Origin of the sequence: Amycolatopsis sp. NPDC051903 (genome assembly GCF_044452505.1) — a bacterium.
Taxonomy (GTDB): Bacteria; Actinomycetota; Actinomycetes; order Mycobacteriales; family Pseudonocardiaceae; genus Amycolatopsis.
This window is the reverse complement of the sequence record NZ_JBITBT010000021.1, coordinates 55887-112134: the sequence shown is the minus strand read 5'-3', so window position 1 is coordinate 112134 and position 56248 is coordinate 55887. Positions and strand designations below refer to the sequence as shown.

Below are 56248 nucleotides of genomic sequence, written 5' to 3'. Positions count from 1 at the left end.
GACTTCACCTTGACGCCCGACAGGGTCGCCGCCTGGAGGTTGCCGCCGACGGCGTAGATGTGGCGGCCGAAGACGGAGCGGCCGGCGACGAGCGAGTAGCCCACCACGAGGACCGCGAGCAGGATCAGGACCCACGGCAGGTTCTTGAACCGCGCGAGCTGCACGACCACCGCGAGCACCAGCACGGCGGCGCCGGCGACCTTCGCGACGAACACCGGGTACGGGTCCACCTCCTGGCCGTAACCGAGCCGCGCCGAGCGTTTGCGCTGCTGGGTGACGGCGATCGCCGCGACGGTGAGCACGCCGACGATCAGGCTCACGAGGTCGGCGCCGCCGAGGGGGCCGAGGCCGATGTTGCCGAGGTAGCCGTCGGTGAACCCGTTGGACAGGGTCCGGATCGCGTCGGGGAACGGGCCGATGCCCTGGTTCCCGAGCACCGTCAGCGTCAGCGCGCGGAACGCCAGCATCCCGGCCAGCGTCACGATGAACGCCGGGATGCCGAAGTACGCGACCCAATAACCTTGCCACGCCCCGATCACCGCACCGGTCACCAAGGTGATGAGCACCGCGAGCGGCCACGGCACGTGCAGGTTCACCATCAGCACCGCGGACACGGCGCCCGTCATCGCGACCACGGATCCGGCCGACAGGTCGATGTGGCCGGAGATGATCACGAGGATCATGCCGATCGCGAGGATCAGCACGTAGGAGTTCTGCACGATGATGTTCGAGATGTTCTGCGGCTCCAGCAGCGCACCGCCGGTGAGCACTTCGAACAGCACCACGATCAGGGCGAAGGCGACGTAGATCCCGCTCTGGCGCGGGTTGATCGAGATCCGCCGGCCCGGCGTCGCGACCGGGGGCGGAGCGGTCCGCGGGGTGTCCGTTGTGGTCATTGCCGTTCCTTCGTCATGTACTGCATCAGCAGCTCCTGGGTCGCGTCCGCGCGGGCGACCTCACCGGTCACCCGCCCCGCGGACAGCGCGTAGATCCGGTCGCACAGCCCGAGCAGCTCCGGCAGCTCGGAGCTGATGACCAGCACGGCCTTCCCCTGCGCCGCAAGGGAGTTGATGATCGTGTAGATCTCGAACTTCGCGCCGACGTCGATGCCGCGGGTCGGCTCGTCGAGGATCAGCACGTCGGGGTCGGTGAAGATCCACTTGGCGAGCACCACCTTCTGCTGGTTGCCGCCGGAGAGCTTCCCGGTCACGCTGCGCACGTTCGGCGCTTTGATCCGCAGGTCCCGGCGGAACCGCGCGGCGGTGTCGTGCTCGGCGTGCTCGTCGACCCAGCCGCGGCGGGCCAGCTTCGCGAGCCCGGCCGCCGAAACGTTGCGCTGGACGTCTTCGATCAGGTTCAGCCCGTAGCGCTTGCGGTCCTCGGTGGCGTACGCGATGCCGTGGCGGACGGCGTCGCGGACCGAGCGGACGTCGATCGGCACGCCGTCCTTGATCAGCCGGCCCGAGATACCGGTGCCGTACGAGTGCCCGAACACGCTCATCGCCAGCTCCGTCCGGCCCGCGCCCATGAGCCCGGCGAGGCCGGCCACCTCCCCGCGCCGCAGCGTGAGGTTGGCGCGGTCGACCACGACCCGGCCGGGCTGGGTGGGGCTGTGCACGGTCCAGTCCTCGATCCGCAGCACCTCGTCGCCGACGTCGGGCACGCGCGGCGGGAACCGGTGCTCGAGGTCGCGCCCGACCATGCCGGTGATCAGCCGCTCCTCGGTGAGCCCGGCCGCGTCGAGCGTTTCGATCGTCCGGCCGTCGCGCAGGATCGTGACGGTGTCGGCGATCGAGATCACCTCGCCCAGCTTGTGCGAGATGATCACGCACGTCACGCCCTCGTCGCGCAGCCCGCGCAGCAGGTCGAGCAGGTGCTCCGAATCGTCGTCGTTGAGCGCGGCGGTCGGCTCGTCGAGGATGAGCAGCCGCACCTGCTTCGACAGCGCTTTCGCGATCTCCACGAGCTGTTGCTTGCCCACACCGAGGTCGCGCACCGGCGTCACGGGGTTCTCCCCGAGGCCGACGCGCCGCAGCAGCTCGCCGGCCTCGTGGTTGGTGCGGTTCCAGTCGATGAAGCCGCGCCGCGCCCGCTCGTTGCCGAGGAAGATGTTCTCCGCGATCGAGAGCTGCCCGCACAGCGCGAGCTCCTGGTGGATGATCACGATCCCCCGGCGTTCGCTGTCGCGCACCGAGCCGAACTGGCACTCCTCGCCGTCGAACCGGACCTCCCCGTCGTAGCTGCCGTGCGGGTGCACACCGGAGAGGACCTTCATCAGGGTCGACTTCCCGGCGCCGTTCTCCCCGCAGATCGCGTGGATCTCCCCGCGGCGCACGGAAAGGGTGACGTCGGCGAGCGCGGTGACCCCGGGGAAGGTCTTGGTGATCCCGCGCATGCCGAGCAGTTCGGTCACTTCAGCTGCCCCGCGGTGTAGTAGCCCGAGTCGACGAGTTCCTTCTGGTAGTTGGACTTGTCCACGACCACGGGCTGCAGCAGGTACGACGGGACGACCTTCTTGCCGTTGTTGTAGTCGGTCGTGTTGTTGACCTGCGGCTTCGCCCCCTTGAGCACCGAGTCGGCCATCTTCACCGTGACGTCGGCGAGCTTGCGGGTGTCCTTGAACACCGTCGAGTACTGCTCGCCGGCGATGATGGACTTCACCGACGCGACCTCGGCGTCCTGCCCGGTCACCACGGGATAGGGCTGGCCGGCGGTGCCGTAGCCGTTGCTCTTCAGCGCGGAGAGGATGCCGATCGACAGCCCGTCGTAGGGCGAGAGCACGCCGTCGACCTTCGCGCCGCCGGTGTAGGTCTTGGTGAGCAGGTCCTCCATGCGCCGCTGCGCGGTGGCCGGGTCCCAGCGCAGGATCGCGGTCGGCGCGAACGTCGTCTGGCCGCTCTTCACCACGAGCTTGCCGCTGTCCAGGAGTGGCTTGAGCACGGACATGGCGCCGTTGAAGAAGAACGTCGCGTTGTTGTCGTCCGGCGAACCCCCGAACAGTTCGATGTTGAACGGGCCCGGTCCGCTGCCGAGGCCCTTGACCAGCGAGTTCGCTTGCTCGACGCCGACCTTGAAGTTGTCGAAGGTGGCGTAGTAGTCGACGTTCGGGCTGTTGAGCAGGAGCCGGTCGTAGGCGATCACCGGGATCTTGTGGTCGGCCGCCTCCTGCAGCTGGGTGGTGATCGCGGTGCCGTCGATGGAGGCGATCACCAGCAGCTTGGCGCCCTTGGTGATCTGGTTCTCGATCTGGTTGACCTGCGTGGGGATGTCGTTCTCGGCGTACTGCAAGTCGACCTTGTAGCCCAGTTTCTCGAGTGCGGACTTGATGTTGTCGCCGTCGTGGATCCAGCGCTCGGACGACTTCGTCGGCATCGTGACCCCGACGAGCGCGCCGGCCGACGCGCCGGGAGCCGGAGCCTGATCGGCGGTCTTGACGCTCGACCCGCAGGCGGCCAGCGTCAGGGCCAGCGCGGCGGCGGCGGTAACTCGGATCCCTCGGATGAACTTCATTGTTCGTGCTCCTTTCAGAAGCCCTGGGCGAGCCGGTAGTAGGCCTGGTTCCAGCGGATCCGGTCGGCGAATCCGGGGTTGGTGGTGTCGGCGTCGATGGTCAGGAGCTCGACGCCGAGCAGGTCCGCGAAGTCGCGGATCGTTTCGGCGGGCACCGCCTGCGTCAGCACGGTGTGGTGCGGCGCCCCGGCGGTGATCCAGGACTCCGCGGAGGTGGCGAGCGACGGCGCCGGCCGCCAGACCGCACGGGCGACGGGCAGGCTGAGCAGCGGCTCGTCGGGCGGGACGACGTCGATCGTGTTGGCCACCAGCCGGAACCGGTCGCCGAGGTCGGCCAGGCCGAGGACGACGCCGGGGCCGGGCGCGGCGTCGAACACGAGCCGGACCGGGTCCTCGCGCCCGCCGATGCCGAGCGGGTGGATCTCGCACGACGGGCGCGCGGCCGCGATGCTCGGGCAGACCTCGAGCATGTGCGCGCCGAGGATCTTCGCCTCCCCCGGCCCGAAGTGGTAGGTGTAGTCCTCCATGAACGACGCGCCGCGGCCGGTGCCGGTGCCCATCGCCTTCACCGCGGCGAGCAGCGCGGAGGTCTTCCAGTCGCCTTCGCCGCCGAAGCCGTAGCCGTCGGCCATCAGCCGCTGCACCGCCAGTCCCGGCAGCTGCCGCAGCCCGCCGAGGTCCTCGAAGTTCGTGGTGAAGGCGCCGAACCCGCCGTCGGTGAGGAAGCGGCGCAGCCCGAGCTCGACCTTCGCCGCGTAGCGCAGCGATTCGTGCCGCGCACCGCTCTGCGCGAGTTCCGGCACGAGGTCGTAGGATTCGGCGTATTCCGCGACCAGTGCCGAAGTGTCCTCTTCGGACACTCCGTCGACGAGCTCGACCAGGTCGTTCACGCCGTAGGTGTTGACCGAGACCCCGAAGCGCAGCTCCGCCTCGACCTTGTCCCCTTCGGTGACGGCGACGTCGCGCATGTTGTCCCCGAAGCGGGCCAGCCGCAGCTCGCGCAGGTGGTCGGCGCCGATCGCGGCCCGCAGCCACGCGTCGATCCGCTCCACGACCACCGGATCGCCCGCGTGCCCCGCGACGGTCTTGCGCGGTACGGCGAGCCGGGTGAGCACGTGCCCGAACTCGCGGTCGCCGTGCGCGGCCTGGTTGAGGTTCATGAAGTCCATGTCGATGCTGCGCCACGGCAGCGCCTCGTTGAGCTGGGTGTGCAGGTGCAGCAACGGTTTGCGCAACGCGTCCAGCCCGCCGATCCACATCTTCGCGGGCGAGAACGTGTGCATCCAGGCGATCACCCCGACGCAAGAGGCGTCGGCGTTGGCTTCGAGCAGCAGCCGGCGGATCGCCGAAGCCTCGGTCAGCACCGGTTTTCCGACGAGCTCGGCCGAGAGCCGGCCGGTCGCGGCGAGCAGCCGCTGGATCTCCAGCGACTGGCCGGCGACCTGTTCGAGCGTCTCCTCGCCGTAGAGCGCCTGGCTCCCCGTGAGGAACCAGACCTGGGGTTTGTTCTGCGAAGGCATCTTTCTCCTGTCAGAGGTGGCCGGCCGGGGCTCAGCGCTGGCCGTAGACGTTCTGGTAGCGCGCGTAGAGGCGGTCGACGTCTTCAGCCGGCAGCGGCGCGGGCGCTCCGAGCTCGAACGCCTTGTGGACGGTCCGGGCGACGTCCTCCACCAGCACCGCCGCCTTGACCGCGTCGCGCGCCGTGCGGCCGACGGTGAACGGCCCGTGGTTGCGCATGAGCACCGCCGGCGACCGGCTGGCGCGCAGCGTCTCGACGATGCCGCGGCCGATGGAGTCGTCGCCGATCAGCGCGAACGGGCCCACCGGGATCTCGCCGCCGAACTCGTCGGCGATCATCGTGAGCACGCACGGGATGGGCTCACCGCGGGCGGCCCACGCGGTCGCGTAGGTGGAGTGGGTGTGCACGACGCCGCCGACCTCGGGCAGGTGCCGGTAGACGTAGGCGTGGGCCGCGGTGTCGGACGAGGGCGCGAGGTCGCCGTACTGCAGCCGTCCGTGCAGGTCGGTGACGACCATGGTGTCCCCCGACAGGTCGTCGTAGGACACCCCGGACGGTTTGATCACCATCAGGTCGCGCCCGGGCACGCGCGCCGAGACGTTGCCGGCGGTCCAGGCGACCAGCTCGTTGCGGGTGAGCTCGCCGTGCAGCTCCGCGACGGTCCGGCGCAGTTCGGTGACGGTGCCGAGCAGTTCGTCGGTCAGCGACATGGTCAGGACTGTCCTTTCCGGACGGTGGTGGCGGCTTCACGGCGCCGCGCCGCGAGGCGGTGCAGCACGGCGCTGCCGCCACGGCCGAAGTGGTCGTGCAGTTCGCGGTAGTCGGCGTAGAGCCGGTCGTACGCGGCGGCGTGCTCGGGCACGGGCTGGTACACCCCGCGCCGGACCGAACCCATCGCACGGGCCGCCGCGGTGATGTCCGGGTAGGCGCCCGCCGCCACGGCCGCGTGGATGGCCGAGCCGAGCGCCGGTCCCTGCGCCGAGCCGATCACCGACAGCGGCAGGTTCACGACGTCGGCGTAGAGCTGCATGAGGAAGGCGTTGCGGATCAGCCCGCCGGCCACGACGAGCTCCGTGACCGGCACGCCGGAGTCCTGGAACGCCTCGATGATCGTGCGGGTGCCGAACGCGGTCGCTTCCAGCAGCGCGCGGTAGGTGTCCTCGGCGCGCGTGGCGAGCGTCTGGCCGAGGACGACGCCGGAGAGCTCGTGGTCGACCAGCACCGACCGGTTGCCGCTGTGCCAGTCGAGCGCGAGCAGCCCGTGTGCGCCGATGGCCTGGTAGGCGGCCAGTTCGGTGAGGTGCTCGTGCAGCGTGACGCCCTCGCGGCGCGCGGCCTCGTGGTAGCTCGGCGGGACGCCGTGGTCGACGAACCAGGCGAAGATGTCGCCGACCCCGCTCTGCCCGGCTTCGTAACCCCACAGCCCGGGCACGATCCCGCCGTCGACGACGCCGCACATGCCCGGGACCTCGCGCAGCTCTTCGGCGTTGAGCACGTGACAGGTCGAGGTGCCCATGATCGCGACCATGCGGCCGGGTTCGACGGCTTGCGCCGCGGGCGCGGTGACGTGCGCGTCGACGTTGCCGACCGCGACCGCGATGCCCTCGGGCAGCCCGGTCCACGCCGCGGCCTCGGCGGTGAGCGAGCCGGCGCGGTCGCCGAGGCGGCCGAGCGGGTGGTCGAGCTTGTCCGTGACGAAGCCGGCGAACGCGGGGTTCAGCTCGCGCAGGAAGTCGGCGCTCGGGTACTCGCCGTCCTGGAGGATGCCCTTGTACCCGGCGGTGCAGGCGTTGCGGACGTAGGTCCCGGTCAGCTGCCAGACGATCCAGTCGGCGAGCTCGACCCAGTGCGCCGTCGCCGCGTAGACGGCCGGTGCCTCTTCGAGCACCTGCAGCGCTTTGGCGAACTCCCACTCCGAGGAGATCAGGCCGCCGTAGCGGGGCAGCCACTTCTCGTCGCGGCGCCGCGCCAGCTCGGTGATCCGGTCGGCCTGCGGTTGCGCTGCGTGGTGGCGCCAGAGCTTCACGTACGCGTGGGGTTCGCGTTCGAACTCCGGCACCTCGCAGAGCGGGGTTCCGTCCACAGTGGTCGGGACGACCGTGCAGGCGGTGAAGTCCGTGCCGATGCCGACGACGTGCGCGGGGTTCGCACCCGCGACTTCGAGCGCGGCGGGGACGGCGGTGCGCAGCACGCCGAGGTAGTCCGCCGGGACCTGCAGCGCCCAGTCGGGCGGCAACGGTTCCCCGGTCGCGGGCAGGGTGCGGTCGACGACGCCGTGCGGGTACTCGTACACGGCACTGCCCAGTTCGGCGCCGTCGCGGGCCCGGACGACGACCGCGCGGCCGGACAGCGTGCCGAAGTCGATGCCGACGGTGAGCGGTTCCGGAATGTTAGCGCTAACATTTGCCTGGTGCGGGGACACGGGGTTCTCCTTCGGTGGGGACCGGTCAGCGCGGTCCGGTGCTCTCCCGGACGATCAGCTCGGGCTCGACCAGGTACCGGGCGTCCTGGTCACCTCCGCTCATCCGCTCGGTCAGCAGGCCGAACGTGCGCCGGCCGACCTCGATGAAGTCCTGGCGGACCGTGGTCAGCGGCGGGGTGAAATACGCGGCCTCGGGTACGTCGTCGAAACCCGCGACGTGCACGTCCCCCGGCACCGCGATGCCGGTTTCGGTGAACGCGCGCAGCAACCCCAGCGCCATCTGGTCGTTGGCGGCGAACACGGCGTCCAGCCCGCGCCGCTTGGCCAGCGCCCGCCCCGCGGCGTAGCCGGACGCCGGGCTCCAGTCGCCCCGGATGACCGGCGGCACCTCGGCGCCGTGGCGCTGCAGGGTTTCGCGCCAGCCGCGTTCGCGGTCGAGCGCCTCGAGCCAATCCTCGGGCCCGGCGACGTGCCACACGGTGCGGTGCCCGAGCGCGAGCAGGTGCTCGGTCGCGCGGCGCGCCCCGTCGTACTGGTCCACGGAGATCACCGGCACTGGTGCGGCCGCGCCACCGCCGACGGCCACCACCGGCACCGCCGCGGGGATCCCCGCCAGCGCGCGCCCGGCCGTCACGTGCGGAGCGATCACGACGATGCCCTCCACCGCTTGGCGCCGCAAGCTCTCCACGGCGTCCGCGATGGACGAGCGCCCCGGTCGGCTCACGCTCGAGATGGTGATCGCGTACCCGGCCTCCCGCGCGGCGTTCTCGATGCCGTGCAGCGTGCTCGCCGGTCCGTACAAATTGGACTCCAGCGCGACGACGCCGAGCGTGCCGGAGCGCCCCGTGACGAGCGCCCGCGCCGCCGAGTTGGGCCGGTACCCCAGCTCCTCGACGGCGGCCAGCACGCGCGCCCGTGTCTCCGGCCGCACGGGCCCGGTGCCGTTGATGACCCGCGACACGGTCATGTGGGACACGCCCGCGAGCCCGGCCACGTCGGTCAGGCTCGCCTGCCGTTCGCCCGCCGGTCCTGCCACACCGTCACCGCCTTCCGGGTGTCCTGCGTCACTCGTTCAGGCGAGTAGTGTTAGCGATAACAGCGAGCCGGTCAAGGCCCGGCTCGGTCACGGACCGGTCTCGGGCCCGCGGGCCGGCGGTGACTCCGCCTCGGGCGCGGCCGTAGGCTGGCGGGGACGAACCCCACGAGGGAGCACCCATGCCCGGGCCGCTGGACGCCGCGCGCGCGATCACCAAACTCCCCGCCCAGGACCTGGCCCGGGCGCGGGAGTTCTACCGCGACCGCTTGGGGCTCGAACCCGTCGAAGAGCGCGAGGGCGGCCTGCGTTACGTGTGCGGCGGGACGGAGTTCCACGTGTTCCAGTCGGCCGGCGCCGCGTCGGGCGCTTCCACGCAGGTCGGTTTCGAGGTCGACGACATCGACGCGGTCGTCGCCGGCCTGCGCGCCCGCGGGGTGCGGTTCGAACCCTTCGACATCGCCGGGTTCGACGTGGCCGACGACATCGTCACCGTGCCCGGGAACTACCCCAGCAAGGGCACGGGCGAGCGCGGCGCGTTCTTCCGCGACAGCGAGGGCAACCTGCTGGCGATCGGGCAGGCGACCCGCGGCACCTGACGGCCGCGCCCGTCGGCGAGGACGGACACGGGCGCGCTTACTCCCGAGCCCGGCCGAGCAACTCCGCCCGGACGTCCGTCTTCAGCACCTTCCCCACCTTCGACCTCGGCAGCTCCGGCCAAATTTCCACGACCTTCGGTGTTTTCACGCTGCCCAGCCGTTCCTTCACGACCGACCGCAGTTCGTCGGCCGACACCTCACGGCCCGTGTGCAGTTGCACCACCGCGGTCACCTGCTCACCCCACTTCTCGTGCGGCAGGCCGACCACCGCGCAGTCCTGCACCGCCGGGTGGGTCATCAGCGCTTGCTCGACTTCGGCGGAGTAGACGTTGAACCCGCCGGTGATGATCATGTCCTTCGCACGGTCGACGATGTACAGGAAATTGTCCTCGTCGAGGTAACCGATGTCGCCGGTGTGGTGCCAGCCGTAGCGGCCGGCTTCGGCGGTGGCGTCGGGGTTCTTGTAGTACCCCGGCATGACGAGCGGACCGCGGACGACGATCTCGCCCCGGGCTCCGGTCGGGAGCAGGGTGCCGTCGTCGGCCATGATGGCCACGCGGGTGAACGGCGTGGGCCGGCCGGCCGAGGTGAAGCGTTCGACGGCGAGCGAGCCGTCGGCCCGGAAGTGGTCGGCCGGCGCCATCGTCGAGATCATCATGGGCGCCTCGCTCTGGCCGAACAGCTGGCCCAGCACCGGGCCGATCCGGGTGATGGCCTCTTCGAGCCGGGACGCCGACATGGGCGCCGCGCCGTACCAGAGGCAGTCCAGCGTCGAGAAGTCCGTTGTGGACATCGCGGGGTGGTCCAGCAGCAGGTAGATCAGCGTCGGCGGCAGGAACGTGTGCGTGATGCGGTGCCGCTGCACGAGGGTGAGGAACTCGCCCAGGTCCGGTTTCGGCATCACCACGACCTCCCCGCCCAGCGCCAGGACCGGGAAGCACAGCACACCTGCCGCGTGCGTCAGTGGCGCGAGCGCCAGGTACCGCGGCCGCGGGCCGAACGGGTAGCTCATGAGCGTCAGCGCCGCCATGGTCTCGATGTTGTGCCCGGTGAGCACCACGCCCTTGGGGCGGCCGGTGGTGCCGCCGGTGCCGACGAGCATCACCACGTCGTCGGGCGGCGTCACCTCGAACGGCGACGGATCCAGGCCGGCGAGCCAGTCCGGAAAGGACACCGCGCCGGGGATCGCGCCGTCGAGGCACACGACGGTCGTGAGCTTCGGCAGCCGCGGCAGGATGCGGGAGACGAGCGGCGCGAACGATTCCTGCGCGAGCAGGCACGTGCAGTCGAACAGGTCCAGCAGTTCCCGGTTGTCGGCCGCCTCGTTGCGCGGGTTGACCGGGCACCAGACCGCCCCTGCGCGGCTGATGCCGAAAACGCACCCGAACGACACCGGGTCGTTGCCCGAGAGGATCGCGACCTTGTCGCCCGGCCGCACGCCCGAGCGCGCCAGCGCCCGCGCAACGCGCCAGGACAGTTCCTGCACTTCGCCGTAGCTCAGCGAGACACCGCCCGCCGTCAGGCACGCCGCCGGCGCACCCAGCGACGCGCCCTTGTCGAGGTACTCGGTCAGCCGCACCGCTCGTCTCCCCCGCTCACGCGTGCACGGTCAGCACGGGGTCGGACACCAGCCCGAACGACCGCAGCACGCCGAGCAGCTCGCGGTGCCCGAACGCCTGGCAGGCCGACGCGAACCCGGCCCGCCGCGGTGGCTGCTGCAACAGCGAGTACGCCGCGTACGCCTGCATGAGCCCGGTCTGCTTGTAGTTGCACGTCCCGTGGATCACGCAGTGCGCGCGGCCCAGCGGCCCGGACGCGTGCACGGAATCCAACGAGGTGTTCAGGCGCTGGTTCTCCCGCGGCGGCATTTCGTCGCGCACCGCGGCGGCCTGTTCGTGCAGCACCTTGAGCTTCTCGTCCTCGGGCAGGTCCTTCACCTGCTCGAGCACGCCGGCGACGATCAGCGGCACGCCCTGCATCAGCGCGCGGTCGAACACGCCGCCGATCGCCTTCACGTTGGCCACGCGCGGATCACGCTTGAACCACACCGGGTGCGACGTCCCGCCCCACGGCAGCGCGAGGCCCGTCTCGTGGTGGCCCGGCACGACGACGTCGTGCAGCCCGCCGTCGGGCGGCCAGGCCACGTACTCGTTCTGCTCCAGGTAGTAGGCAGCCGACAGAGCCGCGTTGACGAGGATGGTTTTGGTCGACGCGACCGTCGGATACCCCTTCCAGAACACCAGGATGTCGAGCGTGTCGAGGCCGGGCGTCTCGAGGCAGAGGTTCGCCGCGATCTCGCCCGTCGTGTACATCTGCGCGATGCCCGGCGACAGCAGCAGCCCGCGCGCGGCCATGTCGGCGCCGTAGCGTTCTTCGGACGCGATCAGCCAGTCCTGCTCACCGGTCGTGTCGAGGTAGTGCGCACCCGCGGCGAGGCAAGCCTGCACGACCTCGTGGCCGTACTCGGTGAACGGGCCGACCGTGTTGCACACGACCGAAGAACCCTCGAACAGCTCCGTCAGCGGCCCGACTTCGTGGGCGACCTCCACCACCTCGTGCTCGACGGTGTCGAGGCCGGGGATGTGGTCCAGCGTCTCCTGCACGCGGGCCTTGTCGCGCCCGGCGGCGATGAAGGGCACGTTGTACTCGCGCAGGTATTCGCAGATGAGCCGCCCGGTGTAGCCGGAGGCACCGTAGACGACGACAGGCTTGCTCACGAAGTTTTCCTTTCGTTCCAGGGAGATCCGGTCACATGCCCATGCCGCCGTCGACCGGCAGCCCCGCGCCGGTGATGAAGCGCGCGGCGTCGGAGGCGAGGAACACCACGGCGTCGGCCATGTCCGACACCTCGCCGAGCCGCCCGGCCGGCGTCTGCCCGACCACGGCGCCGATCGCCTCTTCGACGGAGCCGAACAGCCCGACCTCGACCACGTCGGTGGCCAGCTGGTTGCCCATCTGCGTGGGCACGAGGCCGGGGTACACGCAGTTCACCCGCACGCCGTACCCGAGCTTCCCGGCTTCCATCGCGGACACCCGCGTGAGCCGGTCGACCGCGGACTTCGTGGCCGAATAGCCCGCGATGCCGGGGAAGGCGATGATCGCGGCGACCGACGAGATGTTCACGACCGACCCGCCGCGGCCGGCCACGCCGCCGGGGCGCATGGCGCGGAACGCGTGCTTGAGCCCGAGCGCGGTGCCCAGCACGTTGACGTCCAGCATCGTGCGCACGTGGGCGGGATCGAGGTCCGCGACGAGGCCGGTGATCTCCACACCGGCGTTGTTGACCAGCACGTCGAGCCCGCCGTACTCCCGCACGACCGTGGACACGGCCTCTTCCCACCCGGCGTCGTCGGTCACGTCGAGCCGCACGAACCCGGCCGTCGCGCCGGTCTGCTTGATCGCGTCGGCGGTGCTGCGCCCGAGCTCCTCCTGGACGTCGCCGATGACGACGGCCGCCCCGGCTTGTGCGAGCGCCTCGGCCATCCCGGCCCCCAGGCCTTGCGCCCCGCCGGTCACCAGCGCGGTTCGCCCACTGAGGTCGTACGAAACCATCGTCATCTCCTCCTCGAGACATGCGGCGTAGGTCACACGGTAGCGATTTTTGGACAGTCGTCAAGATTTTCTTGGACAGTTGTCAAGGTTCGGTGGGACGCTAGACTTCCGAGAGCACCGACCCGACCTGACAGGAACCCGTGGTGACCCAGGCCAAAGAGCGGATTTCCCGCCGCGCCGTGGACAAGTTCGCCCAGCGGCGCGAACAGCTGGCGGAGTCCGCGCTGCAGGCGCTCGCCGAGCTCGGCTACGCGCGGACGAGCCTGCGCGAGATCGCCCAGAAGTCCGACTTCTCGCACGGCGTGCTGCACTACTACTTCGCCGACAAGGTCGAGCTGCTCACCTACTCCGTGCGCAAGTTCGAAGAGATCTGCGTGACCCGCTACGACGACGTGGTCGCCGAAGCGGGCACCGCCGCCGACCTCGAGCGCGGGTTCGCCGAGACCATGGCCACGACCCTGCGCAACGACGCGACGATGCACCGGCTCTGGTACGACCTGCGCAACCAGAGCCTGTACGAAGAGTCGTTCCGCGCCGACGTCCTCGACATCGACGAACGACGGCAGGCCATGGTCTGGCGCGTGGTCGAGCGCTACGCCGAACTGGCCGGCGCCACCGTCGACCTCGCGCCGTCCGCCGCGTACGCCGCCTTCGACGGCCTGTTCCAGCAAGCTCTGCTGCGCCGGCTCGCCGGGCGCGAGACCGCCGCGGACGAGCTGGCCGACGCGGTGCCGCGGATCCTGGCCCTGCTGGTCCGCTAGGTGTCCGGACCCGAGGTTGGTCGTTCGGCGACACGAGCTGATTGATCTCGAAGGGCGACGACCCCGGTGTGCCGTGGAGCCGGCTGACCTCAGCCGCCCAGTCAGCGGTGTGCTCCGGCGCGCCGACCCGTTCGTTGACCCGTGCGCACGGTGGCCGTAGCGTCGCAGGTCAACGGCAGGTGTCCACAACGCTGTGGGGGTGGCGGACATGGCGCGTCCGGTGCGGATCGCGAACTTCTCCGGGGCCATGGGCGACAAGTTCTCCGCCTTCGAAGAAGCCGTGCACGGCGACCCGGTCGACGTGGTGATCGGCGATTCGATGGCCGAGATCACCATGTCGATGGTGGTCGCCGGGTTCCACGGCAACCGCGAGGCCCGGCGCGAGTTCTACTCCGAGTTCTTCCTGCGGCAGCTGCGCCCGCAGTTGGCGGCGATCGCCGAAAAGGGGCTCAAGGTCGTCACCAACGCCGGCATCTACCACCCCGCCGGGATGGCCGAGGTGATCCGGCGCGACGTCGCCGAACGCGGCCTCGACCTTTCGGTGGCGTACGTGACGGGCGATGACCTCACCGACTCCGCGAAAACGCTCGTCGCCGAGGGGCAGCTGTCCCATGTGGACACCGGCGCGCCGCTGGAGGTCGACCCGGGTGAGCTGCTCGCGGTCAACGCCTACCTCGGCGGCTGGGGCATCAAGACCGCGCTCGACGAGGGCGCCGACATCGTGATCACCGGGCGCGTCGCCGACGCCTCGCTGGTGACCGGGCCGGCGGCGTGGTGGCACGGCTGGGACCGGGGCGAGCTCGACAAGATCGCGGGCGCCACGGCCGCGGCGCACATCATCGAATGCGGCCCGCAGGCCACGGGCGGCAACTTCGCCGGGTTCACGTCGCTGGCCGCCAACACCCTGCCCGGCTTCCCGATCGCCGAGGTCGCCGGGGACGGCGCCGTCGTCATCACCAAACGCGCCGCCGACGGGGGCGCGGTCACCGTCGACACCGTGACCGCGCAGCTGATGTACGAGATCCAGGGCCCGCGCTACCTCAACCCCGACGTCACCTGGCACACCGACGCCGTCCAGCTCGCCCAGGAAGGCCCGGACCGGGTGCGCGTCACCGGCGCGCGGGGCAGTGCGCCGTCGGAGACGACGAAGGTGGGCGTGAACTTCCAGCGCGGTTTCCGCGGCGCGATGTGGCTGTTCCCGACCGGGCCCGACGTGCCGGAGAAGATCGAGGTGCTCAAGGCGCAAGCCGACCGCGCCCGCCAGGACCACCCGGTCGAGGAGCTGCACTTCTTCGCGTGCGGGCAGCCGGTGCCGGATCCCCGCGACCAGTGGCAGGCGACGGTCGCGCTGCAGGTCGCCGTCGCGGCGCCGGCCGCGAAGACCGTGACCGGGTTCCTGGCGCAGTTCAGCTCGTACGGGCTGGGCAGCATCCCCGGCTTCTACCTGGACCTGACCCGGATGTACTCGCTCACCGCCCAGCCCCGCATCGACTACTGGCCCGGCCTGGTGCGGCAGGCGGATCTCGCCCACCGCGTCCACCTCGGCGACGGCCGGGTCCTCGACATCGCACCGCCGCCCGGCACCGCCCCGTTCACCGGTCAGCCGGAAACCCCCGTCAGCACCGCGGATCCGGCTTCGTTCGGGGCGACCTCGTCCGTCCCGTTCGGACAGGTCGTGTACGCGCGAACCGGCGACAAGGGCGCCAACGCCAACCTCGGCGTCTGGGCGCGGAACAAGGACGCGTGGCCGTGGCTGGCGGCGTTCCTCACGGCCGAGCGGCTGCGCGACCTGCTGGGCTGCCCGGAGGAGGTCGTGATCGAACGCTACGAACAGCCCCGGCTGCACGGGATCTCGTTCGTGCTGCGCGATTACTTCCCGCCCAGCGGCTCGGCCAACCTCGCGCTCGACCAGATCGGCAAGTCGCTGGGCGAATTCCTCCGCGCCCGCCACGTCGACGTCCCCGCCACCCTCCTCACCGCCTGACCACCGGAGCTGTCCACCGTGGAAACCACCGACCCCCGGCTGCTGCGCGACGCGATGCTCAAGGCCGTCCACAACCGCGCCACCGACGACGTCTTCGACCCGCACGCCGAACTGCGCGACATCCTCGCGCCGCTCGGGCTCACCCCCGAGGACAGCGGTGGCACCGTCACGTTCCTCAAGCGCGACCCGCTCATGCCCAGCAGCCTGCGCCTCGGCGGCACCGCGGCCGTCGCGCTCGCCCAGCAAGCGGTGGTCGCGGCGAAGCTGTGGCGGATGCGCACCGGCCTCGGCCAGGACATCACCGTCGACCTGGGCCAGGCCATCCGCCGGCTCGCCCCGGCCTCGGAGCTGAAGTGGGAAACGCTCAACGGGTACCCGGCCGACATGGCCGACCGCCTGGTCGTCGCCTACCTCGGCTTCTACCCCACCCGCGACGGCCGGAACGTCATCCCGGCCAACATCTACCCCGGCCTGAAGTCGAAGATGCTCGCCGTGCTGGACTGCGCCGACAGCCCGGCTGCGCTCGGCCGCGCGATCGCGCGGCACTCCGCCGACGAACTCGAAGCCCTCGCCGAAGAGCACGGCATCGTCTTCGCGAAGGTCCGCTCCGTCGAGGAGTTCGTGGCGGAGCCGGTGTTCGAGCACCTCGCGGCGCGGCCGCTGATCGAGGTCGAGAAGGTCACCGACACGCCGCCGGAGCCGTTGCCCGAGTGGGGCACGCACCCGCTGTCCGGGATCCGCGCGCTGGGCATGGGGCACGTCATCGCGGGCGCCGGCATCGGCCGTTCCCTCGCTTCGCTCGGCGCGGACGTGCTGAACGTGTGGCGCGTCATGGAGTTCGAAATGGACTCACTGCTGGCGACGGCCAACGTCGGGGTGCGCTCGACGCGCCTCAACGTCCGCGCGCCCGACGGGCAGGCCACGCTGCACGAGCTGCTGCGCGACGCCGACGTCTTCTACGCCAACCGCCGCCCCGGCCTGCTCACCGAATTCGGCGTCGACGCCGAACAGGCCTTCGCCGTGCGCCCGGGCCTGATCCACGTGACCGCCAGCTGTCACGGCGAAACCGGCCCGTGGGCGAACCGCCTCGGCTTCGACCAGGTGGCCGGCACCGTCACCGGCATGGTCGCCGCCGAAGGCAGCCTCGCCGACCCGAAGCTGCCACCGACGTCCATCATCAACGACTACCTCGTCGCCTGGCTCGGCGCCACCGGCGCCATGACCGCCCTCGCCCGCCGCGCGACCGAAGGCGGCAGCTACCGCGTGCACGTCTCCCTGACCCGTGCCGCGATGTGGGCCGTCACCCTCGGCTTCTTCGACTGGGACTACGTCCGCCACACCGCCGGCACCGGCGGCGAGCACGAACTGCTCGACCCGCAGCTGTTCACGTCCCTCACCCCGCTGGGCCTGTACCAGGGCGTCACCGAAAACATCACGCTCTCGCGCACCCCGCACCACTACCTGAACGTCCTCACCCCCCGCGGCGCCGACCAACCGGTGTGGCTGCCGCGCCCGCGCGAGGTCGACGTCGCCGCGCTGGCCGCTTCCCTCAAACGCTGAGCCGGGGTCATCGCCGGCCGGGCCGTGACGCCGCGGGGAATGGGGGGTCAGTCCTCGTTCTTCGACTCCGTCCGCTTCCCGCGCACGACCGCGACCGGGCACAGCGCGTGGGCGATCACGGTCTGGCTCGTGGAGCCCAGCGCCAAGCCGGCGAGGCCACCGCGGCCGCGGCTGCCGACGACGAGCAGCTGGGCCCGGTCGGCCCAGTCGAGGAGCCCGTCGGCGGGCTTTTCCTTGACCACCAGGCGTTCGACCTGGACGTCGGGGTACTTCTCCTGCCAGCCGGCGAGGCGCTGGGCGAGGAGTTCGTGCTCGTGTTCCTCGATGGCTTTGCTGTCGGCCTTCCAGCCGCGTTCCTCGAACAGGCCGGTCAGGAACGCTTCGTGCCAGCAGTGCACCGCGAGCAGCGGCGCGCGGCGCCAGGAAGCCTCCTCGAACGCCAGCGTGATCGCTTCCTCACCGGTCTCCGTACCGTCGACGCCGAGCACGATCGGCCCTTCGGTGGGCGGTTCGTCCTCCCCCGCGTGCGGCCGGACGAACGCGACCGGGCACTCGGCGTGCGCCGCGAGGGCCACCGACACCGAGCCCAGCACGATCCCGCGGACGCGGTGCAGCCCCGGCGTGCCCAGCACCAGTACGGCCGCGCCGGCGGACTCGGCGCGCAACGCCTCGGTCGGCTGCTCCGGCCGCAGGACCACCTCCACGGCCACGCCGGGCGCGACCTCCGCCGCCGCGTCCCGCGCCAGCCCGAGCAGCCGCTGCCCGCGCTCCCCGACGAGCAGCTGGGCGTCCTCGTACGTGGCCGTCGCGTGCGGGTACTCCACCGGGATCTCGTCGATGCCGTGCACGAGCCGCAGCCCGCGTCCGCGCTCGCGCGCCATGCGCGCCGCCCAGCGCACCGCCACGAGCGACGCGTCGTTCTCGTCGACTCCGACAACCACGTCGGTGTTCACCACGGCTTTCCCCACCTTCGTCGGCACTCGGTCCCGAAGCGTAATCATGCGCGGCCCCACCGGGGAGGGCCAGCCGACCTGCCCGCCGAGGGACTTTCGTCCACCTGGCCCGGTTTTCCTCCGTCGCCGGGAGTCCTCTCCGGCCGAGCGGGCCAGGCTTCCGCGCACCAGCTCGGCGACCGCGTGACCGCAGTGGTCGCCGAGCACTCGACCGCCGTGCGTTACGTCGCCCGGCTAGTCAGCGAAGGTGATCCGGCCTGCGCATGTTCGACGAGTTCGTGTCCGTCGCAAGGAGACCGTGACAGGCGCTGGCCGGCGCCGGGTCGCTGCGCTCCGAGGTGGACCCGGAATGGCTGGCGCTGCACCCCGTCGTGCTCGCCCTCGGCAGCGTGCTCCTGCACCCCGCGCTCGACCGCCGGCTCGACGGGCCGTTCCTGTCGCCGGCCGAGCTGCAGCGGTGGAATAATGCCACGAACGACCTGTTCCCCCGTCGAGTCGCTGTCCGTCTGGACCGAGCGGGTCGCGTTGTCGCACTGGGTCGGGCTGCCGCTGTGCAGGCGGACGGTGCGGCGCAACGGCGACCGGGGCACGCTGCACGCGGTGGCTTGGCCGAGCGAGACCTTCGATCGCGCAGCGATCCGCGCGGAGGCCGACCGGCGCCTCGACACCGGCGACCACAGCTGAACCGGCCGCGCGCCGTGGCGAGTCAGGCCGGCTCGACGCGGAACACCGCGATCCGCTCCGCCGCGGCGGCCACTCCGTCCGGCGAGGGTGCCCCGGCCAGGCCCGTGGTCACGAACCGCTTCCCCACGCTCGCCGGGCTCTCCGCGACGAGCTGCCGCAACAGGGGCCGCCGGTCCTCCACGGGGACTTCGACCAGGCGAGCCGTCGCCGATTTCCGGCCCCGTTTCAGCGTGACGGTGTCCGCGGCGCGCGCGTTCGCCACCCACGCGGCTTTCGGAAAGGCCTGGAAGATGTAGCGGCCCCCGTCGAGTTCGTTGACCGCGATGGGAAAGGTGCGCGGCTGACCGGTGCGGCGGCCTCGCACGGTGAGCAGCTGCATCGGCCCGAACGCGATGCCGGCGCGCTGCAGTCCCGCGATGACCTTGTTGATCGTGTTGACCATCCGGCGATAGCTCTTCGTCTCCATGGCTTCCACCGTACTCCAACTCCTACGGTTTTCATATCGTCTCGAACTCATAGCACCTTGAGGAGGAGATGCTGGGCGGGACGCGATAAGATACGGGATCCATACGAACCCGACCACGGAAGCGGAACGCATGAGCCCAGCAGCCGATCGCGGCGCGGCGCGGCGGCGCCGTCAGCTCACGGTCGCGGTCAAGGACGCGTTCCGCGACGTGAACATCCAGCTCTCGCTGCTCAACCGGAGGTTCGGCGGCCGCGTGGAGCTGCGCGACGTCGACTGGACCTGCCTCGACTTCATCAACCGCCACGGACCCCTGACCCCGACCGAACTCGCGCGTCGAACCGGGCTGCACCCGGCGACGCTGACCGGCATCCTGGACCGGCTGCAGAAGAGCGGCTGGATCGTCCGCGAGCGCGACCCCGAAGCCGCCGACCGCCGCGCGGTCACCCTGCGCGGGGTACCCGAGCGCAACACCGAGCTCTTCCAGGTCTTCGCCGGCATGAACTCCCGCATGGACGCGGTGTGCGAGCGCTACACCGAAGCGCAACTCGAAGTGATCGCCGACTTCCTCCTCCGCACCGCGGACGCCGGCCAGGCCTCGGCCGAGGAACTCGCGCGGGACTGAACAGTCCGCGGCGGCCCGGCTGGGCCACTCGAGTGAACGGATTCGACAACCGCTGACGACCAAGACACGCGATCGTCACAAAAACGCTGGTCAAACTCCTTGACCCGTAACAAATGGCCGCATACAGTCCCGTATCCAGATACGAGATACGGATACGAGATACGGAGCTGGTGATGCTGGATCCACTCGACGTTCAGCGCGAAAGCATCACCGACCGCGTCTTCGACGAGATCCGGCAGGCGATCGTCGAACGCCGGCTGCAGCCCGGGCAGCGGCTGTCCGAGGCCAAGCTGGCCACGATGCTCGGCGTCTCCAAGACGCCGGTGCGGGAAACGCTGATCCGCCTGGAGCACGTCGGCCTCGTGGAATCGGCCGCGGGCAACGGACTCCGGGTCGTGCAGCCGTCCATCAAGATCGTCCAGGACGCCTACGAGGTGCGCCGGGGGCTCGAGTCGCTCGCGGCGGGCCTGGCGGCCGAGCGGGCCAGTCAGGAGGTGCGGGAGAAGATCAGCGTCGCCGCGGACGAAGGTCTCGCGTGCACGCTGGCCAGTGACGAACCCGGTCGCCGCGGCGCGGACCGGATCCTGCACACCCTGATCGCGAGCGGTTCGGGCAACGCGAAGCTCGCGACCGACATCGAGAACTACTACGTGCTGACGCACGCCCTGCGCCAGCGCGATGTCCCGGAGATGTCCGAAAGCGCCCAGTGCGGCGAACAGCACCAGCGCGTCGCCGCCGCCATCTCCGACGGTGACGCGCCCGCCGCCCAGCAAGCCATGGCCGAGCACCTCGACACGTTGCGGGAGCGGGTTCTCGCCATGCTGGAAGGCGCGGAGCCGGCGACCGCCGTCCGCTGAACCCGCGGCGGACACACCGCCCACCGGCCGAATCCGGCCGCACCACTCACCACCGCTGTCCCCCCGTCGTTCGCGAACCCGCACCGTTCGCGAACTGCTTCTCCCTGCCCGCCAAGGGCTTCCCCCTCCCCCGGTCCTCACTTCCGAGGAGACACGATGAACGCACGCCGCTCCCTCCGCCTCGGCCTCGCGGTGCTCACCGCCGGCCTGGCGATCACCTCCGTCACCGCGTGTTCCGCGAGCGGGTCGAACCTGGACGACATCAAGTCCCACGGCGCCATCACGATCGGCACCTCCGGCAACAACGCACCGACCATCTTCCGCGACCCGCAAGGCGGTTTCGTCGGGATCGACGCCGATTGGGCGGGCATCATCGCGAAGGGGCTCGGCGCCAAGGTCGAGTGGAAGACGCTCGACTTCTCGGGCATCGTCCCGGGCTTGCAGGCCAAGAAGTTCGACATCGCCATGTCCGGGCTGCGGGTGACGCCCGACCGGCAGAAGGTCATCGACTTCTCCGAGCCGATCGGCTACGACGACGCCGTCGCCGTGTACGCGCAGAAGGAAACCGGCATCACCGGGCCGGAGAGCATCAAGGGCAAGAGCGTCTGCGTGGTCGCCGGCTCCTCCAACGGCGAGGCACCGGTGCAGCGCATCGGCGGCGCGGCGAAGGTGACGCGCTACCCCGGGCAGGCGGAAGCGTTCTCCGACTTGAAGAACGGCCGCTGCGACCTCATGGTCACCGGGCGGATCCTCGCGCTGTACTGGATCAAGTCCGGCGACGGCGCCGGCTACACGGTGTCGCAGAACGGCACGGACGGCACGCCGCTCGCCGTGGGTGTCCCGAAGGGCTCCGACGCGCTGCTGCAGGCGATCAACAAGGCGATCGCCGACGCGAAGAAGACCGGCGCGTACCAGAGCATCGCGCAGAAGTGGCTCGGCCAGCCGTTCCGGCAGTGACACCGGCGGAGAGGAACTCCCCATGAATCCCGACTTCTCCGTCGTCGTGCAGTACTTCCCCCTGCTGCTGGACGGTTTGCTGGTCACCGTGGAGGTTTCGGCCCTCACGCTGGTGCTCGCGACGGTGCTCGGCACGTTCATCGCGATGGCCCGGATCTCGCACCGGCAGTGGCTGCGGGTGCTCGCGGCGATCTACGTGTGGATCATGCGCGGCACCCCGGTGCTGCTCGTGCTGTTCTTCATCTACTACGCCGCACCGAGTTTCGGCCTGCAGCTGCCGGCTTTCGCCGCGGCGGTGATCGGCATGACGCTGAACTCCGCCGCGTACAAGGCGGAAATCATCCGCTCGGGCATCGAAGCGATCCCGCGCACGCAGACCGAGGCCGCGCTGGCCGTGAACATGACCTACGTGCAGACGATGCACCGGATCGTGCTGCCGCAGGCGGTGCGCATCGTCATCCCGCCCTACATCAACAACGCGATCCTGCTGGTGAAGAACAGCGCGCTGGTCTCCGTGATCACGGTCCCGGACCTGATGCTCAACTCGCAGCAGATCGTGTCGAGCACCTACCGCGCGGTCGAGATCCTCGGCACCGCGGGCCTGTTGTACCTGCTGGTGACGAGCCTGCTGATGCTGGCGCAGCGCTACAGCGAACGACGCTTCGCCTTCCCCGACCGATGAGCCGACTGATGAGCCGACCGACGAGCCCAGTACCGAGCCCACTGCCGAGCCGAGGAGAGCGAGACATGACCCAGCAGCCGGCCGCCGAGGCCGTGCTCCCGCTGCTGCGCATCAGCGGGCTGCGCAAGACGTTCGGGACCACCGAGATCCTCAAGGGGATCGACCTGGAGGTGCACGCGGGCGAAACGGTGGCGATCATCGGCCCGTCGGGCACCGGCAAATCGACGCTGCTGCGCTGCGTCAACTGGCTCGAGAAGCCGACCGCGGGCGAGGTGACGCTCGACGGGGTGCGCCTGCACGCCGACCTGATCGGCAAGGAGGAGCAGCAGGCCGTGCGCGCGGTGCGCAGCCGCGTCGGGATGGTCTTCCAGCAGTACAACCTGTGGCCGCACTTCACCGTGCTGCGCAACGTGACCGAGGGACAGGTGCGGGTGCTGGGCGCCGATCCGCGCGAAGCGGAAGAGAAGGCGCTCGAACTGCTCGCCCGCGTCCGGATGGACGCCTTCGCCGGCCGCTACCCCAGCCAGCTCTCCGGCGGACAGCAGCAGCGCGTCGCGATCGCCCGCACGCTGGCGATGGAACCGCGGCTCGTCCTGTTCGACGAGGTGACCTCGGCGCTCGACCCCGAACTGGTCGGCGAGGTGCTCGACACGATGAAACGCCTGGCCGACGACGGCCTGACCATGCTCGTCGTGACCCACGAAATGGGCTTCGCACGCCGGGTCGCCGACCGGGTCGTGATGATGGACGGCGGGCTCATCGCCGAGCAGGGTCCCGCGCAGGACGTCTTCGACAACCCCGTGCGGGACCGGACGAAGGCGTTCTTCGACCACGTCCGCCGTTCGTCGTGGACGGTGTGACCGTGTCCGGGACGACGCTCGTGACGGGCAGCACCGGGTTCGTCGGGGCGCACGTCGTCCGGGCGGTCGCCGAGCGCGGCGGCCGCGTCGTAGCCGCGGACCTGACGGCACCGCCGGCGGAAGTGCTCGCGTTGTGGGACGGCCGGGACGTCGAGTTCCGGCACCTCGACGTCCGGGTTCCGCAGGCGGTGTTCACGCAGGTGCGCCCGGACGTCGTGGTCCACGCGGCGGCGGTGACCAACGGCAGCCGAAGGACCCTTCAGGACGTGAACGTCGGCGGGACCGCCGCGGTCCTGGAGGCCGCGGGACCGGCTCACGTCGTGCACGTCTCCTCCGCGTCGGTGTACGCGGACTCGACGGCGTCGCTCCACGAGAACAGCCCGGTACGAACGAATCCCGGCCCCTATGCCGCTTCGAAGCTCGCGGCCGAGCAGCTGGCGGCCGCGGCCGGCGCCGTGATCGCGCGGGTCGCCGCGTGTTACGGACCGCTCGAACGCGACACCACGACGAGGCGGGTGATGTCGCTGCCGTTCTCCGCGGTCCGCGCGGCGCTCGCCGGTCAGGCGGTGCGCGCGGATCCGGAGTCGGCCGGGAAGTCGTTCGACCCCACCTGGGTCGGCGATGTCGCCGAGGGCATCGCGGCGCTGGCCGCCACCCCGGACCCGCCGCACCAGTTCTACAACGTCGGCTCGGGCGAGGCGGTCACGCTGGCCGATCTCGCCGACGCGGTCACCGCGGCGGTCGGCGCTCCACCGAGCGGCGCGCCCTTCCTCCTCCGGCTGCCGGACGGGCACCGCACCGGCGTGCTCGACGTGACCCGGCTGCGCGCACTGCCGGTACCCGAACCGACGCCGCTGCGCGCCGCGTTGTCCACCTACCTGGACTGGCTCCGTGATCACGCTTGCTGAAACCCCGATCGCGCCGCGGTACGCCGGCCGCCGCGCCGTGGTGACGGGCGGTGCCGCCGGCATCGGCCGCGCCATCGCCGAACGGCTCGCGCTCGAGGGCGCCGCGGTCACCATCCTCGACCGTGACCCCGAGGCGCTCGCCGGTGCCGTTTCCACGCTGGCGGGCAGCGGCCACCGCGGCCGGCTGATCGATCTGGCCGACGGTCCGGCGACGCGGGAAGCCGTGGCGGAAGCGGCCGAGGGCGGGCTGGACGTCCTCGTGCACAGCGCGGCAACCTCCGTCGGCGGGACCGCGCCCGAGCTCGACCCGCAGCGGTGGGCCGACGTGCTGGCGGTCAACCTCACCGCGGCGTTCCACCTCGCGGCGGTGGCCGTCCCGCACCTGGCGCGCGCCGGCGACGGGGCCCTGCTGCTCATCGCGAGCCAGCTCGGCCTCGTCGGCACCCGCGGTTCGGTCGCCTACACGGCGAGCAAAGGCGGCGTGGTGAACCTGACCCGGTCACTGGCCCTCGACCACGCCGGCGCCGGCGTCCGCGTCAACTGCCTGTGCCCCGGACCGACCCAAACCCCTTTCCTGGAGCGGAGTTTCGCCCGCACCGGCGACGCCGACGCGGCCCGCGCCGCGGCGCTCGGCCGAGTCCCGCTCGGCCGGTTCGGCCGGCCGGACGAGGTCGCGGCCGCGGCGGCGTTCCTGTGTTCGCCGGAGGCCTCGTTCGTCACCGGCACCACCCTCGTCGTCGACGGCGGTTACGTCGCGCAGTGAGCGCTCGTGCCGCACCAGCTTTGTGAATGAGGAGCACCGTGGAACACGACCTTGTCCTGCACGACGTGCGGCTGGTGGACGCGGCCGGCGTCCGCCCGGCGACGGTGGCCGTCACCGGCGGGCGGGTGGCCGCCGTCCTCGAACCCGGCGCGCGGCCCGCCGCGGCCGAGCACGTCGACGCCGGCGGACTGCACCTGCTGCCCGGGCTGGTCGACACGCACGTCCACCTCCGCGCGCCGGCCCGGCCCGACCGCGAGACGTTCCGCACGGGGACGGCGGCCGCGGCCGCGGGTGGCGTGACGACGATCTGCGAGATGCCCACGTCCGAACCGCCGGTCAACTCCGGGCACACGCTCGCGACCCGCGCGGCCGGACTCCAGCCGGACGCGCTCGTCGACTACGCCCTCTACGGCGGCGCGGCGTGGGAGAACCGGCACGAGATCGCCGCGATGGCCGACGCGGGCGCGGTCGCGTTCAAGACCTGGCTGCACGCCCCGGCGCCGGGGCGAGAGGCCGAGTTCACCGGACTGTCCTGTCCGGACACCGGGCGGCTGCACGTCGTCATGCGGGAAGTGGCTCGAACCGGGCTGGTGCACGCCCTGCACTGCGAGCACGAGCAGATCCTGGCCGTGGAAGGGGAATCGGCCCGGCGGCAGGACGGGGTGCCCGGTGCCGTGCACGCCGCGGCGCGGCCGCAGATCGCCGAGGACGCCTCCGTGGCGACGGTGCTCGCGCTCGCCGCGGCGACCGGCGCGCGGGTGCAACCGGTGCACGTGTCCAGCGCCGACTCAGTCGTGCTGGCGGCCGAAGCGCGCGCCCGCGGGGTCCGGGTGACCGTCGAGACGTGCCCGCACTACCTGCAGCTCGACGAGAAGGCGCTGGTGGAGTTCGGCCCGTGGGCGAAGTGCAACCCGCCGCTGCGCAGCGCCGCGACCGTCGACCGGCTCTGGGCCGAACTGCGGGCGGGCCGGGTCGACGTGATCGGCACCGACCACTGCCCGTACCGGCCCGAGGAGATCGCCACCGGCGAGGAGGACATCTTCGCGTCGCCGCCCGGGCTGCCCGGGCTCGAGACCATGCTGCCGATCCTGCTCACCGCCGTGCACGACGGCCGCCTCACCCTGCCCGACGTCGTCCGGCTCACGTCCACCCGGGCGGCCGAGATCTTCGACCTCCCCGCGAAGGGCCGCATCGCGCCGGGCGCAGACGCGGACCTCGTGCTCGTCGACCCGAGCAGCCGGTGGACCTTCCGTCCGGAGGGCTTTTCGAAGGCCGCGGCCAACGCCACGTTCCTGGACGGCACCAGCTTCACCGGCCGCGTGGTCACGACCTTCTCGCGCGGGCGGCGGATCTTCGACGACGGGCGCATCGTCGCCGAGCCGGGGCACGGGCGCTTCGTCCGGCCCGACCGCGCGCGGGTGGCCCGGCGCCGGGCCGAGTGAGTTCGTTTTCCTCGTTCGCAGTGTGAAAGGGTTTCCATGGATCTGGGACTTGCCGAACGCGTGTACCTGGTGACCGGTGGCACGAGCGGTCTCGGGCACGCCACCGCCGAAGCGCTCGTCCGCGACGGCGCGAAGGTCGTCGTGTCGTCGCGGGACGAGGCGAGGGTCGCGAAGGCAGCCGCCGAGTGGGGCTCCTCGGCGATCGGCGTCGCGGTCGACAACGCCGATCCCGACGCGCCCCGCCGGCTCACCGACGCCGCACTGGCGGCGTTCGGCCGCGTCGACGGCGCGCTCGTCAGCGTGGGCGGGCCGCCGCCGGGCGTCACGACCACCGTGTCCGACGACGCGTGGCGGCAGTCCTTCGAGAGCATCTTCCTCGGGACCGTCCGGCTGGTCCGCCACCTCGCCCCGCTCCTGGCCCGCGGCGAACCCCGCGACGACGGCGGCGCGATCGCCGTCGTCCTGTCCAGCTCGGCGAAAACCCCGCTCCCGCGGCTGTCGGTGTCCAACGGCTTGCGCGCCGGCCTGGCCATGCTGATCAAGGACCTGGCCGACGAACTCGGCCCCCAGGACACCCGCGTGCTCGGCCTCCTGCCCGGCAAGGTCCTCACCGGCCGCACCCTGGCGCTCGAGAAGGGCGATCCGCAGGCGCGCACGCGCGCCGAGGCGGCCATCCCGTTGCGCCGCCTCGGTGACCCGGCCGAATTCGGGCAGATGGCCGCCGTGCTCCTGTCCCCCGCCGCGTCGTACGTGACCGGCAGCCTGGTGTCGATCGACGGCGGGGCGATCAGGGCGCTGTGATCGCGGCCAAGGGCACCGGGTGTTCAGAGCGCCTTGATCGTGCCCCCGTCGATGAAGTGGCCGGCGCCGGTGATGTTGCCCGCGACCTCGGACATCAGGACCACGATCAGCGCCGCCACCTCGCGCGGCTCGGTGACCCGTCCGGTCGTCATGCCGGACGTCTTGGGGATCTGTTCGACGAAACCACAGGCGGCTTCCCAGATCGCCGTGCGCACCGCACCCGGCGACAACCGTGTTGACGCGCAGGCCCTGCGGCCCGAACTCCTCGGCACGAGATGGGGACGAGCCAGATCCAGCAGAAGATCATTTCGGATCGGGTGCTGCCCCGCAATCCGCTCGCGTGACCGAGCGCGTGCCCCTGCCGGGAGCCGGAGATCACGTGAACAGCGTCCCCGCCGTCAGCAAGCGGGTGAGTTCCGTGGCGGCGGCCACCGCGCGGGCCGCGTACTCCTCGGTGCGCGCGGGGTCGAAGCGGTAGTGCGGAATGGTGATCGTGATGGCGCCCGCGACGACGCCGTCGGTGAAGAACGGCGCCGCGATGCCGGAGGCTTCCGGGATGCGTTCGCCGGTGCTGACGGCGTAGCCGCGTTCGCGGACGAGGGCGAGGTCGGCCTGGAGCGTGGCGCGGTCCACCACCGTCGTGGGTGAGAAGCGCTCGAAGTGCTGGGCCGCGAACGACTCCGGGCCGCTCCAGGCGAGCACCGCCTTGCCGGCCGCGCCGGCGTGGAGCGGGGCGGTGGAGCCGAGCGGGATGACGTACTGGATGGGTTTGTCGCTGGTGCGCCCCGCTTCGAACACGACCCCTTCGGCCGCCGGGTCGTAGCGGGCCAGGTAGGCGCTTTCGTCGAGGTCGCGCACGAGTTCGGCGAGCAGGTCGGCCGCGACGGGCCCGATGCCGGTGCCGCGGCCGAGGCGGGCGGCCCAGACGAGCAGTTCCGCGCCGGCTTCGTAGCGGTCGGCGGCGAGGGGGCGGGCGAGGCCCAGGTCGGCGAGGGCGCCGAGCAGGCGGGCCGCGGTGGCGCGGCCACTGGAGATGCCCGTGGTGAGATCGTCGACGGAGAGCCCGCCGGCGGAGGAGCGCGCGAGGGCATCGAGGGCCGCGGCCACGCGCACGATGGAACGCCGTTCGGCGGACACCCCCGAGGGTTCCGCGGTGCCGGCCGGCGAAACCCGCGGATCCTGCGCGACCGGAACGGCGAGGGCCGCGGTCAGCCGGCCGGCCGCGGCCTTGACGAGTTCGCCGAGCCGCCGCAGTTCGTCCTCATCGGACAGCCGGTGCCGGGGAACCGTGATGTTGAAGGCACCCGCCGGTTCGCCGTCGCGGAAGTAGGCGGCCGCGGCGCCCGCGGCTTCGGGGATGCGCTCGGCGACGCTCGTCGCGAAGCCCTGCTCCCGCACCTGCTTCAGCTCGGTGCGCAGCAGGTCGAGGTCGCCGATCGTCGAACCGGTCAGCGCCGGACGGTCCAAAGTGGCCAGAAAATCGTCCGGAACGTTCGCCAGGATCGCCTTTCCGGCCGAACCCGCGTGCAGCGGCGACTTCGAGCCGATGCGGACGGTGTAGCGCACGGGCTTGCCGCACTCGACCGAACTCACGACACTGGCCGACTCCTCCCCCGCCGTGTACGTCAGCAGCATCGCGGTCTCGCCGGCTTCATGCTCCAGCGCCACGAGCTCGTCCTGGCCGCGGGTGAGCAGCACGTTGCGCTCGCCGAGGAACTTCGCCCACGCCAGCAACCGCGGGCCGGGGTCGTACCGGCCGTTGGGCTGCCCGCGCACGATCCGCAGGTCGCCCAGCGTCTGCAGGATCCGGTGCACCGCGCTGCGGCTGACGTCCAGGTGCGCCGCGAGCTCCCGCACGCCGGTGTCGCCGTCCTGGCGCGCGATGACGGCGTCGAGCACCGCGAACACCCGCCCGGTCATCCCGAGCGCGCGGAACCGCGGCTGCCCCTCGACCGCCACACCCTGCCCGCTCATGCCCTGTCCCCGTGCGCTCACCTGATTCCCCTCCGCGGCCACTGTAACCAGCCACCTTGACAACCCGCGCCTGCCGGGGCCAGGATCCTCCACAAGTTCGGGACGCTGTCCCGATTTTATCTCCCTCAGTGGTCAGGAGGTCGAAGGTGGCGAACCAGGAGGCGCCGGGCGTGGACGTCGCGGCGCTCACGACGTGGTTGGCCGGACAGGGCAGCGCCGTCGAACCGCCGATCACGGTGACGACGATCTCCGCGGGCCGGTCCAACCTCACGTTCTCGGTGCGCGACGCCACCGGCGCGCAGTACGTGCTGCGCCGGCCTCCGCTGGGCGCACTCGAATCGGGCGCCCACGACGTCGGCCGCGAACGGCGCATCCTCTCCGCGCTCAGCACCACCGCGGTCCCGGTGCCGGCGCCGATCGCCGAGTGCACCGACCCGGACGTGCTCGGCGCGCCGTTCTTCCTGATGGACTTCGTGCCCGGCCGGACGCTGAGCCCGGACACCGCCGCGGCGCTGTCCCCCGAGGTCAAACGCACGATCGGCCGGCGGCTGCCGGAGGTCCTCGCCCGGCTGCACGCCCTGGACGTCACGGAGATCGGGCTGGGTGAGCTGCGCCGGGACCGCGGTTACGTCGAACGCCAGCTGCGCCGCTGGCAGCGGCAGTTCGACGCGCTGGACGTGCCCACCGCGAGCCCGCTGCGGGCCGTCGCGGGCCGGCTCGCCGCCCGGGTGCCCGCGCCGCAGGGCACGTCCCTGCTGCACGGCGACTACAAGGCCGAGAACGTGCTGCTGACCCCCGAGGGCGACGTGGCGGCCGTGCTCGACTGGGAGCTCACCTCCGTCGGCGACCCGCTCGCCGACCTGGGCTGGCTGCTCGTCTGGTGGGCGCTGCCGGACAACCCCGGCAAGTGGATCTCCCCGCCCGCCACGCTCGCGGGCGGCTTCCCCGGCCACGCCGACCTCGTCGACGCGTATGCCGCCCGGTCCCCCCTCGACGTCTCCGACCTGCCGTACTACGTCGCGTTCTCCTACTGGCGCCTCTCGTGCATCAACACCACCACCCGCGCGCGCTTCGTCGCCGGGGCGATGGGCGACAAGGAGCTGGACGTGGCCGCGCTCGACGCGCAGGTCGAGTGGCAGCTGACCGAAGCGCTGCAGTCACTGGCCCACGCGGGCTGACCCGACAAGACGGAGCACCGAATGGATTTCTCGCTTTCCCCGCAGGCGACCGAGCGCCTGGCCCAGGTCCGGTCGTTCATGGCGGACCTCGTCTACCCCGCCGAGCCGGTGTACGCGCGGCAGCGCGACGAGCTGATCGCGGCGGGCCGCACCCACGACGTACCCCAGGTCCTGGAAGACCTCATCGCGGCCGCGCGCGAACGCGGGCTGTGGAACCTGTTCCTCCCCGACGAATCCCACCTGACCAATGTGGACTACGCCGTGCTCGCGGAGGAGACGGGCCGCTCGCCGTTCATCGCGCCCGCGGCCATGAACTGCCTGTCCCCCGACAGCGGCAACATGGAGCTGCTGCACCTGTTCGCCACCGACGAGCAGCGCGAACGCTGGCTGAACCCGTTGCTGGACGGCACGATCCGCTCCGGGTTCTCGATGACCGAGCCGGACGTGGCCTCCTCCGACGCCACCAACATCGCCACCTCGATCGTGCGCGACGGCGACGAGTACGTGATCAACGGCCGCAAGTGGTTCACCACCGGTGCCGCCGATCCGCGCTGCCGGCTGCTGATCGTGCTGGGCAAGAGCGATCCCGACGCGCCGAAGCACCGCCAGCACTCGATGGTCCTCGTGCCCCTCGACACGCCCGGGGTGAAGGTCGAACGCGCGCTGCCGGTGTTCGGGTTCCGCGACCAGCAGGGCCACTGCGAGATCAGCTACACCGACGTCCGCGTGCCCGTGGGCAACCTGCTGGGCGAGCAGGGTCACGGGTTCGCCGTCGCGCAGGCGCGCCTCGGGCCCGGCCGGATCCACCACTGCATGCGGGCGGTCGGCATGGCCGAGCGGGCGCTGGAACTCGCCTGCAAACGCGCGTTGTCGCGCACCGCGTTCGGCGGCCCGCTGGCCGACCAGGGGGTCGTGCGCCAGCAGATCGCCGAATCGCGCATGGAGATCGAGCAAGCCCGGCTGCTGGTGCTGCGCACGGCCTGGCTGATCGACGAGGTGGGCGTGCGCAACGCGCGCTCCGACATCGCGGCCATCAAGGTCGTCGCGCCGCGCGCGGCGCTGAGCGTGCTCGACCGGTCGATCCAGATCCACGGCGGAGCCGGCGTGACCGACGACTTGCCGCTGGCCGAGATCTGGAGCCGTGCCCGGACGCTGCGCATCGTCGACGGGCCCGACGAAGTGCACATCCGCACCGTCGCCCGCCAGGAGCTCAAGCGCTACCAGACGGCGGAGCACTGACGTGGCGGATCTGGAGTTCGAGGTCACCGACGGCGTCGGGACCATCCTGCTGAACCGGCCCGAGCGCAAGAACGCCTTCACGCTCGCCATGCTCGAGCAGTGGGTGCGCATCATCGAGGACGCGCGCACCGACGACGCGATCCGCGTGCTCGTGGTCACCGGGGCCGGCGGCGCGTTCTGCTCCGGGGTCGACCTCGGCGTGTTCGACGACGAGACGCGCACCCCGCTCAAGGACAAGACGCTGCTGACCGATCGCGTGCACCGGATCGCCTACGCGCTGGAGGACTTCGACAAGCCGGTGATCGCGACGGTCGACGGGGTCGCCGTGGGCGCCGGGATGGATTTCGCGCTCATGGCCGACCTCCGCCTCGCCTCGGCGTCGGCGCGGTTCTCCGAGGGTTACGTGCGCGTCGGGCTCGTGCCCGGCGACGGCGGGTGTTACCTGCTGCCCCGGCTCGTCGGCCTGTCCCGCGCGCTGGAGCTGCTGTGGACCGGCGACTGGGTCGGCGCCGAAGAGGGCAAACGCATCGGGCTGGTCAACCACGTCTACCCCGACGCCGAGTTCGCCGAACGCACCCGGGCGTTCGCGGCCAAGCTCGCCGCGGGACCCCCGCTCGCCCTGCGCACCATCAAGCGCGCGACCTACCAGAGCAGCCGCACGGACCTGCGGACCGCGCTCGACCTCATTTCGTCGCACCAGGCCGTGATCCAGTCCACTCGCGACTCCGCGGAGGCCCTGACCGCCTTCCGGGAGAAGAGAACCCCGCTCTTCGAAGGCCACTGACCCCACCGGCCCCGGTCCCCCACTGGAGAACAACGTTGTTCACACAGATCCTCGTCCCGGTCGGCGGCTCGCTGACCCTGTCCGCCCTCCTGGCGGCCATCCCGCTGCTGCTCCTGATCGTGCTGCTCGGCGTGTTCAAGACTCCCGCCCGGATCGCCGCGCCCGCCTCGCTGATCGCTGCGCTGGCCGTCGGCGTCGTCGCGTTCCGGCTCCCGGCGTCCATCGCGTTCTCCGGTGCCGCGGAAGGCATCGTCTACGGGATCTTCCCGATCCTGTGGGTCGCGATCAACGCCATCTGGCTGCACAAGGTCACCGAACTGCGCGGGCATTCGGCCGCCCTGCGCACCGCGTTCACGCGGGTCAGCGACGACCGCCGCGTGCAGGCGATCCTGGTGGCGTTCTGCTTCGGCGCCGCGCTGGAGGGCCTGGCCGGTGGCGGTGCCCCGGTCGCGATCTGCGCCGTGATCCTGATGGCGCTGGGCCTGTCGCCGATCAAGGCCGCCGCCGCGTGCCTGATCGCGGACACGTCGCCGGTCGCCTTCGGCGCGCTCGGCCAGCCCATCGACGTCCTGGCCACGCAGACCGGGCTGCCCGTGCACGACCTGGCCGTGATGATCGGCCGGCAGACGCCGTTGCTGGCTTTGTTCATCCCGCTCGTGCTGGTTCTCGTGGTCGACGGGAAGACCGGGCTCAAGCAGCGGTGGGGCGTCGCCCTCGCGGCGGGTGTCTCGTTCGCCGCGGTCCAGTGCGCCGCGTCGGTGTTCCTCACGCCGGCGCTCGTGGACACGGTCGCGGCTGTCGTGTCCGGGGTGGTCACCGTGCTCGTCGCGCGGGCCAGTCGCGTCGCCACCACGGCCGCGGTGTCGCAGCGCTCGATGGTCACGGCGGGCGGGGGCGACTTCGCCGCGCCGCCCGCCGGTGAGTCCACAGAGGACGGTGAGCAGCCGTCCGTGCTGGCCGCGCTCACGCCGTACCTGCTGATCGTGGCCGTGGTGATCATCGCGAACCTGCCCGGGGTGTCGGACCTGATCGCATCGCTCACCACCAAGGTGCACTGGCCCGGGGCCGATGTGCTCGGCTCGGACGGCAAACCCTTGTCCATCGCGAAAATCAGCTTCGCGTGGGTCGGGGCGCCCGGTTCGCTCGTGCTCATCGCCGGGCTGCTGAGCCTGCCGGTGCTGGGCGTCGGGCTCGGGCGCGCGGCCCGGGTGTGGCTGGCGAACCTGGGGCAGCTGCGCTGGGCGATCTTCACGGTGTGCTGCGTCATCGCGCTGAGCTACGTGATGAACCTGTCCGGCCAGACCACCACGCTCGGCGTCTGGCTCGCCGGCGCCGGAGCGGCGTTCCCGCTGGTGTCGCCGGTGATCGGCTGGATCGGCACCGTGCTGACCGGCTCCGACACCTCCAGCAACACACTCTTCGGCCTGCTGCAGTACACCACCGCCCACCACGCGGGCCTGTCCGACGTGCTGCTGACCTCCGCCAACAGCAGCGGCGGGGTGGTCGGCAAGGCGGTGTCGCTGCAGAACCTGGCGATCGCCGCGGTCGCCGTGGGGCTCGGCGGCAAGGAGGGTGTGCTCTTCCGCCGCACCATCGGCTGGACGGTGGTGATGGTCGTGGTGCTGTCCGTGCTCGTGTACCTGCAATCCACTCCCGTGCTCGGCTGGCTGGTCCCCTGACCGGCCCGAAAGGACCCCTTTGATGCCCGTTGCCTCCGCCCCCCACTGGGCGCAGCGCCTGCTGCACCCGCGCTCGGTCGCGATCGTCGGCGCGTCCGCCCGGCCCGGGAGCATTTCCACGCAGGCGCTCGCGAACCTGCGGGACTTCGGTTACGCGGGGCGCGTGCTGCCCGTCAACGCGAAGTACACCGAGCTCGACGGGCTGCCGTGTTACCCCTCGCTCGACGCCGCGCCGGGCCCGGTCGACCTCGCGCTGATCCTGGTGCCGGCGGCCGCGGTGCCGGGCGCGATCGAGGACTGCGTGCGCGCCGGCGTCGGGACGGCGGTGGTGTTCTCGTCGGGGTTCGGTGAACTCGGTGCCGAAGGCCTGGCCGTGCAGCGGCGCATGGCCGAGGCCGCGCGCGCCGGCGGCGTGCGCCTGCTCGGACCCAACTGCCAGGGCCTGATCTACCGCCCGGCCAGCCTGGTCGCGACCTTCAGCGAAGCCGCGCAGGCGGGGCTCGGTGAGTCGAGCGGCATCGCCTACGCCGGGCAGAGCGGCGCGATCGGCGGCTCGTTCCTCGGGCTCGCGCGTGAACGCGGCATCGGGCTCACCGCGTGGGCCAGCAGCGGCAACCAGGCCGACCTCGGGGTGGCCGACCTCGCCGCCGGGTTCCTGGAAGAGGACGAAGTCCGCGTCGTCGCGATGTACTTGGAGGCGATCCCGCCGGGGGCGCAGTGGCGGCAGCTCACCGCGCGGGCGCGGGAACTGCGCAAGGACCTGGTGGTGCTGCGGTCCGGGCGGTCGGCTGCCGGGCGGCGCGCGGCCGCGTCGCACACCGGCGCCATGATCGGGCCGGACACGGCGTTCGAGCTGGTGTCCGCGGAGCACGGCGTGATCGGCGTGACCGACGTCGACCAGCTGCTGGACACCGTGGTGGAGCTCGCCGCGGGCAAACGGCTGCGCGGACCGGCGGTGACCGTGGTGACGAGTTCCGGCGGCGCCGGCGGGATCGCGGCGGACTGGCTGGAGGAAGCCGGGTTGCGCGCCGGCGAGCTCGCCGGCGGCACGCGCCGCGAACTCGAGCAGTTCATCCCCGCGTACGGCTCGACGAGCAACCCGGTGGACGTGACCGCGCAGCTGTTCTCGCAAGACGACGACGCGGTGTTCGACGTGTGCCGGACGATCCTCGACGATCCGGGCACCGACGTCCTGATGGTGATCATGACGAACGTGACCGGTGCCCGCGCGGCCCGCGTGGCCCGGCAGCTCGTCGAGGCGGCCGACGGCTCGCCCAAACCGCTCGGCGTGGTGTGGCTCGCCGACGGGAACCAGATCGCCGAGGCGACGAAGATCCTGCGAGAGCACCACGTTCCGCTGCACGATTCGATCGGGCGCAAGGCCCACGTGCTGGCCCGGCTGCACCGGGCCGGCGCCGCGCGGCCGCCGGCCCGGGCCGAACCGGTGGCCGCCCCCGCCGGAGGGTTCGCGGGCACGGGCGTGGTCACCGAGGCCGCGGGCGCCCCGCTGCTGGACGCGCTGGGCGTACCCCGGCCCGACGGTGTGCTCGTCACGAGTGCGCAGGAGGCGGCCGAAGCGGCGGCCCGGCTCGGCGGCCGGGTGGTGCTCAAGGCGCAGTCCCCCGGCCTCACGCACAAGTCCGAAGCCGGCGGGGTGCGCGTCGGGGTGACCGACGCGGCGAGCGCGTATCGGGAAGTGGTCGACGCCGTGCGCGCCGCCCGGCCGGACGTCGTGCTCGACGGAATCCTCGTGCAGCGCCTGGTTCCGCCGGGGATCGAACTGCTCGTCGGCGTCGAGGGAGCCGCCGACGGCTACCCGCCGGTGGTGACCATCGGCTTCGGCGGGGTGACGGCCGAGATCTACCAGGACGTGGTCACCGGGCTCGCCCCGCTGTCGGAATCCGACGTGCGGGACCTGCTCACCCGGCTGCGCGGGGCGCCGCTGCTGCGCGGCTACCGCGGCCGGCCGGGCGCCGACGTGGCCGCCGTGGCCGGCACCGTGGCGGCCCTTTCGCACTACGCGGCCGGCCTCGGTGACCGGCTCGCCGAACTCGAGATCAACCCCCTCATCGCCCGCCCGGACGGGGTCAGCGCGGCTGACCTGGTGCTGCGCTTCACCGAATAGCTCCACCCCTCCAGTGCTCCACCGGCCCGCAACGACGCGAAGTTTCGGAAGGAGTGGTCATGGCGTCCGTCCTGACCAAGGTCCCCCCGCTCACCCTCGACCGTCCGCAACGCCGGGTCTTCTGGGCCACGTTCGCGGGCTGGGGCCTCGACGGGTTCGACTACATGCTCTACACGCTGGCCATCGGCGCGGTGAGCATCGCGTTCGGACTGAACCACGAGCAGGCCGGCCTCATCGGCACGGTCACGCTGCTGTTCTCCGCGTTCGGCGGCATCGTCGCCGGCACGCTGTCCGACCGCTTCGGGCGCGTGCGCATCCTGGCGGCGGCGATCTTCCTGTACTCGCTGTTCACCGCCCTGTCCGGGATCGCGAGCAGCTTTCCCGAACTGCTGGTGTACCGCGCGGTGGAGGGACTGGGTTTCGGCGGCGAATGGGCCGTCGGCGCGGTGCTCATCTCGGAGGTCATCCCCGCGAAGAAGCGCGGCGCGGTCGCCGGGTTCGTCCAGGGCGCGTGGTCGTTCGGCTGGGCGCTGGCGGTGATCGCGTCGGTGCTGATCCTGCCGAACTTCGGCGCTCTCGGCTGGCGCATGATGTTCTGGGTCGGCTTGCTCCCGGCGGTGGCCGTGATCTACATCCTGCGCAAGGTGCCCGAATCGCCGGTCTGGCTGGCAGCGCGCCGGACCCGCGAGGCCAAGGCGCCGATCAGCCTCGGGCTGATCTTCCGGCGCAAGATCCTCCGCTCCACGATCCTGGCGACGCTGCTCTCGATCGGCATGCAGAGCGGGTACTACGCGATCTTCACGTGGCTGCCCACCTACCTGTCCGAAAGCCGCGGGCTGAACGCGGTCGGCGCGGCCGGTTACCTCGTGTTCGTGATCGCCGGCTCGTTCCTCGGTTACGTCGCCGCGGGATTCGCCAACGACCGGTTCGGCCGCAAGCCGACGTTCGCCGTGTTCGGGGTGCTCAGCGCGGTCACGGTGGTGGTCTACGCCTACGCGCGCATCCCGTCCGGCCTCGTGATCTACGTCGGCTTCCCGCTGGGGTTCTTCGGGTCCGGCATCATCAGCGGGTTCGGCCCGTTCCTCGCGGAGCTGTTCCCCAGCGAGATGCGCGGCGCCGGGCAGGGGTTCTGCTACAACGTCGGCCGCGGCGTCGCCGCGCTGGCCCCGGCGGTGGTCGGCGCGCTCGCCGGCAGCTACGGCCTCGGGACCGGGATCTCGCTGTTCGCCGCCAGCGCCTACGGTCTGTTCCTGATCGCGCTGGTGTTCCTGCCCGAGACCCGCGGCCGGGAGCTCGCGTGAGCCCGCGGAAGGAGAACGACGTGCCGGTTCCGGACTACCGCGATCTGCGCGCCCGCGACGACGGTCCGGCCGGGTCCAGCTGGGGCCTGTTCGACCGGACGCCCGAGCGCGGGATGGCGAACTTCGCCCAGGCGTCGCACGTGGTCGAGGCGGCCGGTTTGGTGCGCCGCGGCACGGTGTTCAACCTGGACTACCCGCTCGACGCGTTCGACCCTTCAGTGGTGTGGCGGACGCCGCCGGAGCAGACGATCACGTCCTCGCACGCCGACCAGCGCGACGACTACGTCGACCACCTCTGGCTGCAGGCGAGCTCCCATGTGGACGGTCTGCGGCACCGCCGCCACCACGACGCCGGATTCTACCAAGGGGTTCCCGACGCCGAGGTCCGCCCTGGCACCCCGGCGCTGGGCGTGCAGCGGTGGGCCGAAGAGCCGATCGTCGGCCGCGGCGTGCTCGTGGACCTCGCGCGCTACCGGGAGGCGCTGGGCCGGCCCATCGACCACGCGGCCGGCGAACCGCTGCCGCTGGGCCTCGTCGAGGAGACCCTGTCCTGGCAGGGCGTGAGCCTGCGCGAGGGAGACCTGCTCCTGCTGCGCACCGGCTGGGCGGAATGGTACCTGTCCGAATTGGACACGGCGGGCCGCGAGGCGATCGGGCAGACGCCCCGCTGCACCGGGCTCGCGCAGTCCCGGGAGCTGGTCGCGTGGCTCTGGGACCACCGCCTCGCCCTCGTCGCGTCCGACACCTTCGCCCTGGAGGCGATGCCACCGCCCCCGGATCCGCGGTTCGGCGGCCCCCACGAACCGGGCATGGTGCACCAGGACCTCATCGGCCTGCTCGGCCTGCCCCTCGGCGAGCAGTGGAAGCTCGACGCGCTGTCGGCGCACGCCGCCGGCGGCGGCGGTTACACCTACCTCGTGGTGGTCAAACCCTTGAACCTCGTCGGCGGCGTGGGGTCGCCGGCGAACGCGGTCGCCCTCTGCTGAGGCCCTAACCGGCCGCCGTCCCGGCACGCTCGCGCTGCTCCAGCGCTTCGATCGCCGACGCCAGCAGGCTGCGCTCGATGTGACTGTGCATCAGCGCGCGCGCCCCGACCTCGTCGCGCGCGGCGACGAGGTCGACCAGCTGGCGGTGTTCCTGGTGGTCGCGCGTGCGGGGCTCGTTGCCGGGCGGGAGTTCCAGCCCGGCGCGGCGGTAGCGGTCCGTCTTGTCCCAGATGTCGTCGAGCAGGCGGATCAGCGTGGCGTTGTGGGACGCCACGTACAGCGCCCGGTGGAAGGCCCGGTGCGCGGTCAGCGCCTCTTCGCCCCATTCGCGGGTGACGGGCAGCAACCGGGCCACCGCGGCGCGCAGGGCCGACAGATCGTCGTCGGTGCGCCGCTGCGCCGCGTACATCGCGGCGGTCGGGTCGAGCGACAGGCGCACCTCGAAGAGCTGGCGGGCCTCCGCCGCGCTCATCCCGGCCACCCGGGCGTCGCGGTGGGCGTCGAGGTGGATGAGGCCTTCGCTGGACAGCCGGCGGATCGCCTCCCGCAGCGGGGTGAGGCTCATGCCCAGGTCGCCGGCGAGCTCGTTCTGCTCGAGCCGCGAGCCGGGCCGCAGGGCGCCCGACAGGATGCGGCCGCGCAGCTCGGCGTAGGCGACCTCGCCCTTGCTCGAGAACACGTTCGCGCTGCTCATCGACCCCTGCACCCTCCCTGGCGGAAACCGAGGCTTGTGCTTCGGCCTCCGGAGACTTTAGCATCCGGTTGGAATTTATAATTTATAAGAGAGGCCCGGATGAAGATCCTCGACGTGCACGAAGGCGTCATCCCGATCAGCTCGTCGATCCGCAACGCCTGGATCGACTTCAGCTCGATGGACTGCTCCATCGTCGCGGTGGTGTCCGACGTCGTGCGCGACGGCGAGCCGGTGGTCGGGTACGGCTTCAACTCCAACGGCCGCTACAGCGCGGGCGAAATCCTGCGGCGCCGCGTCGTCCCCCGCCTGCTCGCCGCCGACCCGGACGCCCTGCTCGCCGAAGACGGGCAGCTCGACCCCACGCGGGCGTGGGATTTCATGATGGCCAACGAAAAGCCGGGCGGGCACGGCGAGCGTTCGGTGGCCGTCGGCGTGGTCGACATGGCCCTGTTCGACCTCGCCGCGAAGCTCGCCGGGCAGCCGCTGTACCGCTGGCTGTCCGACCGCTACGGCGACGGCGCGCCGGACGACGACGTGTTCGTCTACGCCGCCGGCGGCTACTACGCGCCCGGCAAGACCCTGCGGGACCTGCAGGACGAGATGAAGGGCTTCCTCGACCAGGGCTACCGCGTGGTCAAGATGAAGATCGGCGGTGCGGACCTGGCCGAGGACCTCGAGCGGATCGAAGCCGTGCTCGACGTCCTCGGCGGCGACGGCTCGCGGCTCGCGGTGGACGTCAACGGCCGCTTCGACCTCGCCACCGCCCTCGAGTACGGCCGCGCGATCGAGCCCTACGGCCTGTTCTGGTACGAGGAGATCGGCGACCCGCTCGACTACGGCCTCAACGCGGTGATCTCCGAGCACTACGCGGGCCCGATCGCCACCGGCGAGAACCTGTTCTCCCTGCAGGACGCCCGCAACCTCATCCGCTACGGCGGGATGCGCCCCGACCGCGACTACCTCCAGTTCGACCCGGCGCTGGGCTACGGGCTCACCGAGTACCTGCGCATCCAGGACATGCTCAAGCAGCACGGCTGGTCCTCGCGCCGCTGCATCCCCCACGGCGGTCACCAGTTCTCCCTGCACATCGCCGCGGCGCTCAAGCTCGGCGGCAACGAGTCCTACCCCGGCGAGTTCCAGCCGACCGGGGGGTTCGCCGACGGCGCGGTCGTCGAGAACAGCCGGGTCGGTCTCACCGCAACGCCGGGCATCGGCTTCGAGGAGAAAGCCGCGTTCTTCCGGGTGCTGCGCCAGTTGCACAGCTGAAGGTCCCCCCGTCACAACGTCGTGCGAAGGAGCAACTCATGCCGTCCACCGCCCCCGCGGCCCGATCGCGCGTGCGCAGCCTGCTCGGGCAGCTGTGGTTCCAGGTGATCGTCGCCGCGGTGCTGGGCATCGCCGTCGGGTTCCTGTTCCCGAAGGCGGGCCCGGCGCTCAAACCGCTCAACGACTGGTTCATCTCGCTGGTGAGCATGATCGTCGTGCCGGTCGTCTTCTGCGTCGTCACCACCGGCATCGCGTCGATGGACAACCTGCGCAAGGCGGGCCGCATCGGCGGCAAGGCGATCGGCTACTTCGTGGTGCTGTCACTGGTGTCCATGCTGATCGGGCTCGTGGTCGCGAACGTGTTCAAACCCGGGTCCGGGATGCACATCGATCCCGCCACGCTGGATCCCAGCGGGGTCCCGAAGGCGGCCACGCAGGACCACGCGTCGTTCACCGGCTTCGTCTCCAGCCTCATCCCGGACTCGCTGTTCGGCGCGATCACGAGTGACAACATCCTCGCCACCCTGCTCGTGTCCATCGTGTTCGGCGCCGCGCTCAACCTGGCCGGCCCGTCCGGCGCGCCCTTGACGCGCGGCATCACGGCCCTGTCGGGCGTGGTCTTCCGGATCGTCCGCTGGGTCATGCGGCTCGCGCCGTTCGGCACCTTCGGGGCGCTGGCTTCGGTCGTGGCGACCTACGGCGCGGAAAGCCTGCAGCAGCTGCTGTACCTGATCCTGCTGTTCACCGGCACGTGCGTGGTCTACATCCTGGTGGTGCTCGGCTCGATCATGCGCGCCTGCCGGCTCGGCCTGTTCGCGCTGATGCGGCTGCTGAAGGACGAGCTGCTGGTGGCGCTGTCGACCTGCTCGAGCGAGGCGGTGCTGCCGCAAATGGTGCGCAAGCTCGAGATCCTCGGCGCCGGGCGGCCGGTGGTCGGCATCGTGGTGCCGTCCGGGTTCTCGTTCAACCTCGACGGTTCCGCCATCTACCTCACGATGGCGTCGCTGTTCCTCGCGCAGGCCCTGGGAATGGACCTGAGCTGGCAGCAGCAGCTGACCATGGTCGGGGTGATGATGCTGACGAGCAAGGGCACGGCGGGCATCGCCGGTGGCGCGTTCATCGTGCTGGCCTCCAGCATGACGGCCGTCGGCCACATGCCGCTGGCCGCGCTCGCCCTGATCGTCGGCATCGACCGCATCCTCAACGAGGGCCGGGTGTTCATCAACGTCCTCGGCAACGCCGTCGCGACGATCGTGATCGGCAAGTGGGAGAACGACTTCGACCAGGACAAGGCCCGCCGGGTCCTGTCCGCGCGCGGCGCGGCACTGGCCGAACTCGAGGCCGAGTACGACGCGGCGCAGCGCACGGGCACCGCGCCGGCGGCCGAACCGGCGCCCGTCACCAGCGGCGCGCAGGCCGCCGACCGCTGACGGGCGCCGTCAGCTCTGCGCCACGCCCCAGGCGCGGTAGGCGCCGACCGCGGTGGGCAGGGTCGGGAAGATGCGGTCCTCCCCCACCTTCTCGACCAGCCCCGCCGCAACCAGATCGTCCCGCAGGTCCTGCTTGACCCGGGCCAGCGCGAACACGACCCCCCGGCGCCCGAGTTCCTCGCGCAGCTGGTCGAGGGCGTCGGCGGCGGTCACGTCGATCTCGACGTTGGCCTCGGTGTTGAGCACGAACCACCGCACCGGCCCGGACACCTCGCCGTTCGCCGCGGCGAGGGCGCGGTGGCGGAAGTCCTCCGCGTTGGCGAAGCACAACGGTGCGTCGTAGCGGTAGACGACGAGCCCCGGTTCGGTCGCCGCCTCGGGGTAGTCGTCGACGTCGTGCATCCCGGCGAGGCCCGGCACGACGCCGAGGATCCCGTCGTGCGGCCGGGCGATCCGCCGCAGGAGGTCCAAGATGGACAGTCCCACCGCGGCGAGCACACCGTAGATCACGCCGAGCCCCAGCACGCCCGCCGTGGTCAGCAGGGCGAGCACGAGTTCACTGCGGCGGAACCGCGCGAACCGGTGCAGTTCCTTCACGTTGACGAGGTAGGTGGCGGCGAAGATCACCAGCGCCCCGAGCGCCGCCCGCGGGAACTGCGCCAGCAGCGGGCGCGCGAACACCACCACGAGTACCACGGTCACCAGCGCGACAAGGGAGTACAGCTGCGTGCGGCTCCCCGCCGCGGAGCCCAGTGCCGTCCGGCTTTGGCTACTGCTGATGGGAAACCCGTGCAGCAGACCGGCGGCCACGTTGGTTCCGGCGAGGGCGCGCAGCTCCTGGTTCGCGTCGATCTCCTCGTCGCGCCCGGCGGCGAATGCCCGCGCGGTGAGGACGTTGTCCGAGAAGGCGACGATCGCGATGCCGACGGCGGGCACGATCAGCTGCCCCACCTCGTCGAACGAGAAGCCCGAGACCGCCGGGGGCAACCCGGCGGGCAGCTCGCCGACGACGTCGATGTCCGGGGGTTGCACGAGTGCCACGAGCAGCGTCGCGGCCGCGATCGCCACGAGTGGTCCGGGCACCCGGGGCGCGAACCGCTGCAGGAGGAACAGCACCAGCAGCACCCCCGCGGCGAGGGCGACGGTCGGCCAGTGGATCTGCCCGAGCTGGGCGAAGAACGAGCCGAGCTCGGCCCAGAACCCCTCGCCCTCCACGGGTACGCCGGTGACGTTGCCGAGCTGTCCCACGACCATCAGCACCGCGATCCCGGCCATGTAGCCGGTGAGCACCGGCTTCGAGAGGAGCTCGGCCAGCACACCCAGGCGCGCCAGAGAGGCCGCGAAACACAGCACGCCGACGAGCACCGCGAGCACCGCCGCCAGCGTCGCGTAGTGCCCGGGGTCGCCCACGGCGAACGGCGCCAGCACGGCGGCGGTCATCAGCGCCGTCGTCGACTCGGGCCCGACCGACAGCCGGCTCGACGAACCCAGCAGGGCGTAGACCGCCAGCGGCCCGACCGCGGCCCACAGCCCGGCGGCCGGGGGCAGCCCGGCGACCTCGGCGTACGCCATCACCTGCGGCACGAGGTAGGCCGCGACCGTCACGCCGGCGATGACGTCGCCCCGCAGCCACGTTTTCCGGTATCCGCGCAGGTGCGCGACTCCCGGCAGCACGGCGGACAGCTTCATCCACCGAGCGTGCTCGCCGGCGCGCGCCGGGGCTGCTGCCGGAGGTCCCCGGCATTCGGGGACTTCCGGCCGTGGTCAGCGCGGCGCCGGGCTCACCCGGCGGCGAACGACGGAGGTGCCCGCCGCGTGGCCGCGCGCGCGGACATCCAGACCAGCGCGACACCACCGGCGAAGAACAGCACACCCACCGCGAGCACGCCGGTCGCCAGCCACGGGAGCGCCGGCGCGGTCGCGCCCGCGTCGACCCGCGCGGACACCCCGCCGGAGCCGTCGGCGTTCATGACGACGACGGTCCAGCCGCCGGCCTGCGCCGGCCAGGTCACCGACTGCGTGCCGGGACCGGCCGACTCCGTCGTCCAGATCTGGGCGTCGGACGGCAGGACGGCGACGGCGCTGCCCGGGTGCAGCGTCTGCGCGCCGCGGCCCGACAGGTCCGTGACGGTCGTGTATTGCGTGCCGGCGAGGTAGTCCAGCACGCGGTCCGTGGTGCCGACCCCGACGAACACGGGCTTCGCCGGGTCGGTCGCGGTGGCGCCGATCCGCACGGTCCCGAGGAGCGCGGCGGGATCCGGCCCGGTGCCGGACAGGTCGATCGAGTCGCTCACGAGCGCCGGGCTGGAGGTGGTGAAGGCGGCGCTCCCAGTGACGTACCCGTCGGCGTCGCGCCGGCCGCGGTCGGCCCACAGCAGCGCTCCGCCGCCGGTCAGCAGGCCGGTGGAAACGAGCAGCAGCACCGCCCCGCCGACGGCCCCCGCGACCCGGGGCGGGGTCCACCCCTGCGGCGTTTCGGCGGCCGTGACCGGCCCGGCCAGCGGTGACGGCGGTGGGGGCGGCGGAGCGGGTTCCGAGCCACCCAGGTCCATGCGGAACGGCGGGTACGCGTCGGTGAGCAGCGAGACGTAAGCCGCCACGCGCAGGGTCCAGCGGTCCATGCCCAGCACGAAGTCGAAGACCGGCCGGGGGTAGCGGCCGGTGAACAGCAGCACGACGGCCGCGATGAAGACCAGGATCCCGACCAGGCCACCCGAGGCCCACCAGAACCCGCCCCAGTCGTCGCGCCCGGCGAACCAGCTGCCCCCGCCGACGAAGAAGCCCACGATGATCAGCTGCGGCAGGGCCAGCAGCCACCACTTCACGAGCACCAGTCCGCGCGAGAGCCGGTGCGGGTAGTCGATCTGCAGGCGCGCCGGGTAGCTCGGCACGTCGCCGAAGGTGAAGGGCGGGTAGCGGTCGGTGCCCAGGGCGGCGTAGCTGTAGTACTGCACGCGCCAGCTCCACCGCAGCACCCCTACGGTGTACTCGAACAGCGAGCGCGGGTAGCGGCCGGTGAAGAGGATCGCGAAGAACGCGCAGAGCCCCACGAAGGGGTAGCAGAACCAGAGCACGGCCAGCACCAGGTAGTGCGGGATCGCCAGCAGCCACTTCACGAGCCAGAGCCACCGCGACAGCGGCTCGTCCAGATCCGCCTCGACGCGGACGGGATACGGCCCGGTCATCGCCGGCTCTCCTCCCCTGCCGGGACCACGGCCAGCTCGCCCGCGATCGCGCGCGCCCAGGCGCGGATCATCGGCCAGTCGCGGTTGTCACCGTCCTGCGCCCGCAGCGCGACGACCACCGCGCGGTCGGTGAAACGCAGGTTCGCCCGTTCGACGCGGCCGCCGAAGAGCCGGTGCTCGCGCGCGCCGGTCGCCGCCAGCACGTCGGAGACGTCCACCGGATCCTCGCCCACGACGTTCCCCACGGGCCCGCTCGAGAACAGCCACACCGGAACGCGGCGCAGCTCCTCCCGGTGCTCGTGCGCGAGCCGGCGGGCGCTTTCGAGCCAGCGCCCGAAGTAGACGGCGCTGCCGAGCACAACCGCGTCATACCCCGCGAACGACGTGACGTGCCCGGCGTCGACCACCCCGACCTCCGCGGCGACACCGGTTTCGTTCAGCGCGGCCGCGGCTGTGGCGGCGATCTGCTCGGCGATTTCCCGGGTGGACCCGTGCCGGGTCGCCACCGCGACGAGAATCCTCATGGCGGACCGCCTTTCGGTCGAGTACCCCACCGTCCCAAGCCGGCGTCGCGCGCGGCAGGGCCCGAAGTCCCTTCCGGCGGGGACGAAATCGGCCCGTGCGCGGCGATTCCTGGCCACGACCGGCCGGGTCCCGTGGGTGAACTCCCCACCCGGATCCGGGTACCCGGTGAACCTCCACTCTGGACTGGACCCGTCCACTTCGGAGCGGACCAGCCGCGGCGACGGCCTCAGGTCCCGCGATCCGGAGCCGTTCGTCCCTTCTGCGCGGCGCCGCTTCCCGGGACCGTGACCGAGATGAGCGCTCGAGCCCTTCGCCGCTTCGCCGTCGCCGCACTCCTGGTGGGCACGGCGTTCCTGCTGACTTCCTGTGCGGCGGGCGCCAATCCCGCGACCGGCACCCCGCCCGACGCCGGCTTCTGGCTCGGGCTCTGGCACGGGCTGATCTGCCCGATCACCTTCCTGGTCTCGCTGTTCGACGACCACGTCGGCATCTACGAGGTGCACAACAACGGCCACCTGTACGACTTCGGTTTCGTCCTGGGCGTCGTCGTGGTCGCGGGCGCGCTCCGCGGCCGCACCTACACGCAGCGCCGCAGCGGCCGGAAGAACGGGTAGCGCTTCGGCCGGGCACCTCAGCCGGGCCCGGAGCCGGTGCGGTCGAGCCGGTGCGCGACGGTCGCGCCCCACACACGCGCCCGGGCGCTTTCGCCGTCCACCAGGCGCGTGTCGCCGCTCACCACTTCGACGAAGAAGCTCATCGGTGGCACCACCGTCGGGTGCCCGATCCGGCTCAGCATCTTGCTCGCGGATCGTGCGGCCGAGCCGGTCAGCCACCGCGGCTTGGCGAGCCGGGTGTCGAACGCGGCCGTGGTCGTACCGGGAGGCAGGACGCGGAAGTCGCCGAGCCACTCCCGCAGGCCGATTTCGTGCTGCGGGCTCCCCCGGGCCTGTTCCGCCGCCGCTTTGCGGGTCGAAGGCCGGCTCAGCCCGTGGACGTGGGTGGGTGCACCGACGACGAGCAGGTCGTAGCCGGCCAGGTCGCGCGGGGCGTCGTCCACGGGATGCACCGTCGCCGAGCCCAGTCCCTCCGCCACCGCGCGGGCGATCTCCTCGGTGTCACCGAAGAAGGACTCGTAGACGATCAGCGCGCGCATTCCGCCCGCCTCCTCAGCTTTCCAGGCGGACGTGCTTGTGGGTGACGTCCTCGATGTCTTCGGCGGCGACGTCCAGCAGCAGGTGCGCGAGCGCGCTGAGCGCCCGCGCGGTGGCGAGTTCGTCACCGATCTCCGGCACGTTGCGGTCGACCGGGTTGAGCCGCGCGGTCCCCGACGCGTCGAGCACCTCGCCGGCGCCGGTGCGCAGCCGCGCGGTGGCCGTCGTCCTGCCGTCTTCCTCGGTCAGGAACACTTCGATCCGCCACTGCTTGGTCTCCGTCGTGGTGTCCGTCCTGGTCTCCATCCCAACCTCCTGCGCGCCGCTCACGAATGCGCGTTCTTCTTCAGCTCCGCGAACCACTCCCGCTGCCACTTCCCGGCGCGGTAGCGGTTCAGCGCGAACACCGCGATCCCGTAGCCGGTGGCCAGCGCGAGGCACGCGGCCAGCCACAGCCCCACCGCGGCCGCGACCGCGTTCACCACGACGGCGGCGGCGGTCAGCGGCGGGCCGACCACCGCGCCGCCGCGGTCCACCCAGATCCGCACGGTGTCCCCTCGCCGGGTGCCCTCGTTCGCGAACACCGGCCCGACGCGCTCGGCGCCCTCGGGGGTGCGCCACGTCGCCTCGGTCGGCACCGGGCCGCCGGCGGCGCCGCTTCGGCCGTTCACGGAGACCGGCGGGCCGTCCGCGAGGAACGTGGCCGTGACGGGCCGGGCCTCGGCGAGCTCCCGCACGGACTGCTGCTTCTGCGCGGCGTAGACCTCCGACCCGGTGGCCGCCGCGAACGGGATCGCGGCCACGGCCAGCAGCACGGACGCGAGGACCAGGAACGCCTGCACCCGGTCCGTCGTCCGCGCGACGGACCCGCGCCCGGAAGCGAGCGCGCGCCACCACCGCAGCAGGCGGTTCGGCGGGTTCATCTGCCTCGCACCTCCCCGTTCCGGTGTGCGATGGCCTCAGCATCGGCCGCGCGCCGGGCGGCTCGAAGAGGCCTTGGGCCCACGCCGCCGGGTCCGCGGTCACCACCGGCCGTTACGCGCGCCGGTCCGGCGGGGACCAAAGACCCGTCATCGCTTCGGTTCGGGCCGGACCACGAGCACGGGACACGACGCGTGGTGGATCAGCGCCTGGCTCGTCGAGCCGAGCAGCATGCCGGTGAACCCGCCGCGGCCGCGGCTGCCGACCACCACGAGCTGCGCCCGGTCGGATTCGGCGAGCAGCGCGTGCCGCGGCCGGTCCCGCACGAGCGACCGGCGGACCTCGACCTCGGGGAACTTCTCCTGCCAGCCGGCGAGGCGCTGGGCCAGCAGCCGTTCTTCCGACGGCTCGAGCGTCGCGGGCTGCGGCATCAGCCGGGCCGTGCTGTCGGCGCAGTCGTAGGTGACGTCGTCCCCCGCGTGCACCGCCACCAGCGGGACGCCGCGGAACCCGGCTTCGTCGAACGCCACCTCGATGGCGGCTTCGCTGTTCGGGGTGCCGTCCACGCCGACCACGACGGGGCCCTCCAGCGGAACCGGCCCGTCGCCGTGCCGTCCGCGCACGACGGCGACCGGGCAGGCGGCCTGGCTCGCGACGGCGGCGGCCGTCGCGCCGACCAGCATGCCCACGAAGCCGCCGGTGCCCGTGCGGCCGACCACGATCAGCCGGACGCTGCGCGACCGGTCGAGCAGGCCGGCGGAGGCGGCGTCACTGCGCACGTCGGTGCGGACCGTGAGCGCCGCGTCGACGGCGAAGGCCCGCTCCGCCGCGGCGCCGACGATGCGGTCGCCTTCGAGCCGGAGCTGTTCGAACAGCACGTCGCTGCCGGCCAGGCCGCCGCCGTAGTACAGCGAATCCGCCTGCAGGCAGTGCACGAGTTCCAGGTCGAGCCCCCGGCCCGACGCGAGCCGCGCGGCCCAGCAGACCGCGTCGGCGGAGCCCGCCGAACCGTCGACTCCCACCACCACGGTGTTGCTCGTCGTCATGATCCCCAGTCCTTTCCGGACGGTCCCGTTTTCCCCGGCGCGGCTCGCCGGGCCCGGGCGCTCACGAGCGGCTCCCCTGCCGCACGACCGCGACCGGGCACGCGGAGTGCACCAGCAGTGCCTGGCTGGTCGACCCGAGCAGCATCCCGGTGAACCCACCCCGGCCGCGGCTGCCGACCACCACGAGCTGGGCGCCCTCACCGCGCTCCAGCAACGTCCGCACCGGCCGCCCGTGCACGACCTCGACCTCGATCGCCAGCTCGGGGAACTTGTCCCGCCACGGAGCGAGCTGCTCGTCCACGAGCCGGCGTTCGGCGGCGACGTCCGCCGCGGAACCGGCGAGCCGCAGCCGCCCTTCGGGGGTGATCTCGTTCCAGGTGTGCACCGCGAGGAGCGTGGTGCCGCGCGCGGCGGCTTCCTCGCACGCGTAGCCGAGCGCGTCGGTGCTGTCCGGCGAACCGTCCAGCCCGACGAGGACCGGCCCGGCCACCGCGGGCACGTCGTCGGGCCGGCGGCCGCGCACCACGACCACCGGGCACCGCGCGTGGGCCACGAGCGAGACCGCGGTCGAGCCGACCAGCAGCCCCGTGAACCCGCCCAGCCCGCGCGAGCCGAGCACCACGACTTCGGCGGTGGCGCTCTCGCGCAGGAGGACCCCGACCGGACTGCCTTCCACGACGATCCGGTCGATCCGCAGCGACGGCCACTGCGCCAGCACCGCGGCCGAAGCCTCGTCGACCCACGACTCGGCCCGCGACCGGAACCCCTCCCGCACGGCGGTCACCGGGATCCGCGAAACACCCGGCGCCGGCACCACGAAGGCGTGGACGAGTCTCAGCACCGCGTCCCGCCGCGCCGCCACCGCCGCGGCCCACACCGCGGCGTGCAGAGCCGAAGCCGAACCGTCGACCCCGGCCAGCACCACGCGGTCCTCACGCGCCGACCCGTGCATCACGCCTCCTCTACGTCAGTTCCACCTCGGTGACACCCCCGACGGTCTTCGCCAGAGCCGTGACGAGCCGGCGTTCGGCCTCGTCGGCGAACGTCCCCCGGACCGTCACCCGGCCGCCCGCGACGGACACCGACCACAGATCGCGGTGTCCCGTGTAGTCGCTGAACAGGCTGCGCACCTGCGACGCGATGGTGTCGTCGTGGCACACCAGCGACCGCAGCAGGTCGCGCCGGCTCACGATCCCGGCGAGCCGGCCGTCGTCGACCACCGGGACGCTGCGCAGGCGGTCGACGAGCATGCGGGCGGCGATGTCGCTGACGTCGGTGTCGAGCTCGGCGACCTCGACCGGCTTGGTCATCGTGGAGTGCACGAGCTGGTCCGGGCCCACCGGTTCGCCCGTCAGCACGCCGGCCAGCGCGTCCGCCTCGGTGAACAGGCCGATTACCCGGTTGTCCTCGTCGACCACGGGCAAGGCGGCGATGCAGTGCTCCGTGAGCAGGGCGATCGCCTCCCGCACCGGGGTCGCGAACCCGACCCGGACGACCGGACGGGTCATGATTTCTCGTGCGCGCACGGCTCCTCCTGGTGTCTCAGCCGACGTGTCCCACCGTCGCTCAGCCGCGCCGGGCGTGGTCAGGGGCCGAGGTCCCGTCCGGGTGGGACGAAAGAGCCTTCGTCAGGGTGGCCGCGTGGTCGGGCACCTCGCGCTGCAGCCGCCGGTCGGTGCGCTCGTACCCGGCGTCGCGCGGCCGGGGCGGCACGCTGACGGCTTCGCGCGGCACCTCGTAGTAGGGCACGCTCTCCAGCAGGTGCGCGATCATGTTGATCCGCCCGCGGCGCTTCTGGTCGCTGTCGACGACGTTCCACGGCGCCTCGGGGATGTCGGTGTGCACGAACATGTCGTCCTTCGCCCGGGAGTAGTCGTCCCAGCGCGTCACCGACTCCAGATCCACTGTGGACAGTTTCCAGCGGCGCAGCGGGTCCTCGATGCGCGCGCGGAACCGGCGTTCCTGCTCGTCGCGGCTGACCGAGAACCAGTACTTGCGCAACAGGATGCCGTCGCCCACGAGCAGGCGCTCGAAGATCGGGCACTGCTGCAGGAACCGGCGGTACTCGTCGGGGGTGCAGAACCCGAGGACCCGTTCCACGCCGGCGCGGTTGTACCAGCTGCGGTCGAACAGCACGACCTCGCCGGCGGCGGGCAGCAGGTCCACGTACCGCTGGAAGTACCACTGCGTGCGCTCGCGCTCGGTCGGTTTCGGCAGGGCCTCGATCCGCACGACACGCGGGTTGAGGTGCTCGGTGACCCGCTTGATCGTGCTGCCCTTCCCCGCGGCGTCGCGGCCCTCGAACACGACCACGATCCGGGCGCCCTCGGCGCGCACCCACTCCTGCAGCTTCACCAGCTCGATCTGCAGCCGCGCGAGTTCCCGCTCGTACACGGCGCGCGGGAGCCGTCCCGCGGCGTTCTTGCCGGTCATCAGGCGACGTCGTCCCACACGAAGTCGAGGCCGTTGCGGACCTCGATCACACCGGGCACCGCTTCGACCAGGCGGGTCACGGCCGCGATCTCGCTGCGCCGTTCGACCCGGCCCGCCACGGTCACGACCCCGTCGTGGACCATCGCGCGCGCCCGTTCCGGGCCCAGCTGCAGCGCCTTCCACAGCAGCGTGGTCACCTCGTGGTCGATGTCGATGTCCGGGCGCGAGAACATCCCGATGAGATCGCGGCGGGCGACGACACCCACCGGTCGCCCGTCCGCGACGACGAACAGCCGCCGCAGCCCGGTTTCGGTGAACCGGGCCGCCACGTCGCAGACCGGTTCCCCGGCCGCCACGGTCCGCGCCGGGCTCGACATCACGTCCTTGGCCGTGCGCGGCGGCGCCGTGGCACGCTGCCACCAGTGGCGGCGACGGTCTTCGCGCAGCAGCCGCACGAGGTCGAACTCGGACACCACGCCGGCGATCAGGCCCCGGCGATCGACCACCGCCACCGCGCTGATCCCGCGGCGGGTGAGGGTTTCCGCGATCTCCTTGACCGGCGTGTCCAGCCGCGCGCAGACCGGCTTCGGCGTCATCACCGCGGCGACGGGTGTCGTGCTCGTGTTCATCGGGCCCTCCACTCCCGCGATTCACACTGCCCACCCGTCAGCCAACCGCGCGAGAGCCGCCGGGCGCGCCGGTCACAAGGCACCGCGGCGAGGGACCAACGTCACCCGCGCGCGGCGAAGCGGGGGCCGAGCCCCTGCTCGACCCCCGCTTCGCCGCCGGCCGCTACGCCGGCTGGGCGTTCTTCTCCGCCGCGTGGCGCGCCTTGGCCTCCTCCAGCGCCTGGCCCTGGCGCTGGTGCAGCTCGGTGCGCAGCTTCCTGGCCTGCGCCTCCGTGGCGGCGAGGCGGTCCAGCCGCTGCTGGAAGTGCGGCGCGACGGCCTCGGCGAACAGCTCGTAGTGCCGGGCCGTGGCGGCCGGGTTCGTCCACTCGTGCGCCATCATCAAGTAGGCGCCGAACCCGCCCTTGGACTGCTCGTCGAGCAGGCTGATCTGGCGGATCGCGTCCTCCGGCGTGCCGATGACGCCGATGCCGCTCTCGTTGATCCAGTCGACCCGCTCGGTGAACGTCGCCCCGCCGGGCTCGAAGTGCGGGACGGCGGCGACGTGCTGCAGGTAGTTGCACCAGTCGTCGAGGCCGTGCTCGACCTCGGCGTAGGCCTGTTCCTTCGTCTCGGCCAGGTGCATCGGGCCGACCAGGCGCCACCCGCCGCGATCCATCGTGGTGCCGAACTGCGCGGCGCGTTCCTCGGCGACGTCCCAGTGCTGGGCCAGCAGGTCGAGGTCCCCGGTCATCGTCGCGCCGATCGACAGCAGGCTCAGCCCGTGCTTGCCCGCGATCCGCGGCCCCGACGGCGAGGCGATCGCGGCGACCCCGACCTCCAGCCCGCCCTGGGTGTACGGGCGGAGCTGGCACAACGCCTCGCGCAGCTCGTAGCGGTCGGTCTTGATCGTCACCGGCTCCGCGCCGTTGAGCAGCCGCATCAGGACGTCGGTGTCCTCTTCCAGCGCGCCCCGCTGGCTGAGGGGGTCGAGCCCGATCATCGACGCGTCCGTCGGCAGCGAGCCCGGCCCGAGGCCGAGCATGAACCGGCCGCGGGTCAGGTGGTCGAGCAGGATCGCGCGGTCGGCCACCCACAGCGGGTTGTGGTAGGGCAGCGAGAGCACACCCGTGCCGAGCTTGATGGACTTGGTCTGGGCCGCGACGTGGGCGATGAAGATCTCGGGGCTCGCGATGAGCTCGACGCCGCACGAGTGGTGCTCGCCGATCCACGCTTCGTCGTAGCCCAGCCGGTCGAGCAGCTTGATCGTCTCGAGGTCGCGAGCCAGTGCCGCCACCGGGCTCTTCACGGGTGAGGCGTGGAACGGGGCCATGAAGACGCCGAAACGCATGAGCAGTCCTCCTTGACTGGGCTGACCGGGCCTGACCGGGCCTGACCGGGCCGGACGGGCGGCCGGGTGATCGCTTCGGCGACGGTAACGCCGGTGCACCGCGTCGCGTGGCGCCCGACGCGGAACCGTTCAAAAGATGAACACCCCGCCGAACGGGGGCTGGCACCGCCGCGTGCGGGTCCTGCACACTCGGGGTTCCCCGGCGACGACGCCCGGAGAGGAGCCGCCCGGTGCCATCCTCGGACGTCTGGCAGCAGTTCCTCGAAGCCGATCGCCGCGGGCTCGCGCGCCCCGAGATCGAGGAGTCGTGGCTGCGCTCGCGCCGGTCCGGGGTCGATCCCGAACGCCTCGACCTCGACGCCGCCGACTACGACCCCGAGGCGCTGCTGGTGGCCGTCGGCAGCCGGATCATCCCCGGCACCGCGGATCTGCTCGTCGGCGACGCCGCGTCGGTGGCGCTGGTGGATCCGCGCGGCACCCTGACCTGGCGCTGGGAATCCGACCCCGCGCTCCGCGGCGACCTGCAGCGGGTCGAAGTCGAACCCGGCCACCGCTACGTCGAAGACGGCGTGGGCACCTGCGGCGTCGGGCTCTCCATGGCCGTGCGGTCCGCCTCCATGGTGGTCGGCGCGGAGCACTTCAAACAGGCCTGGCACCCGTACACGTGCGCCACCGCGCCCATCGTCGACCCGGTCACCCGCTTGCTCCTGGGGTCGGTCAACGTGTGCTGCCGCGCCGAGCACACGAATCGCTTCGTGATGGCCGCCGTCATCGCCTTCGCCGAACGCCTGCGGTCCGCCCTGCGCGACGCGGCCACGCCCCGCCAGCGCCGCCTCGTCGACGCCCACATGACGTTCCGCTCACTCCCCGGCACCACGGTGCTGACCCTCGACAACGAGATCCTGATCAGCGACACGGGTCCGTCGACGGGTCTGCCGGACCGCGCGACGCTGTGGGCGGCCTTGCGCGAGGCCGGCCCGTCGGCCACCGAACTGGCCCTGCCGGACGGCCGCGTCGCCACCGTCCGGCCCATCACGCCCGGGCGCTTCGAGGACGGGTGTGTGCTGCTGTTCAAGACTTCCTCGCTGTCGGACCGGGAGAACCCGCTGGAGAACGCGGAAGCGGAGATCATCCGGGAAGTGCTCGCCGCGTGCCGCGGGAACAAGACGGCCGCGGCGTCGCGCCTGGGGATGTCACGGGGCACGTTGTACAAGCGGATCCGCCGGTACGGTCTGGACGAGGACTGACTTTCCGGGCGCTAATCCGCGTCGTGCTCCAGCTCCTCGACCGCCTGGTCGGTAGCCCGCCGGCCGTAGACGTGCACCAGCGACAGGTAGAACAGCACCGGAGCGGCCGGAGCCCACGCGTCGCGGCGATCGGGGCGCAGCAGGTAGGCGATCGTCGATCGCGGGTCGAACTCGACGAAGTCGAAACCCCGGTGTTCCCAGGCGTCCTGGACGCCGCGGCCGAGGTTCTGCTCGAACCGGCGCCGGGTCATCCTGCCCAGCGTCGCCAGGAAAAAGCAGCACCACTGGGAGTTCTCGGTGACCACCGCGAACGCGAGCAGCTCGAGGTCGTACTGGTCGGGCCGCAGCTGCAACTCCTCGGTCAGCCCGCGTTCGGCGGCCCGGAACAGGTTGGGCGGACGGTCGCCGGAAGCGTCTAGTTTCCGTTGCAGCCCTTCGTTGGCCGAGGAGTTCCACTCGTCTCCCCCGACCCCGACCCGGTCACTGCGCCGCGCGACGACGAGCCACCCGTCCGCGGTGACGACGGCGACGTTGAGGCCGAAGCTGGAGCGCATGAAATCGGGCGTCTCCAAAGGATCGCGCGCGTCGAGGTAGAGACTGCGCAGGGTGTTCCCGCCCGGCAGCGGCTTGTCGAGCTGCTGCGTCGCGATGAAGGTGAAGTAGTCGGAGTACTTCAGGTGAAGCGTGACCTCGGGCAGTTCCTCTTCCCCGTGGCGGGTCACCACGAAGTCGTGGACGGCGAACCGCGGTCCGGCCCAGTGGTACTCCAATCCCGATTCCTTGCGGGCGTTCTGCTCCCTCAGCACCTCTTCTCGGAGGAACGCGACGGGTGGCGGCACCGAGACCTGCACCGGAGTCACGATGACGCGCACGTCGTCTTCGGCGATCGCCCGTTCGCCGTTTCCCTCCAGCAGCCGGCAGCTCGTGGTGAGCGGCCCGATCGAGAACCCGGGGAACACCGCCCGCTCGGGGAACCGGCCGCGGGCCCGGTGGTAGCTCTCCCGCCAGCGCACGACCTGCCGTTCGAGGGTTTCCGCCGCCGGGTACGCGGTTCTCAGCAGCGCGCGGATGACGTCGAAGAGCAGCGTCTCGTTGTAGCGCCGGGGGTTGGGCCGGAAGATCTCGCGCGCGGTCCCGTACGCGCACTTGGCCGACGCCGGTGCGACGCCGCGCAGCCGCATCTCGGTCTCGACCAGTGCCGGCAAGGCGCGCAGCCGCACCGCCGACCACGCCCGCAGGGCTTGCAACCGCGTGGCGAACTCGGGTAGAGATGCGGGCTGTCCGGGTGCGGGGGGTTCGCCGAACGGCGCCGGGCGAGCGGTCGTCACAGTCGAGCCTCCTCGTCGGCGCCGGCGCGGCGCGTGCCGTCCACCATGATGCCCGACGCCCGCGCAGGCTCCCGACCAGCGCTGATCGGATTTGGTGGGAAATTTTGCCGCCACCGGGAGCGCACGAGGATCGTGTTAAACCTCAGCCGGGAACCCCCCGCGAACCGCCGGGGTACCGCTGTCCGGAATCGATCGGGGTGGATGATGAACGACCTCAGTGTGACACCCGCGCAGTTGTGCGCCGGCGTCGGAATTCTGCTCGTGCTGCTGTGGGTCCGGCGCGCCGGCGCCCGCCGGGAGCGGGCCGCCGCCGAAGCCGCCCGCGGCGACGCCCGGCTGGCGTCGCTGACCGGCCGGGTGGTGGTCACCGCCGGTGTCGTCGTGGCCGTCCAGTGGGTGGTGATCGCCCGGACCGACAGCGACTGGCTGCTGTTCGCGGCACTCGGGCTGCCCGCGTTGTTCGCGGCCCACGCGCTGACCCGGGCCACGACGGTGACCGCCGTCGACCCGTCGCGCCGCGGCGATCGCGGCTGATCCGCGTGAACCGGATCACCGGTGACACAACGGAATCCGGCGCCGAAACCGGCCCGGATCCCGCCATGATCCAGTTCACCGTGGACAGTCCACAGTAGACATCAAGCTGTGATCTGCGTCCCCCGCGGGGTTACCGCGTGAACCGGGAACCGGGGCGCGTCGTGGATTCGGGTGAGGGGCACTCGAACGACAAGGACGAACAGCATGAAACACCTCAAGCTTCTCGCCGTCGCCGGCGCCGCGGCCGCCGCACTGACCGGCTTGGCCGCGTGCAGCAGCGGGGCTTCGACCGCCTCGGCTCCCCCACCGGCCGCGACCCAGGCACCCG

Annotated in this window: 55 protein-coding genes (2 of these 55 only partly in view); 27 read left to right on the top strand and 28 right to left on the bottom strand. The window is 71.8% G+C overall.

The window, feature by feature from the left end; all coding sequences use genetic code 11:
- The 7 genes in view from mmsB to ACIA77_RS33295 are tightly spaced (at most 58 nt apart) and all read right to left on the bottom strand, a layout consistent with a single transcriptional unit that may run on beyond the window.
- Positions 1-896 carry the 5' portion of a multiple monosaccharide ABC transporter permease gene (mmsB, locus tag ACIA77_RS33325; protein ID WP_395890008.1) on the bottom strand. Its footprint begins 328 nt before the window's first position, so only the first 896 of its 1224 coding nucleotides appear in the window; it begins with the start codon at positions 894-896; its stop codon lies off the left edge, out of view.
- Positions 893-2413, bottom strand: a complete 1521-nt coding sequence (gene mmsA / locus ACIA77_RS33320; RefSeq protein ID WP_395890006.1) for a multiple monosaccharide ABC transporter ATP-binding protein — start codon at positions 2411-2413, stop codon at positions 893-895. The genes mmsB and mmsA overlap by 4 nt, the downstream gene beginning before the upstream one ends.
- On the bottom strand, positions 2410-3510 hold the full coding sequence (gene chvE, locus ACIA77_RS33315) for a multiple monosaccharide ABC transporter substrate-binding protein (RefSeq protein ID WP_395890005.1): 1101 nt from the start codon (positions 3508-3510) through the stop codon (positions 2410-2412). Before chvE ends, mmsA begins: the two co-directional genes overlap by 4 nt.
- A 14-nt stretch (positions 3511-3524) precedes the next feature.
- A complete protein-coding gene (araA, locus tag ACIA77_RS33310; RefSeq protein WP_395890004.1) occupies positions 3525-5030 on the bottom strand; it encodes an L-arabinose isomerase in 1506 nt (501 codons plus the stop codon).
- A 31-nt stretch (positions 5031-5061) separates the two neighbouring features.
- Positions 5062-5739, bottom strand: a complete 678-nt coding sequence (locus ACIA77_RS33305) for an L-ribulose-5-phosphate 4-epimerase (protein ID WP_395890003.1) — start codon at positions 5737-5739, stop codon at positions 5062-5064.
- Between the two features lie 2 nt (positions 5740-5741).
- Positions 5742-7418 (bottom strand): ribulokinase, encoded by a 1677-nt coding sequence (gene araB, locus ACIA77_RS33300; RefSeq protein ID WP_395890058.1) that lies wholly within the window; start codon positions 7416-7418, stop codon positions 5742-5744.
- Between the two features lie 58 nt (positions 7419-7476).
- Positions 7477-8487: a LacI family DNA-binding transcriptional regulator gene (locus ACIA77_RS33295; RefSeq protein ID WP_395890002.1), complete on the bottom strand. Its 1011-nt coding sequence runs from the start codon at positions 8485-8487 to the stop codon at positions 7477-7479.
- Between the two features lie 179 nt (positions 8488-8666).
- Here ACIA77_RS33295 and ACIA77_RS33290 point away from each other — a divergent pair, with 179 nt between their 5' ends.
- Positions 8667-9083, top strand: a complete 417-nt coding sequence (locus ACIA77_RS33290; RefSeq protein ID WP_395890001.1) for a VOC family protein — start codon at positions 8667-8669, stop codon at positions 9081-9083.
- A 37-nt stretch (positions 9084-9120) separates the two neighbouring features.
- On the opposite strand, the gene ACIA77_RS33285 is transcribed toward ACIA77_RS33290, so the two are convergent.
- From ACIA77_RS33285 to ACIA77_RS33275, 3 genes are read right to left on the bottom strand one after another with little or no spacing between them, the layout of a single operon-like run.
- A complete protein-coding gene (locus tag ACIA77_RS33285; protein WP_395890000.1) occupies positions 9121-10662 on the bottom strand; it encodes a long-chain fatty acid--CoA ligase in 1542 nt (513 codons plus the stop codon).
- A 16-nt stretch (positions 10663-10678) separates the two neighbouring features.
- Entirely contained in the window at positions 10679-11800 is a 1122-nt protein-coding gene (locus tag ACIA77_RS33280) for a DUF5938 domain-containing protein (RefSeq protein ID WP_395889999.1), read from the bottom strand.
- 31 nt (positions 11801-11831) lie between these two features.
- Positions 11832-12635: an SDR family NAD(P)-dependent oxidoreductase gene (locus tag ACIA77_RS33275; protein WP_395889998.1), complete on the bottom strand. Its 804-nt coding sequence runs from the start codon at positions 12633-12635 to the stop codon at positions 11832-11834.
- A gap of 143 nt (positions 12636-12778) precedes the next feature.
- Between ACIA77_RS33275 and ACIA77_RS33270 the strand changes: the two genes are divergently transcribed.
- The 3 genes from ACIA77_RS33270 to ACIA77_RS33260 all read left to right on the top strand — a co-directional run bounded on the left by ACIA77_RS33270 (position 12779) and on the right by ACIA77_RS33260 (position 16940).
- A complete protein-coding gene (locus ACIA77_RS33270) occupies positions 12779-13396 on the top strand; it encodes a TetR/AcrR family transcriptional regulator (RefSeq protein WP_395889997.1) in 618 nt (205 codons plus the stop codon).
- Between the two features lie 208 nt (positions 13397-13604).
- Entirely contained in the window at positions 13605-15380 is a 1776-nt protein-coding gene (locus ACIA77_RS33265; RefSeq protein ID WP_395889996.1) for an acyclic terpene utilization AtuA family protein, read from the top strand.
- An 18-nt stretch (positions 15381-15398) separates the two neighbouring features.
- A complete protein-coding gene (locus ACIA77_RS33260; RefSeq protein WP_395889995.1) occupies positions 15399-16940 on the top strand; it encodes a CoA transferase in 1542 nt (513 codons plus the stop codon).
- A 47-nt stretch (positions 16941-16987) separates the two neighbouring features.
- Here ACIA77_RS33260 and ACIA77_RS33255 read toward each other — a convergent pair whose 3' ends face one another.
- Positions 16988-17920, bottom strand: coding sequence for a universal stress protein (locus ACIA77_RS33255; RefSeq protein ID WP_395889994.1), 933 nt, complete (start codon positions 17918-17920; stop codon positions 16988-16990).
- Positions 17921-18358: 438 nt separating this feature from the next.
- On the opposite strand from ACIA77_RS33255, the gene ACIA77_RS33250 reads away from it, so the two are divergent.
- Positions 18359-18577 carry a hypothetical protein gene (locus tag ACIA77_RS33250; protein WP_395889993.1) on the top strand — a complete coding sequence of 73 codons (219 nt, stop codon included), beginning with the start codon at positions 18359-18361 and terminating at the stop codon, positions 18575-18577.
- Between the two features lie 22 nt (positions 18578-18599).
- Here ACIA77_RS33250 and ACIA77_RS33245 read toward each other — a convergent pair whose 3' ends face one another.
- Positions 18600-19043, bottom strand: a complete 444-nt coding sequence (locus ACIA77_RS33245) for a nitroreductase family deazaflavin-dependent oxidoreductase (protein WP_395889992.1) — start codon at positions 19041-19043, stop codon at positions 18600-18602.
- Between the two features lie 130 nt (positions 19044-19173).
- On the opposite strand from ACIA77_RS33245, the gene ACIA77_RS33240 reads away from it, so the two are divergent.
- From ACIA77_RS33240 to ACIA77_RS33200, 9 genes are all read left to right on the top strand, one after another.
- Entirely contained in the window at positions 19174-19665 is a 492-nt protein-coding gene (locus ACIA77_RS33240) for a MarR family transcriptional regulator (protein ID WP_395889991.1), read from the top strand.
- A 173-nt stretch (positions 19666-19838) separates the two neighbouring features.
- Entirely contained in the window at positions 19839-20522 is a 684-nt protein-coding gene (locus ACIA77_RS33235; protein WP_395889990.1) for a GntR family transcriptional regulator, read from the top strand.
- A 156-nt stretch (positions 20523-20678) separates the two neighbouring features.
- The gene (locus ACIA77_RS33230) at positions 20679-21479 is read left to right on the top strand and encodes a substrate-binding periplasmic protein (RefSeq protein WP_395889989.1); all 801 of its coding nucleotides are present in this window, start codon (positions 20679-20681) and stop codon (positions 21477-21479) included.
- Positions 21480-21501: 22 nt separating this feature from the next.
- Positions 21502-22161 carry an amino acid ABC transporter permease gene (locus tag ACIA77_RS33225; protein WP_395889988.1) on the top strand — a complete coding sequence of 220 codons (660 nt, stop codon included), beginning with the start codon at positions 21502-21504 and terminating at the stop codon, positions 22159-22161.
- A 65-nt stretch (positions 22162-22226) separates the two neighbouring features.
- On the top strand, positions 22227-23021 hold the full coding sequence (locus tag ACIA77_RS33220) for an amino acid ABC transporter ATP-binding protein (RefSeq protein WP_395889987.1): 795 nt from the start codon (positions 22227-22229) through the stop codon (positions 23019-23021).
- A gap of 2 nt (positions 23022-23023) precedes the next feature.
- Positions 23024-23929, top strand: a complete 906-nt coding sequence (locus ACIA77_RS33215) for an NAD-dependent epimerase/dehydratase family protein (RefSeq protein ID WP_395889986.1) — start codon at positions 23024-23026, stop codon at positions 23927-23929.
- Complete coding sequence (locus tag ACIA77_RS33210; protein ID WP_395889985.1) at positions 23913-24692, top strand: SDR family NAD(P)-dependent oxidoreductase; 780 nt, start codon at positions 23913-23915, stop codon at positions 24690-24692. The genes ACIA77_RS33215 and ACIA77_RS33210 overlap by 17 nt, the downstream gene beginning before the upstream one ends.
- Positions 24693-24730: 38 nt before the next feature.
- Entirely contained in the window at positions 24731-26134 is a 1404-nt protein-coding gene (allB, locus tag ACIA77_RS33205; RefSeq protein WP_395889984.1) for an allantoinase AllB, read from the top strand.
- 36 nt (positions 26135-26170) lie between these two features.
- A complete protein-coding gene (locus ACIA77_RS33200; RefSeq protein WP_395889983.1) occupies positions 26171-26935 on the top strand; it encodes an SDR family oxidoreductase in 765 nt (254 codons plus the stop codon).
- 23 nt (positions 26936-26958) lie between these two features.
- Here ACIA77_RS33200 and ACIA77_RS33195 read toward each other — a convergent pair whose 3' ends face one another.
- Together ACIA77_RS33195 and ACIA77_RS33190 are read right to left on the bottom strand one after the other, a co-directional pair.
- Positions 26959-27207 carry an SDR family oxidoreductase gene (locus ACIA77_RS33195; RefSeq protein ID WP_395889982.1) on the bottom strand — a complete coding sequence of 83 codons (249 nt, stop codon included), beginning with the start codon at positions 27205-27207 and terminating at the stop codon, positions 26959-26961.
- A 103-nt stretch (positions 27208-27310) separates the two neighbouring features.
- Entirely contained in the window at positions 27311-28930 is a 1620-nt protein-coding gene (locus ACIA77_RS33190) for an IclR family transcriptional regulator (RefSeq protein WP_395889981.1), read from the bottom strand.
- Between the two features lie 125 nt (positions 28931-29055).
- Between ACIA77_RS33190 and ACIA77_RS33185 the strand changes: the two genes are divergently transcribed.
- From ACIA77_RS33185 to ACIA77_RS33155, 7 genes are read left to right on the top strand one after another with little or no spacing between them, the layout of a single operon-like run.
- Positions 29056-30087: a phosphotransferase family protein gene (locus ACIA77_RS33185; protein WP_395889980.1), complete on the top strand. Its 1032-nt coding sequence runs from the start codon at positions 29056-29058 to the stop codon at positions 30085-30087.
- 21 nt (positions 30088-30108) lie between these two features.
- Complete coding sequence (locus tag ACIA77_RS33180; RefSeq protein ID WP_395889979.1) at positions 30109-31326, top strand: acyl-CoA dehydrogenase family protein; 1218 nt, start codon at positions 30109-30111, stop codon at positions 31324-31326.
- A gap of 1 nt (position 31327) precedes the next feature.
- On the top strand, positions 31328-32110 hold the full coding sequence (locus ACIA77_RS33175) for an enoyl-CoA hydratase/isomerase family protein (RefSeq protein WP_395889978.1): 783 nt from the start codon (positions 31328-31330) through the stop codon (positions 32108-32110).
- A gap of 35 nt (positions 32111-32145) precedes the next feature.
- Positions 32146-33789 carry an L-lactate permease gene (locus ACIA77_RS33170; RefSeq protein ID WP_395889977.1) on the top strand — a complete coding sequence of 548 codons (1644 nt, stop codon included), beginning with the start codon at positions 32146-32148 and terminating at the stop codon, positions 33787-33789.
- Positions 33790-33811: 22 nt separating this feature from the next.
- A complete protein-coding gene (locus ACIA77_RS33165; protein WP_395889976.1) occupies positions 33812-35914 on the top strand; it encodes an acetate--CoA ligase family protein in 2103 nt (700 codons plus the stop codon).
- 59 nt (positions 35915-35973) lie between these two features.
- Positions 35974-37215: an MFS transporter gene (locus tag ACIA77_RS33160; protein ID WP_395889975.1), complete on the top strand. Its 1242-nt coding sequence runs from the start codon at positions 35974-35976 to the stop codon at positions 37213-37215.
- Positions 37212-38201 carry a cyclase family protein gene (locus ACIA77_RS33155; RefSeq protein ID WP_395889974.1) on the top strand — a complete coding sequence of 330 codons (990 nt, stop codon included), beginning with the start codon at positions 37212-37214 and terminating at the stop codon, positions 38199-38201. The genes ACIA77_RS33160 and ACIA77_RS33155 overlap by 4 nt, the downstream gene beginning before the upstream one ends.
- Positions 38202-38205: 4 nt before the next feature.
- Here the strand turns inward: ACIA77_RS33155 and ACIA77_RS33150 are convergent, their stop codons facing one another.
- Positions 38206-38895 carry a GntR family transcriptional regulator gene (locus ACIA77_RS33150; protein WP_395889973.1) on the bottom strand — a complete coding sequence of 230 codons (690 nt, stop codon included), beginning with the start codon at positions 38893-38895 and terminating at the stop codon, positions 38206-38208.
- A gap of 99 nt (positions 38896-38994) precedes the next feature.
- On the opposite strand from ACIA77_RS33150, the gene ACIA77_RS33145 reads away from it, so the two are divergent.
- Positions 38995-40161 (top strand): mandelate racemase/muconate lactonizing enzyme family protein, encoded by a 1167-nt coding sequence (locus ACIA77_RS33145; RefSeq protein WP_395889972.1) that lies wholly within the window; start codon positions 38995-38997, stop codon positions 40159-40161.
- Positions 40162-40199: 38 nt separating this feature from the next.
- Positions 40200-41591, top strand: coding sequence for a cation:dicarboxylate symporter family transporter (locus ACIA77_RS33140; RefSeq protein WP_395889971.1), 1392 nt, complete (start codon positions 40200-40202; stop codon positions 41589-41591).
- A gap of 9 nt (positions 41592-41600) precedes the next feature.
- Here the strand turns inward: ACIA77_RS33140 and ACIA77_RS33135 are convergent, their stop codons facing one another.
- The 3 genes from ACIA77_RS33135 to ACIA77_RS33125 form a co-directional block, all read right to left on the bottom strand.
- Positions 41601-43280 carry a SulP family inorganic anion transporter gene (locus tag ACIA77_RS33135; protein ID WP_395889970.1) on the bottom strand — a complete coding sequence of 560 codons (1680 nt, stop codon included), beginning with the start codon at positions 43278-43280 and terminating at the stop codon, positions 41601-41603.
- Positions 43281-43372: 92 nt separating this feature from the next.
- A complete protein-coding gene (locus ACIA77_RS33130) occupies positions 43373-44776 on the bottom strand; it encodes a DUF4389 domain-containing protein (RefSeq protein WP_395889969.1) in 1404 nt (467 codons plus the stop codon).
- Positions 44773-45300, bottom strand: coding sequence for a flavodoxin domain-containing protein (locus ACIA77_RS33125; RefSeq protein WP_395889968.1), 528 nt, complete (start codon positions 45298-45300; stop codon positions 44773-44775). The genes ACIA77_RS33130 and ACIA77_RS33125 overlap by 4 nt, the downstream gene beginning before the upstream one ends.
- Before the next feature lie 294 nt (positions 45301-45594).
- Here ACIA77_RS33125 and ACIA77_RS33120 point away from each other — a divergent pair, with 294 nt between their 5' ends.
- The gene (locus tag ACIA77_RS33120) at positions 45595-45915 is read left to right on the top strand and encodes a hypothetical protein (protein WP_395889967.1); all 321 of its coding nucleotides are present in this window, start codon (positions 45595-45597) and stop codon (positions 45913-45915) included.
- Positions 45916-45932: 17 nt separating this feature from the next.
- Here the strand turns inward: ACIA77_RS33120 and ACIA77_RS33115 are convergent, their stop codons facing one another.
- The 9 genes from ACIA77_RS33115 to ACIA77_RS33075 all read right to left on the bottom strand — a co-directional run bounded on the left by ACIA77_RS33115 (position 45933) and on the right by ACIA77_RS33075 (position 52811).
- Positions 45933-46454: a flavodoxin family protein gene (locus ACIA77_RS33115; RefSeq protein WP_395889966.1), complete on the bottom strand. Its 522-nt coding sequence runs from the start codon at positions 46452-46454 to the stop codon at positions 45933-45935.
- Positions 46455-46467: 13 nt separating this feature from the next.
- On the bottom strand, positions 46468-46758 hold the full coding sequence (locus ACIA77_RS33110) for a dsRBD fold-containing protein (protein ID WP_395889965.1): 291 nt from the start codon (positions 46756-46758) through the stop codon (positions 46468-46470).
- A gap of 20 nt (positions 46759-46778) precedes the next feature.
- The gene (locus ACIA77_RS33105; protein ID WP_395889964.1) at positions 46779-47375 is read right to left on the bottom strand and encodes a hypothetical protein; all 597 of its coding nucleotides are present in this window, start codon (positions 47373-47375) and stop codon (positions 46779-46781) included.
- A 147-nt stretch (positions 47376-47522) separates the two neighbouring features.
- A complete protein-coding gene (locus tag ACIA77_RS33100; RefSeq protein ID WP_395890057.1) occupies positions 47523-48422 on the bottom strand; it encodes a universal stress protein in 900 nt (299 codons plus the stop codon).
- Positions 48423-48480: 58 nt separating this feature from the next.
- A complete protein-coding gene (locus ACIA77_RS33095) occupies positions 48481-49371 on the bottom strand; it encodes a universal stress protein (protein ID WP_395889963.1) in 891 nt (296 codons plus the stop codon).
- A 10-nt stretch (positions 49372-49381) separates the two neighbouring features.
- On the bottom strand, positions 49382-49945 hold the full coding sequence (locus ACIA77_RS33090; protein WP_395889962.1) for a CBS domain-containing protein: 564 nt from the start codon (positions 49943-49945) through the stop codon (positions 49382-49384).
- 40 nt (positions 49946-49985) lie between these two features.
- A complete protein-coding gene (gene ppk2, locus ACIA77_RS33085; RefSeq protein ID WP_395889961.1) occupies positions 49986-50852 on the bottom strand; it encodes a polyphosphate kinase 2 in 867 nt (288 codons plus the stop codon).
- The gene (locus tag ACIA77_RS33080) at positions 50852-51481 is read right to left on the bottom strand and encodes a CBS domain-containing protein (protein WP_395889960.1); all 630 of its coding nucleotides are present in this window, start codon (positions 51479-51481) and stop codon (positions 50852-50854) included. Before ACIA77_RS33080 ends, ppk2 begins: the two co-directional genes overlap by 1 nt.
- Before the next feature lie 163 nt (positions 51482-51644).
- On the bottom strand, positions 51645-52811 hold the full coding sequence (locus ACIA77_RS33075; RefSeq protein WP_395889959.1) for an LLM class flavin-dependent oxidoreductase: 1167 nt from the start codon (positions 52809-52811) through the stop codon (positions 51645-51647).
- Positions 52812-53041: 230 nt separating this feature from the next.
- Here ACIA77_RS33075 and ACIA77_RS33070 point away from each other — a divergent pair, with 230 nt between their 5' ends.
- The gene (locus tag ACIA77_RS33070; RefSeq protein WP_395889958.1) at positions 53042-54058 is read left to right on the top strand and encodes a helix-turn-helix domain-containing protein; all 1017 of its coding nucleotides are present in this window, start codon (positions 53042-53044) and stop codon (positions 54056-54058) included.
- An 11-nt stretch (positions 54059-54069) separates the two neighbouring features.
- Here the strand turns inward: ACIA77_RS33070 and ACIA77_RS33065 are convergent, their stop codons facing one another.
- On the bottom strand, positions 54070-55386 hold the full coding sequence (locus tag ACIA77_RS33065) for a hypothetical protein (protein WP_395889957.1): 1317 nt from the start codon (positions 55384-55386) through the stop codon (positions 54070-54072).
- 204 nt (positions 55387-55590) lie between these two features.
- Between ACIA77_RS33065 and ACIA77_RS33060 the strand changes: the two genes are divergently transcribed.
- Positions 55591-55920, top strand: coding sequence for a hypothetical protein (locus ACIA77_RS33060; protein WP_395889956.1), 330 nt, complete (start codon positions 55591-55593; stop codon positions 55918-55920).
- Between the two features lie 204 nt (positions 55921-56124).
- A protein-coding gene (locus tag ACIA77_RS33055; protein ID WP_395889955.1) for a hypothetical protein crosses the window boundary here: on the top strand, positions 56125-56248 show its beginning. 404 nt of this gene lie beyond the right edge of the window; 124 of the gene's 528 nt are visible here — the first part of the coding sequence; it begins with the start codon at positions 56125-56127; its stop codon lies off the right edge, out of view.

Excerpts from the sequence above, each read along its gene's own strand:
- ACIA77_RS33275 (WP_395889998.1), bottom strand. The coding sequence starts at position 12,635 with ATGGTTTCGTACGACCTCAGTGGGCGAACCGCGCTGGTGACCGGCGGG.
- ACIA77_RS33145 (WP_395889972.1), top strand. The coding sequence starts at position 38,995 with ATGAAGATCCTCGACGTGCACGAAGGCGTCATCCCGATCAGCTCGTCG.
- ACIA77_RS33220 (WP_395889987.1), top strand. The coding sequence starts at position 22,227 with ATGACCCAGCAGCCGGCCGCCGAGGCCGTGCTCCCGCTGCTGCGCATC.
- ACIA77_RS33225 (WP_395889988.1), top strand. The coding sequence starts at position 21,502 with ATGAATCCCGACTTCTCCGTCGTCGTGCAGTACTTCCCCCTGCTGCTG.
- ACIA77_RS33165 (WP_395889976.1), top strand. The coding sequence starts at position 33,812 with ATGCCCGTTGCCTCCGCCCCCCACTGGGCGCAGCGCCTGCTGCACCCG.
- ACIA77_RS33130 (WP_395889969.1), bottom strand. The coding sequence starts at position 44,776 with ATGACCGGGCCGTATCCCGTCCGCGTCGAGGCGGATCTGGACGAGCCG.
- ACIA77_RS33230 (WP_395889989.1), top strand. The coding sequence starts at position 20,679 with ATGAACGCACGCCGCTCCCTCCGCCTCGGCCTCGCGGTGCTCACCGCC.
- ppk2 (WP_395889961.1), bottom strand. The coding sequence starts at position 50,852 with ATGACCGGCAAGAACGCCGCGGGACGGCTCCCGCGCGCCGTGTACGAG.
- ACIA77_RS33095 (WP_395889963.1), bottom strand. The coding sequence starts at position 49,371 with ATGCACGGGTCGGCGCGTGAGGACCGCGTGGTGCTGGCCGGGGTCGAC.
- ACIA77_RS33075 (WP_395889959.1), bottom strand. The coding sequence starts at position 52,811 with ATGCGTTTCGGCGTCTTCATGGCCCCGTTCCACGCCTCACCCGTGAAG.
- ACIA77_RS33290 (WP_395890001.1), top strand. The coding sequence starts at position 8,667 with ATGCCCGGGCCGCTGGACGCCGCGCGCGCGATCACCAAACTCCCCGCC.
- ACIA77_RS33115 (WP_395889966.1), bottom strand. The coding sequence starts at position 46,454 with ATGCGCGCGCTGATCGTCTACGAGTCCTTCTTCGGTGACACCGAGGAG.
- ACIA77_RS33160 (WP_395889975.1), top strand. The coding sequence starts at position 35,974 with ATGGCGTCCGTCCTGACCAAGGTCCCCCCGCTCACCCTCGACCGTCCG.
- ACIA77_RS33245 (WP_395889992.1), bottom strand. The coding sequence starts at position 19,043 with ATGGAGACGAAGAGCTATCGCCGGATGGTCAACACGATCAACAAGGTC.
- ACIA77_RS33305 (WP_395890003.1), bottom strand. The coding sequence starts at position 5,739 with ATGTCGCTGACCGACGAACTGCTCGGCACCGTCACCGAACTGCGCCGG.
- chvE (WP_395890005.1), bottom strand. The coding sequence starts at position 3,510 with ATGAAGTTCATCCGAGGGATCCGAGTTACCGCCGCCGCCGCGCTGGCC.
- ACIA77_RS33105 (WP_395889964.1), bottom strand. The coding sequence starts at position 47,375 with ATGAACCCGCCGAACCGCCTGCTGCGGTGGTGGCGCGCGCTCGCTTCC.
- ACIA77_RS33180 (WP_395889979.1), top strand. The coding sequence starts at position 30,109 with ATGGATTTCTCGCTTTCCCCGCAGGCGACCGAGCGCCTGGCCCAGGTC.
- ACIA77_RS33120 (WP_395889967.1), top strand. The coding sequence starts at position 45,595 with ATGAGCGCTCGAGCCCTTCGCCGCTTCGCCGTCGCCGCACTCCTGGTG.
- ACIA77_RS33080 (WP_395889960.1), bottom strand. The coding sequence starts at position 51,481 with ATGAACACGAGCACGACACCCGTCGCCGCGGTGATGACGCCGAAGCCG.
- araA (WP_395890004.1), bottom strand. The coding sequence starts at position 5,030 with ATGCCTTCGCAGAACAAACCCCAGGTCTGGTTCCTCACGGGGAGCCAG.
- ACIA77_RS33110 (WP_395889965.1), bottom strand. The coding sequence starts at position 46,758 with ATGGAGACCAGGACGGACACCACGACGGAGACCAAGCAGTGGCGGATC.
- ACIA77_RS33150 (WP_395889973.1), bottom strand. The coding sequence starts at position 38,895 with ATGAGCAGCGCGAACGTGTTCTCGAGCAAGGGCGAGGTCGCCTACGCC.
- ACIA77_RS33125 (WP_395889968.1), bottom strand. The coding sequence starts at position 45,300 with ATGAGGATTCTCGTCGCGGTGGCGACCCGGCACGGGTCCACCCGGGAA.
- ACIA77_RS33250 (WP_395889993.1), top strand. The coding sequence starts at position 18,359 with ATGCCACGAACGACCTGTTCCCCCGTCGAGTCGCTGTCCGTCTGGACC.
- ACIA77_RS33235 (WP_395889990.1), top strand. The coding sequence starts at position 19,839 with ATGCTGGATCCACTCGACGTTCAGCGCGAAAGCATCACCGACCGCGTC.
- ACIA77_RS33240 (WP_395889991.1), top strand. The coding sequence starts at position 19,174 with ATGAGCCCAGCAGCCGATCGCGGCGCGGCGCGGCGGCGCCGTCAGCTC.
- ACIA77_RS33140 (WP_395889971.1), top strand. The coding sequence starts at position 40,200 with ATGCCGTCCACCGCCCCCGCGGCCCGATCGCGCGTGCGCAGCCTGCTC.
- ACIA77_RS33200 (WP_395889983.1), top strand. The coding sequence starts at position 26,171 with ATGGATCTGGGACTTGCCGAACGCGTGTACCTGGTGACCGGTGGCACG.
- ACIA77_RS33060 (WP_395889956.1), top strand. The coding sequence starts at position 55,591 with ATGAACGACCTCAGTGTGACACCCGCGCAGTTGTGCGCCGGCGTCGGA.
- ACIA77_RS33265 (WP_395889996.1), top strand. The coding sequence starts at position 13,605 with ATGGCGCGTCCGGTGCGGATCGCGAACTTCTCCGGGGCCATGGGCGAC.
- ACIA77_RS33135 (WP_395889970.1), bottom strand. The coding sequence starts at position 43,280 with ATGAAGCTGTCCGCCGTGCTGCCGGGAGTCGCGCACCTGCGCGGATAC.